General features: G+C 45.3%; 37 protein-coding genes (1 of these 37 running past the window's edge). 7 read left to right on the forward strand and 30 right to left on the reverse strand.

The genetic code is table 11. From position 1 onward, the window contains the following. Positions 1 to 246: 246 nt before the first annotated feature. The 14 genes from FHS57_RS29750 to FHS57_RS29815 all read right to left on the reverse strand — a co-directional run bounded on the left by FHS57_RS29750 (position 247) and on the right by FHS57_RS29815 (position 25,511). The gene (locus FHS57_RS29750) at positions 247 to 2,931 is read right to left on the reverse strand and encodes an ABC transporter permease (RefSeq protein WP_183980136.1); all 2,685 of its coding nucleotides are present in this window, start codon (positions 2,929 to 2,931) and stop codon (positions 247 to 249) included. A 3-nt stretch (positions 2,932 to 2,934) separates the two neighbouring features. Continuing rightward, positions 2,935 to 5,553 (reverse strand): ABC transporter permease, encoded by a 2,619-nt coding sequence (locus FHS57_RS29755; RefSeq protein ID WP_183980139.1) that lies wholly within the window; start codon positions 5,551 to 5,553, stop codon positions 2,935 to 2,937. 13 nt (positions 5,554 to 5,566) lie between these two features. After that, entirely contained in the window at positions 5,567 to 5,902 is a 336-nt protein-coding gene (locus FHS57_RS29760) for a PadR family transcriptional regulator (RefSeq protein WP_183980141.1), read from the reverse strand. A 347-nt stretch (positions 5,903 to 6,249) separates the two neighbouring features. Then, entirely contained in the window at positions 6,250 to 8,649 is a 2,400-nt protein-coding gene (locus FHS57_RS29765) for an ABC transporter permease (protein ID WP_183980143.1), read from the reverse strand. A 152-nt stretch (positions 8,650 to 8,801) separates the two neighbouring features. After that, entirely contained in the window at positions 8,802 to 11,456 is a 2,655-nt protein-coding gene (locus FHS57_RS29770) for an ABC transporter permease (RefSeq protein ID WP_183980145.1), read from the reverse strand. Continuing rightward, positions 11,453 to 11,791: a PadR family transcriptional regulator gene (locus FHS57_RS29775; RefSeq protein ID WP_028523024.1), complete on the reverse strand. Its 339-nt coding sequence runs from the start codon at positions 11,789 to 11,791 to the stop codon at positions 11,453 to 11,455. The genes FHS57_RS29770 and FHS57_RS29775 overlap by 4 nt, the downstream gene beginning before the upstream one ends. 307 nt (positions 11,792 to 12,098) lie before the next feature. Further along, positions 12,099 to 14,477 (reverse strand): ABC transporter permease, encoded by a 2,379-nt coding sequence (locus FHS57_RS29780; protein WP_183980147.1) that lies wholly within the window; start codon positions 14,475 to 14,477, stop codon positions 12,099 to 12,101. A 13-nt stretch (positions 14,478 to 14,490) separates the two neighbouring features. Beyond that, positions 14,491 to 17,127 (reverse strand): ABC transporter permease, encoded by a 2,637-nt coding sequence (locus FHS57_RS29785; RefSeq protein WP_221225769.1) that lies wholly within the window; start codon positions 17,125 to 17,127, stop codon positions 14,491 to 14,493. 66 nt (positions 17,128 to 17,193) lie between these two features. Beyond that, positions 17,194 to 19,860 (reverse strand): ABC transporter permease, encoded by a 2,667-nt coding sequence (locus tag FHS57_RS29790; protein WP_183980149.1) that lies wholly within the window; start codon positions 19,858 to 19,860, stop codon positions 17,194 to 17,196. Between the two features lie 78 nt (positions 19,861 to 19,938). Further along, a complete protein-coding gene (locus FHS57_RS29795) occupies positions 19,939 to 20,283 on the reverse strand; it encodes a PadR family transcriptional regulator (protein WP_183980151.1) in 345 nt (114 codons plus the stop codon). Between the two features lie 118 nt (positions 20,284 to 20,401). Continuing rightward, positions 20,402 to 20,992, reverse strand: a complete 591-nt coding sequence (locus FHS57_RS29800) for a hypothetical protein (protein ID WP_183980153.1) — start codon at positions 20,990 to 20,992, stop codon at positions 20,402 to 20,404. Positions 20,993 to 21,004: 12 nt separating this feature from the next. Beyond that, positions 21,005 to 23,362 carry an ABC transporter permease gene (locus FHS57_RS29805; protein ID WP_183980155.1) on the reverse strand — a complete coding sequence of 786 codons (2,358 nt, stop codon included), beginning with the start codon at positions 23,360 to 23,362 and terminating at the stop codon, positions 21,005 to 21,007. Positions 23,363 to 23,454: 92 nt separating this feature from the next. Next, on the reverse strand, positions 23,455 to 24,132 hold the full coding sequence (locus FHS57_RS29810; RefSeq protein ID WP_028523031.1) for an ABC transporter ATP-binding protein: 678 nt from the start codon (positions 24,130 to 24,132) through the stop codon (positions 23,455 to 23,457). Positions 24,133 to 24,260: 128 nt separating this feature from the next. Continuing rightward, entirely contained in the window at positions 24,261 to 25,511 is a 1,251-nt protein-coding gene (locus FHS57_RS29815; RefSeq protein WP_183980215.1) for an efflux RND transporter periplasmic adaptor subunit, read from the reverse strand. 442 nt (positions 25,512 to 25,953) lie between these two features. On the opposite strand from FHS57_RS29815, the gene FHS57_RS29820 reads away from it, so the two are divergent. Beyond that, entirely contained in the window at positions 25,954 to 27,330 is a 1,377-nt protein-coding gene (locus FHS57_RS29820; protein WP_183980157.1) for a sigma-54-dependent transcriptional regulator, read from the forward strand. Next, positions 27,327 to 28,655 carry a sensor histidine kinase gene (locus FHS57_RS29825; protein WP_183980159.1) on the forward strand — a complete coding sequence of 443 codons (1,329 nt, stop codon included), beginning with the start codon at positions 27,327 to 27,329 and terminating at the stop codon, positions 28,653 to 28,655. Before FHS57_RS29820 ends, FHS57_RS29825 begins: the two co-directional genes overlap by 4 nt. 21 nt (positions 28,656 to 28,676) lie before the next feature. On the opposite strand, the gene FHS57_RS29830 is transcribed toward FHS57_RS29825, so the two are convergent. The 3 genes from FHS57_RS29830 to FHS57_RS29840 all read right to left on the reverse strand — a co-directional run bounded on the left by FHS57_RS29830 (position 28,677) and on the right by FHS57_RS29840 (position 31,580). Continuing rightward, complete coding sequence (locus tag FHS57_RS29830; RefSeq protein ID WP_183980161.1) at positions 28,677 to 28,823, reverse strand: hypothetical protein; 147 nt, start codon at positions 28,821 to 28,823, stop codon at positions 28,677 to 28,679. 81 nt (positions 28,824 to 28,904) lie between these two features. Further along, positions 28,905 to 30,116 (reverse strand): DUF1501 domain-containing protein, encoded by a 1,212-nt coding sequence (locus FHS57_RS29835; protein ID WP_183980163.1) that lies wholly within the window; start codon positions 30,114 to 30,116, stop codon positions 28,905 to 28,907. 27 nt (positions 30,117 to 30,143) lie between these two features. Next, positions 30,144 to 31,580 (reverse strand): DUF1800 domain-containing protein, encoded by a 1,437-nt coding sequence (locus FHS57_RS29840; protein WP_183980165.1) that lies wholly within the window; start codon positions 31,578 to 31,580, stop codon positions 30,144 to 30,146. Positions 31,581 to 31,720: 140 nt separating this feature from the next. On the opposite strand from FHS57_RS29840, the gene FHS57_RS29845 reads away from it, so the two are divergent. Continuing rightward, on the forward strand, positions 31,721 to 32,890 hold the full coding sequence (locus FHS57_RS29845) for an ATP-binding protein (protein ID WP_183980167.1): 1,170 nt from the start codon (positions 31,721 to 31,723) through the stop codon (positions 32,888 to 32,890). 78 nt (positions 32,891 to 32,968) lie between these two features. Here FHS57_RS29845 and FHS57_RS29850 read toward each other — a convergent pair whose 3' ends face one another. Both FHS57_RS29850 and purU read right to left on the reverse strand, forming a co-directional pair. After that, on the reverse strand, positions 32,969 to 34,582 hold the full coding sequence (locus FHS57_RS29850) for a sodium:solute symporter family transporter (RefSeq protein ID WP_183980169.1): 1,614 nt from the start codon (positions 34,580 to 34,582) through the stop codon (positions 32,969 to 32,971). Positions 34,583 to 34,680: 98 nt separating this feature from the next. Then, entirely contained in the window at positions 34,681 to 35,490 is an 810-nt protein-coding gene (purU, locus tag FHS57_RS29855; protein WP_229601499.1) for a formyltetrahydrofolate deformylase, read from the reverse strand. Between the two features lie 195 nt (positions 35,491 to 35,685). On the opposite strand from purU, the gene FHS57_RS29860 reads away from it, so the two are divergent. From FHS57_RS29860 to FHS57_RS29870, 3 genes are all read left to right on the forward strand, one after another. Continuing rightward, the gene (locus FHS57_RS29860; RefSeq protein WP_183980173.1) at positions 35,686 to 38,115 is read left to right on the forward strand and encodes an outer membrane beta-barrel protein; all 2,430 of its coding nucleotides are present in this window, start codon (positions 35,686 to 35,688) and stop codon (positions 38,113 to 38,115) included. Between the two features lie 168 nt (positions 38,116 to 38,283). Beyond that, entirely contained in the window at positions 38,284 to 38,739 is a 456-nt protein-coding gene (locus FHS57_RS29865) for a helix-turn-helix domain-containing protein (protein ID WP_183980175.1), read from the forward strand. A gap of 114 nt (positions 38,740 to 38,853) precedes the next feature. Next, complete coding sequence (locus tag FHS57_RS29870) at positions 38,854 to 41,256, forward strand: 3-hydroxyacyl-CoA dehydrogenase/enoyl-CoA hydratase family protein (protein ID WP_183980177.1); 2,403 nt, start codon at positions 38,854 to 38,856, stop codon at positions 41,254 to 41,256. 89 nt (positions 41,257 to 41,345) lie between these two features. On the opposite strand, the gene lolA1 is transcribed toward FHS57_RS29870, so the two are convergent. The 11 genes from lolA1 to FHS57_RS29925 all read right to left on the reverse strand — a co-directional run bounded on the left by lolA1 (position 41,346) and on the right by FHS57_RS29925 (position 56,963). Then, complete coding sequence (lolA1, locus tag FHS57_RS29875; RefSeq protein ID WP_183980179.1) at positions 41,346 to 41,975, reverse strand: outer membrane lipoprotein periplasmic chaperone LolA1; 630 nt, start codon at positions 41,973 to 41,975, stop codon at positions 41,346 to 41,348. A 168-nt stretch (positions 41,976 to 42,143) separates the two neighbouring features. Further along, entirely contained in the window at positions 42,144 to 44,669 is a 2,526-nt protein-coding gene (locus FHS57_RS29880) for an FtsK/SpoIIIE family DNA translocase (RefSeq protein WP_183980181.1), read from the reverse strand. A 171-nt stretch (positions 44,670 to 44,840) separates the two neighbouring features. Further along, positions 44,841 to 45,902 (reverse strand): quinone-dependent dihydroorotate dehydrogenase, encoded by a 1,062-nt coding sequence (locus FHS57_RS29885; RefSeq protein ID WP_122933012.1) that lies wholly within the window; start codon positions 45,900 to 45,902, stop codon positions 44,841 to 44,843. 46 nt (positions 45,903 to 45,948) lie between these two features. Then, a complete protein-coding gene (locus FHS57_RS29890; protein WP_183980183.1) occupies positions 45,949 to 46,698 on the reverse strand; it encodes a DUF2490 domain-containing protein in 750 nt (249 codons plus the stop codon). A gap of 4 nt (positions 46,699 to 46,702) precedes the next feature. After that, positions 46,703 to 47,860, reverse strand: coding sequence for a chromate transporter (locus tag FHS57_RS29895; RefSeq protein WP_183980185.1), 1,158 nt, complete (start codon positions 47,858 to 47,860; stop codon positions 46,703 to 46,705). 77 nt (positions 47,861 to 47,937) lie between these two features. Continuing rightward, positions 47,938 to 48,765: a chromate resistance protein ChrB domain-containing protein gene (locus FHS57_RS29900; protein ID WP_183980187.1), complete on the reverse strand. Its 828-nt coding sequence runs from the start codon at positions 48,763 to 48,765 to the stop codon at positions 47,938 to 47,940. A gap of 178 nt (positions 48,766 to 48,943) precedes the next feature. Further along, complete coding sequence (locus FHS57_RS29905) at positions 48,944 to 50,374, reverse strand: efflux transporter outer membrane subunit (protein WP_221225770.1); 1,431 nt, start codon at positions 50,372 to 50,374, stop codon at positions 48,944 to 48,946. Then, positions 50,365 to 53,535, reverse strand: a complete 3,171-nt coding sequence (locus FHS57_RS29910; RefSeq protein WP_183980189.1) for an efflux RND transporter permease subunit — start codon at positions 53,533 to 53,535, stop codon at positions 50,365 to 50,367. Before FHS57_RS29910 ends, FHS57_RS29905 begins: the two co-directional genes overlap by 10 nt. Positions 53,536 to 53,559: 24 nt before the next feature. Continuing rightward, positions 53,560 to 54,684, reverse strand: a complete 1,125-nt coding sequence (locus FHS57_RS29915; RefSeq protein ID WP_183980191.1) for an efflux RND transporter periplasmic adaptor subunit — start codon at positions 54,682 to 54,684, stop codon at positions 53,560 to 53,562. A gap of 114 nt (positions 54,685 to 54,798) precedes the next feature. Continuing rightward, complete coding sequence (locus FHS57_RS29920) at positions 54,799 to 55,197, reverse strand: hypothetical protein (protein WP_183980193.1); 399 nt, start codon at positions 55,195 to 55,197, stop codon at positions 54,799 to 54,801. Positions 55,198 to 55,262: 65 nt separating this feature from the next. Next, positions 55,263 to 56,963 (reverse strand): hypothetical protein, encoded by a 1,701-nt coding sequence (locus tag FHS57_RS29925; protein WP_183980194.1) that lies wholly within the window; start codon positions 56,961 to 56,963, stop codon positions 55,263 to 55,265. Between the two features lie 89 nt (positions 56,964 to 57,052). Here FHS57_RS29925 and FHS57_RS29930 point away from each other — a divergent pair, with 89 nt between their 5' ends. Further along, positions 57,053 to 57,671, forward strand: the 5' portion of a protein-coding gene (locus FHS57_RS29930) for an acyltransferase family protein (RefSeq protein ID WP_183980196.1). 527 nt of this gene lie beyond the right edge of the window; 619 of the gene's 1,146 nt are visible here — the first part of the coding sequence; the start codon lies at positions 57,053 to 57,055; the stop codon falls past the right edge of the window.

The following is a 57,671-nucleotide window of genomic DNA, read 5'->3' on the forward strand; positions in this document are numbered from 1 at the left end:
CCATTCCAAATATTTACACAACTATTTTTGAAAATAATTTGCAACCGCCTAAAAACCAAACTATTACACCTACAAAAAAACACCCAACTCCTCACCAAAATATCGCAAAACGTGCTCGCACCACCTACTTTTTTTGATTTCAGGGCTAGAAGCCACTTTTTACCTTCTCCGAAATCTGCAAGTTATTCTTGGATAAGGTTTATAAATGGGGCAGATTAAAATGAAAGTATCTGCCCCATTTTCCTTTTATTCTGTTTTTAAGCTCTTAACTGGGTCTGCTAAGGCTGCTTTTATGGCCTGATAACTGATTGTAAGTAGTGCAATAAACATTGCTGACCCTCCTGCGACCAAGAAAATCCACCATTCTATTGTAATATGGTACGCAAATTCTTGCAACCACAGCCCCGTAGCCCACCACGCCAGAGGAAATGCAATACCGTTGGCAATTAATACCAACTTCAAAAAGTCTTTGGAAAGTAAGGCGGTGAGATTAACGACGCTTGCTCCAAGCACCTTTCGGACCCCAATTTCCTTGATTCGTTGCTCAGCGGTATAAGTAGCCAAACCAAACAACCCTAAGCAAGCAATAAAAATAGTAGCAAGGGCTGCCCAAATCAGCATGGTTTCGCGGCGGTGGTCATCGGCATAGAAGCGCGCCAATTGTTCATCCAAAAAATGGTACTCCAATAAATGCGCAGGATCAATTTTTGTCAAGGCGTCATTAATCTTGGCCAAAGTCGTCGGAATATCATTCCCCGTAACTCTTGACGTGAAGTAATCAATCGAATGCACGGGGTTGTTTTGATAAGCCAAAACCATAGGCGCTATTCTTTCACGCAGCGACTGAAAATGGAAGTCCTTTACTATACCTATTACGCGCGCGCGAAAGGTTTCTCTTGAATTAAGAAGACTGTAGCTTCCTCCCATCGAGCGTTCGGGGATTTCTACCAATTGCCCCACGGCTTCTTTTATGTTCAACATGTTGGCAGCAGTCTCATTTAAAATAATCGAAGTGGAATCGTTTGCGCCCATGAAATTGCGCCCGTTCACGACCTTTACTTCAAACGTAGTGGCAAAATCTTCATCCACTCCCAACAAATACGAAATCTTATGTTCGTCGCTATTCCCTTCTGGACGAATCTTAACGGTTGGGATATTTTTCCATTCCCCTGGCACCCGCGACATCACCGAGGTATTTTTCACCGTTGCAATCTTACTGATTTCATTCTTGATGGTTTGGGCATTTTTTCGGACATCGCCCGAATTTATATCCACCACCAACAGTAATTCTTTGGTAAACCCTAAGTCTTTGTTGCTGACGTATTGAATTTGTCGGAACAAGACAATTGTTCCAATAATCATTACGACCGAAATTGTAAACTGAAAAACCACCAATCCTTTGCGCAGCGACAAATCGCCTTTGTTTTGTAACTTGAGCGATTTCAAAAGTGCAAGCGGGCTGAAACGTGACAGCAAAAACGCTGGATAACTCCCCGAAATCAAACCCGTCAGCACCACCGCGGCAATCGTGTATAGCCAAATACGGTAATCGGAATGGAAGCCGAGCGAAAGCTGTTTTTCGGTAAAAGCATTGAAAGAGGGTAAAAAAAGATTGACAAACCCAATCGACAATGCGAAGGAAAGTAACGTTACGAGCAAGGACTCAAACAAAAACTGGTTAATCAAATGGCTGCGAAAAGCGCCGTTGGCCTTGCGAACACCAATTTCTTTAGAACGGTTGGACGCGCGCGCAGTCGTCAGGTTCATATAATTGATGCAGGCTATCAACAGGACAAATAGCGCTACTACCCCAAAAATCTTGATGTATAAAATACTGCCTTTCCCCGAACCTACACTGGTAGAACCTCTGGCAATATGGTCAGAATGCAGGCGCATATCAGTAAGGGGCTGCAACGAATAATCGGTCGTTGTCCCTACTTCAGGTTTATAATTGGCTGCCACCAAGGCATTCATTTTAGTACCCACGGCTTGCGGATGGGTATTTTCTTTTAGCAAAGCATACACCGTATAATCGTGTGATGACCAGTCAGACGCATTCGATTTCTGAAACTCGGCATCGTCGTTGAACGTACTTTCGGATAATAAAGACTCAAAATCGAAACTTGAATTACTCGGATGATTTTTAATGACGGCCGTGATTTTGAAAGGCTTTTCCGTAAAATCAAATCGAAGGGTTTTGCCAACAACATCGGTGCTATTAAATAGCTTTTTGGCAATTTCCTCCACAATTATGATTGAATTAGGCTCTTTGAGAGCCGTTTGCTTTTCTCCCGAAATTACCTCAAAATCAAATACCTTCATAAAATTCTCATCGGCCAAGTTGATGGTCAAATGAGTCTTATTTTTGGTTTCAGGATTCGACAGGTTATCGCGCCCAAAACTGGTCATGCGCGCTGTTGTTTCGACTTCTGGAATACTTTTCTTTGATTCTTCGGCTAATTTATAACTTACAGCCGCAACCGTAAGGTCATCGGTTTTGGTCTTTTTGTGTTCGAGAACTCGGTAAATACGCGACGCATTGCGGTGCTGTTGGTCAAAAGTTAGCTCATCGAACAAATACAAGCCAATAATCAAAAAACAAGTGATTCCGAATGTCAGGCCAGCCACATTGAGGGCCGTGTACAATTTGTGACGAGTAAGGGTACGAAATGCGATTTTTAGGTAGTTGCGTAACATAGTTGGGCTGTATAAATAGGTTGTTGGATACGGGTTGGGCTTCCGTTTGATGTTTGACCATCGAACGTACGTCAGGGCATCGCGCCAATAGCGTTGACGGGCGTTTGTTTCACCCAAACGTTGGCTACGGCGTTGATACCGTTCATGCAAATCGCCCATCACTTCCTCCCGCAAATGTGGTGCGAGCAGGCGACTAAGCCATTTGTCAATCCAAGCAGGCGGTTGATATTTCATGCTCTATTCCGTCTTCAATGATTTTATTGGATTCATCAGCGCAGCCCTGATGGCTTGGTAACTGACCGTCAGCAAGGCAATTGCGATAGCCCCCAAGCCTGCCGCCGCAAATATCCACCACGATAATTCGGTGCGGTACTCATAATGCTGTAGCCAATCGTTGAGCAAATAGTAGGAAATTGGCGCTGCGATGAAGCACGCAATCAACACCAGTAAGGCAAAATCTTTGGAAAGCATTTGCCAAAGCCCAGCTACACTAGCGCCCAACACTTTTCGGATGCCGATTTCTTTGATACGTTGCTCGGCAATAAACGAGGCTAATCCAAACAACCCTAAACACGAAATCAGTACCGCTAAAAGAGCAAAGAAGGCCGCGAGTTTGCCGATTCGTTCCTCGTCGCTGAACTTCCGACCATAGACTTCATCCACAAAACTATACTCAAACGGCGCTTCGGGATTGTATTTTTTGAATACGGCAGCCACCTTATCCAATGCCTTGCTTGTGCCCAATTGGGGAGAAAGTTTGAAGCTAATCGTGTTGACTGCGTTGTAATTAATGGTATAAAAAGCAGCGTTAACAGGCTCAAAAGGCGATTGTCGAATCATGTTTTTAATGACCCCGATTACTTTATATTCCTTACCACTTCGGACGATTTCGCCGATGGGGTTTTTGAAGCCCATTAGCTTCAATGCCGCTTCGTTGATAATCATAGCCGAAGAATCGGTAGAGAACTTTCTTGAAAAATCACGCCCCTCTATCACTTTCCAACCTACCGTTTTGCCAAAATCGTGGGTAACTTGATTCGCCATGAACAACGGTTGGGTATTCGGCGTTTTTCCTTTCCAAGAAATATTGGTGGTTCCTCCATACTGACCTGTAATAGAACCACCCGACTCCGCAAATTCGACTACTGCGCCCGTATTAAGCAAATCATTCCGCAAAGCGTCATAATGAGCGTAGAGTTCGGGCGTGTTCATGTTGATTTCTACCAAACTACTACACTCATAGCCCGAAGGACGGTCTTTAGCGTGTTGAATCTGCCGAAAAACGGTGATGATGCCAATAATTAACGTAACTGAAACCGTAAACTGAAAAACCACCAACACTTTGCGAGGAACGGAAGCAAATCTCGATGCTTTGAAAGTGCCTTTCAATACCTTAATCGGCTGAAAGGAAGACAGATAGAGTGCTGGATAACTGCCCGCAATCAACCCCGTAAGCAAGCTAAAACCTAACCCAAATAGCCAAAACCAAGGGTTAGCCCATAAAATGGAAACTCGTTTATCTGCGATTTCATTGAAAAAGGGTAGAGCGAGTTGCGCAAAAAGCAACGCCAACACAAATGCTACGAGGGTAATGACAAACGACTCACTCAAAAATTGAAAAATCAATTGGCCACGTACCGAACCAACCGACTTGCGAATGCCGACCTCTTTGGCTCGTTTTTCGGAACGGGCGGTGCTTAGGTTCATAAAATTGATGCAAGCCAATAGCAAAACAAACACCCCAATGGCACCAAAAAGCCAAACAAAGTAAACAATGCCACCCGCGTTTTTCCCATCTTTAAAATCGGTGTACAGATGCCATTGCTCCATCGGATGTAAGAAAAAGGCAGGTTTGTAGCCTGGCGGGTCTTTGCGTTTCATGCGAATATCCTTGATTTTGGCCGAAACTGCCTCCGCACTTGATCCTTCTTTTAATTGCGCAAATACCTGAAAGGAATTCTCATCCCATTCGTCCAACGCTCTTTTGACATACGCATCGTTGGCTACAAACAACTCCCAAGGTGCCAGGAAGAGTACGTCACGAAAGGCGCTGTTATACGGCAAGTCTTCATACACGCCTGTCACTTTCACGTCAGTTTTGTTGCCCATCCTGATAATTTTATTCAGCGGATTTTCGGTACCGAAAAATGCTTTTGCCACCGACTCAGAAAGGAAAATTGTGTGGACGTCTTTCAATCCGTCAGCGCTACCCGCCAACATCTTGAAAGACATCATATCCACAAAGGCTGGTTGTACATAATTGCCACTTTTTGTCAATTTTTTATCACCTGCCGCCAGAATCACGTCACGGGTGTAAGTGGAAAGGCTGGTCGCCTGAAAATCAGGGTACTTGCTGCGCAACTCCTCCGCCATTGGAATGGGGACAGAGTTGTACGAAGAAATCGTCCCGTCAAAATTCACAAACTGCCATACTTGGGCGATTCGATCGTAGTTTTTGTGGCTTTTATTGAACGATAATTCGTCCCAAACCCACAGGCCAATCAGCATCGCCACGGCCATTCCCGTAGCGAGCCCAAAGATGTTGATAAAGGAGTAACCTTTGTTTTTCAACAGGTTACGAAAAGCGATTTTGAAATAATTGCGTAACATAGTAGGGCTGTATGTATAGGTTGTTGGATACGGATTGGGCTTCCGTTTGATGTTTGACCATCGAACGTACGTCAGAGCATCGCGCCAATAGCGTTGACGGGCGTTCATTTCACCCAAACGTTGGCTGCGGCGTTGATACCGTTCGTGCAAATCACCCATGATTTCCTCCCGAAGGTGTGGAGCCACCAAGCGATGCAGAAACTCATCGAGCCTCGGAAAAGGGCTTCTATTTTTTAGTGTTTTCATTGTGGCCAAAGCATTAGCTCCATTTTAAAGTCACTTGAGGCACAATGCGCTCCCAAAGTCGGTTTCGGACTTGGCGTACGTCGTTCAGGACTCTTCCACCCAGAGCAGTTACCGTGAATAAGCGCTTACGCCGCCCGCCGCGTTCGGCAGTAGCTTCGCCCAAAAGCGAAGTCACGTAGCCTTTTTGTTCGAGCCGCTGCAACGCGGCATGAACCGCCCCCGTACTGACGGTTTGTCCCGTTTCTTGTTCCAATTCTTCGGCAACAGACACCGAGTAGGCATGGGGGGCAAGAACGGCTACGGTCAAGAGCACCACCTCTTCAAATTCACCTAAATCACTTCTTCGCATGCGTAATTTTTATTTCATCTATTTCTGTATATAAAATACCTTGCCAAGAAAAAAAGCACCGATTTTGATGTAAAATCGGTGCTTCGTTTAGATTGAATTGTCCAAAAACGGACAGTTTCCAGTACGTCAACGGACAGTCTGTTTACCGTTTGGGGTTTACTGTTTGAGGTTTAGGGTTTAGTTTTTTGGGCTTATACTTTGCTTTTTGCCCTTTGCAAACTTGCCCTTTGGAGTTTTGCCTTTTTCGGTTCATGCTTTGCTTTCTACAAATTTGCCACTTGCAAACTTGCCCACTTTTTCGCCCTTTGCGGTTTAAAATTTTACATTTTTCGGTTCATTCTTTTGCCCTACTCCGTCTTCAACGCCTCAACGGGATCGGCCAAAGCGGCTTTGGCACTACGGAAACTGAGGGTAAGAAACGCAATTAGCACCGTCAAGAGTCCTGCCAAGGTCGGGATAAGCCAGTTCACTTCGATGCGATAGGCAAAATCGGCCAACCACTCATTCATTAAGTACCAAGCCGCAGGCGTAGCCAGTACAATAGCGACCAAAATGGGTTTTAAAAAGTCGATGGAAAGGAGCTGTACAATGCTTGCGACCGAAGCTCCGAGCACCTTCCGAACGCCAATTTCTTTGGTGCGCCGAGCCACGACCAACAAAACGAGGCCGTACAATCCCAAACATCCGATGAGAATGGCAACGACCGAAAAAACACTCGCCAACCGAACCGTCAATTGTTCGGTTTCGTAAAATTTTGCCAATTGTTCATCAAGGTATTCGTAGCTAAACACCTCATTTGGATAGATTTTTTGCCACGTTTGCCGAACGTGATTAAGGGTTTTGGAGGGAGAAGCTGCCGCAACCCGTACGCCTACTTTTCGATAACGGGCAGTTTGGGTGGAAATCACACAAGGTTCAATCTGTTCGCGTAATGAGCGTAAATGAAAATCTTTGACCACTCCCACCACGGGCGCAGCGACGGGCGACAAGTACGTTTCTATTTTATGGCCTAGTATGTCGTTGGGGTCTTTGATGTTTAGTTTTTTGAGCAACGCCTCGTTGACCACATATTCCCGAATGGTATCCGACGGCGCGACGTTCCTTCCTGCTACCAATTGCAGCCCGTAGGTTTTGAGGTAATCGGCATCCCCCAATCGTTCTCGTATCGGAAAAGCTTCCCATTGAGCACGGTTGTCAAATTTGAACGAGCCACCGTTCATGACCGAAGCCGACGGTGGACGATACGCCGCACTTACCGACTGTATTTCGGGGTATTGAAGCAAGGAATTTTTAAACGCCGTGAGGGCTGTTGGGGAAGGGTCAGGTAGGTTGACGACCAATACGTTGTCTTTTTTAAAACCCAAATCCGATTGCTCCACGTACTTCATTTGCCTCGTCACGACCATTGTACCAATAAGTAAAGCTTGACAAATGGCAAATTGCACCACAATCATCGACTGCCGCAGGGACAAACCTCCCTTTTTCGGCAGAACTCCTTTCCCTTTTAACGCCTGCCAGGGGCTAAAGCCCGACATCATAAACGCAGGATACCCACCCGCCAATCCAATGATACCAACCAAAAGTACCGTCAGTAATAGCGTCGCTTGGGCATTGAGGGTAAAAGTCAAATTCAATCCTAACCATTGATTAACAAAAGGTAAAATTAACACGACTAAAAGCCCAGCCCCAATCGCCGCCGTCGTCACAATCAGCGCGGTTTCTAGCAAAAATTGGCGCATTACTTGCCATTTGCTACTTCCCAACGTTTTGCGGATGCCAATTTCTTTGGCCCGACTCAACGACTGCGCCGTGGCTAAGTTGATAAAATTGAGGCAGGCAATTAGAATCAAAAACGCGCCAATCCACCCCAGCGACCACAACAACGAGCGCTGAATCAATGCCCCACCCGTTCGTTTTACATCGAAATGCACCTCCGACAACGGTTGAATGTGAAACTGGAAAACCGAGGCATCTTTGCCATAGTGTTTTTGAGCAAGCGCAGGAAAGGCCGCTGCCACCTGAGCCGCTGAGCTTGGGTTTTTGAGCGTAAGATAAACGCGGTCAGTAGAGTTGAGTGCCCACCAATCGTTCAGGTTTTGGTCGGGAAGTAGATGCGAGAACGTGCCCATCGAAATAAACAACTGCACATCGTTATTGGTCGTACGTGGAGGGTCGGCTAAAACGCCAGTCACTTTTACTTTGGTCAAGTGATTCAAATCCAACACTTTACCGATGGGGTCTTCGTTACCAAAGTATTTTTTTGCCCAAGTTTCGGTAAGTACTACGGTATTGGGTTCTCGAAGAGATGTCTTAGGGTTTCCTTTAAGCCACTGATAATCAAAAACATCAAACCATTCTGATTCAATCAAAGCACCCGTATTTTGTTCTAAAAAACGTTGAGAACTCCCGTTTTTAGAGCTGGGAAAGCTCACAGTCAGCTCACGCAATGTTTTCAGCGAAGTCGCTTGCTCTACTTGCGAAAACTCGTCGCGAAGCACCTTGGCCATGGGGAGAGGAGCCTCGGGGTAGGTTTCTACGGAGCCATCTTCTAAATGCAAATCTACCACAATCCGAAAAATGCGGTCGAATTTTTGATGGTGACGGTCGGTACTGAGGTGATACGAAATGAAAAGAAAAATCAGGATTCCCCCCGCCATTCCGACGGTGAGTCCCAAGACGTTAAGCGTAGTGTACGTCCGATAATGGCGGAGGTTACGCAGAGCGATGGTGAGGTAATTTTTGAGCATAAAATAGCAGTGGCGTTATTTTATCTCGAAATTACTCAGAACCTTCTACAGACGACCGTTAAAAAATGTTAAGTGTTTTTGTAAGTCCTTCCAAGTTTTGAAAACGGGGACGCCCAGTCGGGGACGCCCAGTCTTGGAAGGACTTGTCTCCCCTACTCTGCTTTCAGCGACTTGACAGGATTGCCCAAGGCCGCTTTGATGGATTGAAAACTGACGGTGAAAAAGGCGATTAGAATCGACAATGCCGCCGCAATCACAAACGTCCAAACGCTGATGTCGATGCGGTATGGATAATTTTCGAGCCACTCTTTGATGGCGTAATAGGCCACAGGAAAGGCAAAAACAAACGACAAACTGACCAGTTTTAGAAAATCTGCCGAAAGTAGCGTCGTGATACTTGCTACTGACGCGCCCAATACTTTGCGGATACCGATTTCTTTGGTGCGTCGCTCGGCCGAAAGGGTAGCCAAACCGAAAAGACCAATGCACGAGATAAAAATCGTCAAAATCGCGCCAAAGAGCATGATTTGTTTCCATTTGGCTTCTGATTCGTAGCGTTTTTCGTTTTCTTCATCCATAAATTTGTACTCGTACGGATTCGTTGGGAAGAGTTTTTTGTACGTTTTGGCAAGATGGCTTAGGCTCGCCGTTTCGCTTCCTTCTTTGATTTTGATGAACACTTTTCCGTACTGATTCCCTGGCTTCATCGTAAACAGCTGTGGACTTATTTTGGCGTTAAGTGACTCAAAGTGAAAGTCTTTCACCACACCAACTACTTTGTATTTTTCGCCTTCATTGTACCAAAAATCTACCACTTGCCCCAACGGGTTTGTCCAACCTGCTTTTTTCACAAAAGTCTCATTGACCAATATCGACGAAGTAGAATCTGAATTAAACTCCGCCGAAAAATTACGCCCTTTGATAATCGGGATTTGTAACAACGGAAAGTAGGTGGCATCGACCGTTTCATAGGCAAAATTTATTTCGGTTTGGCCGTTTACTTTGGCAACTGTGTACCAGTTTCCGCCGTTTTTAGGGGCTACGTCTCGTATATTTTGGTTTTTCAGTAATTCATCTTTAAAAACCTTCGCTTCATTCCGACTCAAACCCGACTTGTTCACCATCACAATGCCTTTGTCGTTGTAGCCTAAATCTTTGTTAGTCAAATAGTTGAATTGAGAATAAATAGTAAGCGTTGCAATGATTAAAAACGAAGCCAACGCAAATTGCAACACCACCAAGCCTTTTTGAAGGTAGTTTTTGCCCGAAAGGTTGAATCGGCTGTAAAGCGTTTGAACAGGGTTATAATTGGATAATACCAACGCAGGATAAAAGCCCGCCAAAAGGCCCGTAGCAGCAAACAAAGCGAAATACCCTGCAATCAACTTAGCATCAAACAAATACGAAAATGCCAGTGCTTTATTGGAAAGCTCATTGAAGGTTGGTAACACCATTTGTACCAACAATAGCGCAAATCCAAAGGCCAAAAAGCACAGAATAAACGACTCACCCAAAAACTGCATCATCAACTGCGCACGGCCTCCACCCACAACCTTGCGTACCCCAATTTCTTTAGCCCGTTTGAGCGAGCGCGCCACTGTCAGGTTCACGAAGTTGATGCACGCAATGAGTAAAATAAACAACGCAATGCCCGAAAGGATGTACGAAAACATCGGATTGCTGCCGTCCACCAAGCCGTTTTGGGCAGGCATATCTTTATTAAGGTGCATATCCGTAAAAGGCTGCAACATATATTTCATTTTACTCTGAGGACCAAACCGCTTTACTTCTTCTTCCATCGCTTGTTTGGCATCCTTTTCAAAAATGCGGTTCATGGTGGCCTCTACTTTTTTGAGGTTGGCATTAGGCTCAAGCACGACAAACGTATTTTGGAAAAAATTAAACCAATTACCTTCATTGGCCATGTCTTCTTTGCTTACCACATAGGGAAAAAGAAAATCAAACTTGATTGAAGAATTTTGGGGGCATTTTTTAGCAATTCCCGTCACGGTATAGGGTTCAAACTCTTTTGAATCTCCGTTAGAATTTCGCACCAAGAGGATTTTTCCTAAAGCGTTGGTGGTTCCAAACTGCTTTTCGGCCATTTCTTCTGAAAGCACTACAGATTTGGGTTCTCTTAACGCCGTAGCAGGATTTCCGCTGACAAGCGGGAACGAAAACAACGCGAAGAAACTGCTATCGGCATGAAATGATTCAAAACTTTTGACTTCTGTTCCCACTTTGATATCACTTCGATCGCTTTGGTAACGCACCGACATTTTGATTTCGGGAACACCCGCCGCAAATTTAGGTCCTTGCAAATACCCCGTATGGGTGTTGTACGATTGAAAAGCCCCCGCAGGTGTAAACTGTTTGCTCGTAATGCGGTAGATGTGGGGGTTGTTGGCGTGAAATCGATCAAAACTTACTTCGTCTTTGGTATAAAGCATGATTAACATGGCCGCCGCCAAGCCAATACTTAGCCCAATGACGTTGATGGACGAATACACCTTGTTGTGCGCCAAGGTACGAAAGGCGATGGTAAAGTAATTGCGTAACATAGATGGCTGAATTAAAAAAGGGTTATGGTAAGCTTGTTTTCTTTCACGACGACGGACAAAAGGAGGCAATACCGATGCGACATTGAGCAAATAACGCCACGTAGCTTGGCCTTTGCCTGCACGCTCGTACCAGTAGGCGTATAGTTCCTCCAAATCCCCTTCCACTTCTTCGAGGGTATCTTCGGGATGCAACCACCTCAAGACGCGGTTGGCCCACTGAGGCGGATGAAGTTCGTTGGTTTTCATAGGCTGTTCAATTGCAATTTAGTCGGTGGTAGGAGTTGCCAAAGTTGTTGGCGCAGTTGTTGGATTTCCTGCAACGCACGATTTCCCAGCGCCGTTACGTGAAAAAGGCGCTTGCGCCGCCCACCGCGTTCGTTCGTCGCACCACCGAGTTCGGAACCGACAAAGCCCTTTTCTTCCAGTCGAATGAGCGTATTGTGCACCGTTCCAAAGGTCACCACCCGCCCCGTGTGCTCTTCCAACGCCTGACTGACCGTGACGCCATACGCCTCTCCATCGAGAATGGCTACCATCAGCAAAACGACTTCCTCAAATTCGCCTAAATAGGTTCGACGCATGGGTATTATGATTAGTTTATATTTTATCGTACAAATCCGTGCCAGAAAATAAAAAGGAACTGTTTCAAAAGTCTCATAGTACCAAATTATCTTTTGCACCTATTCAACCTCTCCCCCTAAATCCCCCTCTCCTTTCAGTAGAGGGGGACTTTTTAAGCCCTTCTCCAGAAAGGAGAAGGGTTGGGATGAGGTTAAAAACAAAGGAAATTTGGCAATAAAGGCTTTTGAAACAGCTTCTTTTTTAAAACCTTAGAAATTAAAACGTGTCCGCAAACGGACAACCGTTGTCCTGCGGTGGACAATCAATTTATTCCGATTTCAACGATTTCACAGGATTGGCCAAAGCTGCCCGAATGGCTTGAAAAGCAACTGATACAAGGGCAATGGCCAAGGCAAAAAACGAAGCCAACCCCAAATACCACCACTGTAACTCTACTCGGTAAGCAAAAGATTGAAGTAATTTTTTCCCCAACCAGTACGAGATAGGCAGTGCAATAAAAAGGGAAATAGTGACCAATTTCATAAAATCGGCAGAAAGCAAAGCCGTAATGTTAGCAACACTCGCTCCTAAGGTTTTGCGGATACCGATTTCCTTGGTACGTTGTTTGGCCACCAACGAAATCAACCCAAAAATCCCCGCACAGGCCGTCAAAATGGCAATCAACGTAACAAAACCTGTCATTTGTAAAATGTTGCTAATTGATTCATACACTTTATTTACTTCTTCATCAAGGTAAAAATGGTCTAAACCGCGTCGGGCAGGAATCTTTTTAAAACGCGCTTCAAGTTGGCTCACCAGCTCTTTGCCTTTTGCTTCGTCGGTCAGGCGCACCGTCAGGTAGCTCGAAAGTTGTTGTTTTCCACCGTACCAATGCAACAACGGCTCTACTTCGTCTTTCAGGCTTTGGTAATGAAAATCTTTCGTTACCCCAATCACCGTATAAACCGCATCATTGTTGTTTTGGCGAATGCGTTTTCCCACGGCCGTCTGCCACCCAAACGCTTTCATGGCGGCTTCGTTGATGACCACTGCGTTATTGGCCGAGTCAGCCGAGTTGTCACGAAAACCGCGCCCTTCAATCATCGGGATTTTGAGGGTTTCAAAATACTTTTCGCCCCCACTCACGTGCCGAAGGCCAATTTTCTTGGCGTCGTTTCCTTCGGGATAATAGCTGTTGAAGTTTTGCCAATACCGCATCGGTACCACCTGCGAAGTCGTAAACGAAACTACGTTGGGATTTTGGCGTAATTGATCCAAAATCACGCGTCCTTCTGATACCGCCGTGGTTTCATTTTTATACGACAAATCGGTTTGAAACACCAATACATTTTTTCGGTCAAAACCAAGGTCAGCGTTTTTCATAAAACTCACCTGCTGACGAAGCCCAATCGTTCCGACAATAAGCACCACCGCCAACGCAAACTGAAGTACAATAAGGCTGTTTTGGCGCAAACGACCTTGGCGCGGGTCGGCCGATAGTTTTCCTTTGACAGCATCGGGGGTATTGAGGCTCATCAAATAACGCGCAGGATACGTACCTGCAATGAACGTCACCAACATGGTAATGCCAACAATGGTCAGAACCGTCGGGTAGTCTTGCGTCCAAGAAATGTGTAATTGCATGTTTTGTTTACGCAGCTCATTGAACGACGGAATCAAATAATAGACCGCGAACCCAGTCGCCAACACCAGTGAAAGCAACATCACAAGGCCAGATTCTGTCCAAAACTGCCGCAACACAATTCCCCTACTCGCCCCTACCACTTGTCGCACAGCCACTTCTTTGACCCGAGGCAAGGCCGCCGCCATGTTGAGGTTAATGAGGTTGATACTAATAATGAGCAACAGAAAAACGGCGATGCCCACCGCGCCATAAATCAAGTTTTTAAACGTTGGATTTTGGTCGTGAATGTAGTGGGTAAATGCGCTTAGGTGTAAGGTTTGTTTTTGAGAATCGGGCGAAAAATGGGTTTTGACCAACGTTGGCAACTTGGCTTCTAGGGCCGCTTTATTGGCCCCTTTTTTGAGTATCACAAACACATTGGCAAATGTATTGTACCAATCGGCGCTTTCCTTAAACGAAGGTTGCTGTTCCAAAATCGCTATCGGTAGCAACGCTTCAAATTGCTGCGACGAATTGGCAGGTAGTTCGGCCAATACGCCCGACACTTTCATGGGGAGTGTATCGTCGAGCACGATGGTTTTTCCAACGGGATTGCCCTCGCCAAAAAGATGCAAAGCGTTTTTTTCGCCAATCACTAACGAATTCCTGTCGCGCAAGGCAGTGGCTGCGTTTCCGTATTTGAGTGGAAAACTGAAAACGTCAAAAAAGGTAGAATCAACAAACAGCGAACGAGGTTGTACATCTTTGGTTGCGTGGTGCATCCACGGCCAATACCACGACTGAACATGGGTTCCTGTTTCGATTTCGGGGTAGTCTTTCAGCAATTGCCCCAAAATAGGATAGACGGTGTTGGTGTGCGTTTTACCTCCCGATTCCGTTTGAACATAAAAAAGACGGTCGGATTTTTCGTGAAAAGCATCGAACATGAGGCTTTTTTGGGCAAACAATACCAACACCACTACACAAGCCATCCCGATGGACATCCCGAGTAAGTTAATACCCGTAAAAAGGCGGTTTTTCCAAAGATTCCGCAAGGCGATTTTTAGGTGATTACGTAACATATTGGGGTTGTTTTTATTCCGATTTCAACGATTTTATGGGATTCGCCATCGCAGCCCTAATTGACTGATAACTAACCGTTAACAGGGTGATTGCCAAAGCTCCTAGCGTAGCCATCGCAAAAATCCACCACGAAATTTCGGTATGGTATTTGTAATCCTGCAACCAGTCGTTGAGATAATAATAAGCAATCGGAATGGCAATCAGGCACGAAATAATCACCAATACAACAAAGTCTTTGGAAAGCATTCCCCACAAGTTGAATACGGAAGCACCAAGCACTTTGCGAACGCCAATTTCTTTGGTGCGCTGCTCCGCCACAAACGACGCCAATCCAAACAACCCTAAACACGAGATAAAAACGGCCAACAAAGCAAAAATGGCGGCAAGTTTACCAATGCGCTCTTCCGATTGGAATTTTTTACCAAACTCTTGGTCGGCAAATTTATAATCGAACGGAGCGGCGGGAAGGTGTTTTTTGAACGTCGCTTCAATCATCGCCACCGACTCGGAGGCACTACGCGCGGGATTGAGTTTCATCGTCATCCAATTCACGTTTTCGTAGTTCATAAAATAAATAGTTTGCTTTACGGGTTCGTAAGGCGACTGCATGAGCATGTCTTTAATGACCCCAACAATGGTAAAATGCCCCGCATCTTTTCCTTGTCCCCACTGTACTACCTTGCCCACAGGGTTTTGGATTCCCATAAATTTTATGGCGGCTTCGTTGATGACAATCGCCATTGTATCGGTTGAGAAACTCCGAGAGAAATCGCGGCCTTCTTTAAATTTCCACCCTACTGTTTTACCAAAATCGTGCGTGACCCATATCGTTGCAAATTCAGCTTGCAGACTAGGATCTTTGCCTTTCCACTCAAACCCGCCGTTGTTTGACCAAACTGCCGTCAATGGACTCGACGATTCGGCCATTTCGACAATTGCGCCTTGTTTTTTCAACTCCGTACGAAGCAAATCATATTTCCCATAAAAATCGGGCGACATCATCTGCATCATAATCAGGCCGTTGTTGTCGTACCCCATGGGGCGGTCTTTGGTATGCTGAATCTGACGATAGACAATCAACGTTCCGATAATCAGCGTGATAGATACCGTAAATTGTACGACCACCAACACCTGACGCGGCACCGAAGCAAAGCGCCCCGCCCTAAAAGTACCTTTGAGCACTTTCACGGGCTGAAACGACGACAAATACAGGGCGGGATAACTTCCAGCCAACACCCCCGTGAGGACAATAAAACCTACGCTCACCAGCCAAAATACGGGTTCGGCCCACGGGAAGACCATTTTTTTATCAGTAATTTCGTTGAACAACGGCAAAACAGCCAACGTAAGTAGCACCGCTCCCAGAAAAGCAAAAATTACCACCAAAAACGATTCACTGAAAAATTGATTGATTAGCTGCGCGCGAATCGAGCCTACCGCTTTGCGAATTCCTACCTCTTTGGCCCGTTTTTCGGAACGTGCGGTGCTTAGGTTCATAAAATTGATACAAGCCAACAGCAACACAAACAGCCCCACAATAGCAAACAACCATACGTATTGAATAAAACCACCCGTTTGTACCCCTGCTTCCCAATTAGAGCGCAAATGCCAGTTGCTCATCGGGTGTAGAAAAATCTCCGCCTTAAATTTCTTTTCTTCCGCACTTACTTTGTCCAACTTCGTGTTTTTGATTTTAGCGCTTAGCTTGTCCATATCAGCATGGTCAGCAATTTGGGCAAAAAGCTGAAAGGAATTGTTATCCCACTGCCCTTCGTCGAGCGCGCGTTGTACCCATTTTTGCGAAGAAACGTAGAGTTTCCACGGGGCAATAAACGTGAGGTCACGGAATTGGCTATTGTGCGGCAGGTCTTCATACACTCCCGTAACTTTTACGTCCAACTTATTATCAATCCGCATCAGTTTGCCCATGGGGTCGGATGTACCAAAGAGTGATTTTGCCGTAGAAGCCGACAGAAGCACCGAATTCAATTCTTTCAATCCGTCATGATTTCCTTTGAGCATTTTCAACGAAAGCATTCGAGGCATATCCACATCTATGTAGTTGCCCGGGCGTGTAATCTTGGTTTCGCCATACGTCAAAATACGGTCTCCTTGCCAAGTAGCCATGGCCAAATGCTTAAAATCAGTACCGTATTTTGTGCGCAACTCTGCCTCTAATGGCATTGGAATAGCATTTCCTGTTCCCTTATTGCCATTGAAAGTTTGGTGCTGCATCACCTGCGCAAGGCGGTCGTAGTGTTGGTGATACTTATCGTACGACAATTCGTCGTAAATCCACAAGCCAATCATCATGGCCACAGCCATGCCGACGGCCAACCCACCAATATTGATGGCCGAATACCCCGCGTTTTTGGTGAGGTTTCGAAAAGCGACTTTTAAATAATTACGTAACATAGAAGGGCTGTATAAAAAGGTGAATGGATAGGGATTTGGTTTCCGTTTCAAAGCAAAAGGACGAATAAAACTCAAGACGTTCAGCACGTACTGCTGTCGGGCTATTTTTACGCCAAACAGCGCCACCTGCCGCTCGAATCGCTCATGCAAATCCCCTTGAACCTCTTCCAATAGGTGAGGCGCACAGAAAAATTCGAGCAGGCGTTCGGCCCAACGGGGCGGCTGGTTTTGCATAGAATGATTGTATTGTAAAATGGGATGGAATTGTAGAGACGTTGTATACAACGTCTCTACAGGGGATTATTCCGATTTCAACGTCGTCACAGGATTGACCAAAGCAGCCTTTAGGGTCTGATAGCTGACTGTAAACATAGAAATAGCTACAATCGCGATGCCCGCAACGGCAAAACTCTCCCAACCCACCTCGGTGCGATACACAAAACCTTCGAGCCATTTATTCATCGCATAATACGACAGCGGAGAGGCGATGAGGAGCGCAATCAAAACGGGTTTTAGAAACTCTTTGGAAAGCAACGTCGTGATACTGACCACACTGGCCCCTAGCACTTTCCGAACGCCGATTTCTTTGGTACGCTGCTCGGCGGTAAACATGGCCAGCCCAAACAACCCCAAACAACTGAGAAGAATGGCAATCAGCGTAAACGAATTGATAATTTTACGGAGCGTTTTTTCTTCTGAATACTGCTTTTGAAGGTCTTCGTCCAAAAACGAATATTGCAACGGTACAGTCGGGATGAGTTTTTTCCAGATTTTTTCCACGTTGGCAAACAGGCTTTCATAATTCTCGGCTTGCACGTCGAGAACCATGTACTCAGGTTGCGAACTGTAATGCGTCATCACGGGTGTCATTTCGTCCTTGAGCGAATTGTTGATGTACGTTTTATGTACCCCAATGACGTTGTAGGCTTCGATATTATCTCCCGTCCCCGTGAACACCTGCGTACCCACGGCCGTCTCCACCGTCAAATTCAAGTCTTTTACACTTTTCTCGCTCAAAATCACTTGGTTATTGGTATCAGCTGGCGTGAAGTTTCGGCCTGCAATGAGCTTGATGCCAAGGGTTTTGAAAAAGCCTTCGTCAACGACGTTGTTTTTGATTAAAACGCCTTTGTCCATGGTTCCCCCCGACTTGAAGACTAGCATGTCCTGCAAAAACTGCTGCGAAGGATAATACCGTACTCCTCCAATATTTTTAATCTGATGTTGGGTCAATAATTCGTTTTTCAGCGCCGTGAAGTGCTTTTGAGCATTTTCGTTGGACAACGACACCACGACTTTTTGTTTTTTGTCAAAACCCAAATCTTTGTTTTGCATAAAATCCAATTGCTTCGAAATCACCAACACTCCGATAATGAGCACAATGGCAATCGAGAACTGAAAAACAACCAAGCCTTTGCGAAGAACCACCGAAGCGGGATTGAATTTAAACGTTCCTTTCAACACACTTACGGGTTTGAAACTTGATAAATAAATGGCAGGATAAATGCCCGCCAACAAGCCCGTCGCCAACGCTACCAGCACCGTTATGAATAAAATATCAAGGTTTTGGGTAATAGTAAGCGCTAACGTACTGTCAGTAAGCGAGTTTAGAAATGGCAAAAGGAGCTTAACAATCGGCAAAGCCAAGAAAATAGAGATAAAAGCAATCAGCATCGACTCACCCAAAAACTGCCCAATCAACACCGACCTAAAGGCTCCAACGGCTTTTCTAACGCCCACTTCTTTGGCGCGGCGCACCGAGCGGGCCGTGGTTAGGTTGACAAAATTGATGCAAGCAATCAGTTGAATAAAAGCCGCGATGGTCAATAAAATGTACAAAAACGAAATATCAGACACTTTATCCGTTTGGTTCGTTATGCCTTTTGAATACAGGTGAATATCCGTTACTTTTTGCAGCAAAACCGTTTTTTTCATCCCCAACTCCGCAATTCTTTTTCCACCATAACGCTGCAAAAGCGCAGGCATTTTGGCGTTTACACTTTCGGGATTGACGTTGGGTTTGAGCTTTACGTACGAATAAATAAAGTTATTGCCGCCCCATTCGGTGTTATTTCGGGCAAACTCCCCAAGCCCACCGCTGTTTAGGCTGACCAAAAAGCTGGGTCGAAGGTGCGATTTGCCAAAACTATCGTCATATACCCCCGTCACGGTGAGGGTAGTGGTATTGAGATTGTTCCCAACTTTGATGCGTTTGTTGATGGCTTTTTCTTGGCCAAAAAGCTTTTCAGCAATCGTCTTTGAAAGCACCACGGTATAGGGTGCATCCAACGAGTGTTCTGGCGCCCCTTCTACAAATTGGTAAGTGAAGACGTTGAAAAACGTTGAATCCACCAAAAAGCCTTTGTCGTCAATGAATGTTTCGGTTTTTCCTTCTACCCCCAAAAGGTTATTTTTTGCGGTAAAGAAATTGAGCACCCGCGTATATTCCACCACTTCGGGAAAGTCCTTTTTCATGGTAGGCGCGATGATGGGCGAACTCGTGCCGCTGTTGAACATGGGCTGATCGCCACCGTTGTGTAAAATGTTTGTTTGGAGTCGGTAAATGTTCTCGGCGTCTTTGTGGTAGTTGTCGTAGCCAAATTGGTCTTTGACGTACAACAAAATATACAAACAGCACACCGTCCCGACGGTTAGGCCGAGAATATTGAGCGAGCTGAACATCTTGTGGCGAACAAGATTCCGAAAAGCGATTTTGAGATAATTGATTAACATGGTTGGGCTGTATAAAAAAGTGGTTGAAAACTCGGTTTTTTTACGTTTGAGGGCAAAAGGGCGAATAAAACTCAGGACATTCCATACATACTGACGGCGCGCGATTTTCGCCCCAAACAGGGCTAGTTGTCGCTGATAACGCTCATGTAAGTCACCTTGCACTTCTTCCAAAAGGTCAGGCGCACAAAAGAATTCGAGCAGGCGTTCGGCCCAGCGGGGTGGATTTGTATTCATGGTCAATTTTTTAAAAAGCAAGTAGGCAAGGGGCAAGTTTGCGAGTTTGCCTCTTGCAGATTTGCAAACTTGCCTGCCTCATATCGCCATTCCAAAAGTTGGCAATGATTGAGGTGCAATCGAATCCCACAAACGATTTCGTTGTTCGCGCACTTCCTGTAAGGTTTTACTCCCCAGCACAGTCACACTAAACAGGCGCTTACGGCGCCCGCCACGTTCGGCAGTTGCATCCCCCATTTTCGACGATAGCATTCCTTTTTCTTCAAGCCGATGCAAGGCCGCATGTACCGCGCTAATGCTCACATTTCGTCCCGTTTGTCGGTCTAGCTCGTCGGTGATTGCTATCCCGTAGGCTCCTTCACCGAGAATAGCCACGGTCAAGAGTACCACTTCTTCAAACTCGCCTAAGTACGTTCGTTTCATAGTTGACTATCGTTATTTCAAAAGGAGGTGGCGTATTACTTCAACTTTTGTAGAATTAATACTTCTAAAAAAGGCTCAACCTCAAAACCAAGGTTGAACCTTCTTCAAACACCCGAGGCTATTTTTTTAAGCCCAATTCTTGTTCTATTTTTTCAATGATGTTTTTGCGTTCTTTTTCCGATTTATCAGCGGCATTGATTGTCCGTTCGTAAATCACCTCTTCACCGTCTTTATTAAAACGGTAACGCATAAAAAGCTCGCCCGTTTCCGAGTTATATTTTACCTCTTTTTCAAACCCATCTTTCAACGGTTTGGGCGTAGTGTGACCACTGCGTTCATACCCATCCGAATACGTTACCCCTGGAAACGGTGCAGGCGGCGTTGGGGGAGTAGGAGGTGTTGGCGGAGTAGGAGGCGTAGGAGGAGTAGGAGGAGTAGGCGGTGTGGGGGGCGTTGGCGGTACCGGAGGCGTCGGGGATTGAATTCCCAATGAATCCAGCACATGATTGCGCAATTCTTTTCGTTCGGTTTTGCTCAAATGCGCCACGTCGAAGGTGCGGTCATACTGAATCGCCCGCCCGTCAATCGTTCCTTTGACCCGTATTGACATCGTTTGGCCATTGTCGTCAATACTGCTACTGATAGAGCGGTGTTGAGCTACGGCCATTGAACTCACAAATAATAAACCAACGATTGATAAGGTTTTCATAGCAGGAAAGGGTTAATCGGTTTTCAATGATTTTACAGGATTCATCAACGCGGCACGAATGGCCTGAGAACTCACGGTTAGCAGGGCGATAAAAACCGCCACAATGGCCGCCAACGCAAAATACCACCACTCGATTTCGATGCGATAGGCGTATTTTTCGAGCCAGCCTTTTAAGAAATACCACGCAATAGGAAAGGCAATGAACGTAGCCACCAATACCAATTTGATAAACTCCGCCGACAGCATACCTACCAAGTTGGTCACGCTGGCTCCGAGCACTTTTCGCACGCCAATTTCTTTGGTTCGTTGTTCGGCAGTAAAAGCGGCCAGCCCAAACAACCCTAAACACGAAATAAAAATGGCCAAAAAGGCAAAGAAATTCGACAATTGATTGACCACCTCTTCGCTTTTGTATTGTTTGGCGTATTCTTGGTCGGTAAACGAATATTTGAACGGGAAACTCGGATTAAACTTCTTGAATGTTTTTTCAAGGTTCGCCAATGCCTCCTTGGTTTTGCCAGCATCTGCCCTCACAATCACTACCCCCCAATTTTCGGTTTTGGGTTGTAAGCGTAAAATCAGGGGTTCGATGGTTGAGTGCAACGAGTTGTAGTGAAAATCTTTCATCAGGCCCACGATGGTTCCCTTGCGTCCCCACATAGTCATTTCTTTACCAACGGGGTCTTTATATCCCATTTTTTTGGCACTTGCTTCGTTGATGATGTAGTTGGTCGTATCCATGCCGTATTGCTCACCAAAATCACGCCCGCCCACCAGCTTAATGCCCATGGTTTGGATATAATCGTACGAAATGGCATTTTGGGCAAACAACAATAACTGAGTCGTGTCTTTGCCTGGCCACGTAACGCCTTGGGTAGAAGAGCCGACTTCCAACGGATTGGACTGCGAAAGCGTGACGTGCTTTATGCCCGTCTGCCTTTGAAGTTCTTGTTTGAACGAAGAGAAATTTGTTTGTAAATCCCCTTCCAACGGCATATATACCAAGTTTTCGCGGTCGTATCCCGAATTTTTGGTTTGCAGATAATCCAGTTGTTCGTGCACAATCACCATGCCCACAATGAGCATAATCGACAACGCAAACTGAAATACCACCAAGCCCTTACGGAAATAAGTAGCGCTCGGTTTAAACTTCAACGAACCTTTGAGCACTACTACAGGGTTGAGCGACGACATAAAAAGCGCAGGGTAACTACCCGCTACTAAGCCCGTGAACACCGTCAAACCCAGCAAAGTGGCTAAAATGCGCGGGTCGGTAAAGTTGAGCGTCAGTTCTTTTTCGGTCAGAAGATTAAACGTTGGCAATAACAAAAAGACCAACACAATCGAAATCAGCAACGACAACGACGTAATCAGGATGGCTTCTCCCATAAACTGCCCCACCAAAACACCCTTGACAGCCCCAATTACTTTCCGAACGCCTACTTCTTTGGCCCGTTTGACGGAGCGTGCCGTTGCCAAATTCATAAAATTGATGCAGGCAATGAGCAAAATAACGATGGCTACAATTGAGAAAATACGCACGTATTCGATGCGCCCACCGTCTTGCTTTCCCGAATCCCATTTTGAATATAAGTACGATTCTGGAAAAGACTGCAAGAACAATTCTACGTTGCTGTCTTTGTTTTTGGTTTTGATGTAGCCTTTAATTTTGGCGTTTACTTTCTCCAAAGAAGCGTTTTTGGCCAACAACACATAACAGCGTGGCCCATTGTTCCCCCACTCTTTCGACCACGCGTTGGTTTTTTGCCAACGATCGTAGCTCATCAAAAAATCAAACTGTATCGAGTTATTTTTGGGAAGTTCTTTGAGCACTCCCGTTACCATCACCGCATCTTTGTTGTCCACCTTGATGATTTTGCCGATGGGGTCTTGGTTGGGAAAATACTTTTGGGCTAACTTTTTTGAAATCACCACGCCATCAGGACGTTTGAGGGCTGTTTTGGCGTCGCCTTTTTCCAATGGGAAACTAAACAAACGCAAAAAATCGCCTTGCACATAACGCCCTTTTTCTTTGTCAAAGGTATTTCCTACGGTAAAGAGCGGCTGTTCTTCCCACAAAAACTGGCTTGCCATTTCTATTTCGGGGATGTCTTTGGTGATGTTTTCAGCCAAAATCCCTGGCGTGGACGCGTACGTTTCAATTTTTCCAGAATAGTACTGATTTTCCATCACCCGATAAAGGCGAGCGCCGTTGGCGTGAAAACCATCCATGTTTATTTCGTCTTGCACCCAAAGCATAATCATCAGGCTGCAAGCCATACCAAGGGCCAACCCCATGATATTAATAAACGAATAAACCTTGTTTTTGAGCAGATTGCGGAATGCAATCGTGAAGTAACTTCGTATCATAGCTGTATGGGTAAAAGGCAATAGAAAGGGCAAAGAATTGTAGAAACTCAGTGCCCTTTACGTAAAAAATAGAATGGGATAGGAATACGTGATTAAACGCGCATTTTCTCGGTAACTACCTTACCATCAAACAAATTAACGATACGGTGTGCAAATCCAGCATCGTACGGAGAGTGCGTTACCATGACGATACTCGTTCCTTCGTCGTTGAGTTGGATGAGGAGTTTCATTACCTCTTCGCCGTTAGCAGAGTCGAGGTTACCCGTAGGCTCATCGGCCAAAATTAGTTTGGGTTTGGCAACGACCGCCCGCGCAATCGCCGTACGCTGTTGTTGCCCCCCCGATAGTTGTTGAGGGAAGTGATTGCGACGGTGCATGATGTTCATGCGGGTCAATACGGTTTCGACCATCTCTTTGCGTTCGTTGGCAGGTACTTTTAAGTAAAGCAACGGAAGCTCAACGTTTTCATACACCGTAAGTTCGTCGATAAGGTTAAAGCTTTGGAACACAAATCCGATGTTTCCTTTGCGTAGTTGTGCCCGTTGGCGCTCCGACAACGTAGCTACTTCGGTTCCGTGGAAGTCATAGCTCCCTCCCGAAGGATTGTCGAGCAAGCCCACTATATTTAGTAATGTAGATTTTCCACAGCCTGATGGCCCCATGATGGCCACAAACTCGCCATCTTTTACTTCCAAGTCTATTCCGTTCAGGGCTGTAGTTTCAACTTCTTCAGTTGAGAAGATTTTTTGAAGGTTGGTTATTTTGATCATGTCAAGCCCCCTAACCCCCAATGGGGGAACGCCAGGGTCAGCGGTTTTGTGTGTTTATGTTTTTTTTGAAATAATTGGCTGCTTAAGCCCCCATCGGACGGTACGCCAGCGAGGTTTGGGGCTTGTTATTACTTCATTTCTAATACTTCCTTATCACCAAAGTTAGCATACGAGCTGGTGATTACTTTCTCGCCTGGCTGTAAACCTTCGAGTACTTCGTAGAACTCTGGGTTTTTGCGACCAAGGGTGATGTTGCGTTTGCTTGCACGCTTGCCGCTGTTGTCTAAAACATACACCCAGTTTCCACCTGTATCGGAGAAGAACCCACCGACTGGTAACAACATCGCTTTTTCGGCCTTACCCAAGTCCAAACGAATCGGGGTCGATTGCCCACGTTTGATGCCTTCTGGTGCTCCTTTTGGGAAACTCATATCTACTTCAAAACGGCCATTGCGTACTTCTGGATAAATGCGCGTGATTTGGAGGTTATGCTCTTTACCGTTGAAATCAAAATGTCCCATTAACCCCACAAAAATCCGTGAAATATAGTGTTCGTCAATCGCTACGCGCATTTTAAAACCGTCCAAGTCATCAATTTGGCCAATGTTTTGTCCTTGGCTAATGTTGGATCCTACTTCCACATCAATCGACGACAACATCCCGCTTACGGGCGCTTTTACCACCAAGTTGTCGAGGGTCTGACGCCACAGCTCTACGTTTTTCTGCGTGCGCACTAAGGTTCCCTCCAACTGCGTAATCTGCATTTTGGCGTTTTCTTCTTGGTAGTTTTGCGACTCCGTTTCAATGTCACGTTGCTTTACCAACAATTCATAATCGCGTTTCGACTTCAAAAAGTCAGATTCGGGAATGACCTTGTCTTTGAACAACTTTTGGTTACGGTCATAAATATCTTTGGCTTGGTCAATTTTGAAATCGAGTTCATTGAGCGTACGACGCATGTTGAATCGGTTGACGCGCAACTGTTGACGCGTATTCTGAAGGTCGTTGACCAATCGGCTCGCTTCGGTTTCCGATTGCAAGAAGTTCAACTTCAAGTTTTGGTTTTCAAGGCGCAAAAGCACTTGGCCTTGGCTTACCATACTACCACCTTCTACTATTTTTTCTTTCACGTATCCGCCCACAATCGCGTCAAGGCGAATCGTTTTGAGCGGCTGAATTACCCCCGTCACCACAATAAACTCATCGAACGAACCCGTTGAAACGCTTGATACCGTCAGTTTATCGGCTTCTACGTTGAGTTTTGAACGTTTATCTGAAAAGAATACTTGGTATCCGATGAAGGCGATGATGGCGCCGCCGCCTACCACCAAAATGATACGCTGTGTATTCCAAAATTTCTTTTTCCGAACGCGATCCATTGATCCTTGTGTACTGTTGTTTGAAGTTTGGTTGCTAAGTGGATGTTTGACTTCCATGGGTGCATTTGTTAATTCTGATGAATTTAAAAATTTTTAAAACAATGATGGCTGTTAAAAACAACGCCTTGTCTGGCTCACGGTTCTCTAACCTAAACTAAAATCCTTCAATTGTATGTGTTCTTATGGCTGTATGAGTACTGTACCTCTCTTTATCCAATACCCGTGCCAGAACCATAAGTAGTTGAATTTTAGACAATTATTCAAAAATACCATTTCTAATTTTGTCCGTTTTCGGACAAGCATTGTACGGCGGTGGACAGGATTAAAAAGTACGTATTTTCTTACTGATTGATTATGAGGGATTTTGTAACTTGGCACTCTTATTGGGTAAACTCCGTTAGAGTTTAAAATCCTCTGTAAACAACAATCGTATAAATAGCCCATGCTTTCAGCCAAAATCCTCATTGTTGACGACGACGTAGATGTGCTTAGTGCTGCTAAACTGATGCTCAAACGCCATTTTAGCCAAATTGATATTGAAAAAAATCCGCAACGAATTCCTTTTTTGGTCACCAACGGCGACTATGACGCGATTTTGCTGGACATGAACTTCACCCGCGACGTTATCAGTGGTAAAGAAGGATTTGATTGGCTCGACCGTATTTTAGACATTGACCCGCTGGCCGTAGTAGTTCTTTTTACGGCTTTCGGAAACGTAGAAATGGCCGTTCGTGCGATGAAATCGGGGGCGATGGATTTTGTTTTAAAGCCTTGGGAAAACGACAAATTGCTCGCTACCCTGCAAGCGGCGGTCCAAAAACGGGCAGAAAATAAAGCACATGCCAATGTGCAACCTACCTCCGCCACGCCTACCGCTCCGCCCAAAACCGTCAACAAACCAACACAGTCCACTTTCTTGGCGACCAGCCCAATCATGCAGCAGCTGTATGCTACCGTTGAGCGCGTCGCTTCTACCGATGCAACTGTATTGATTTTGGGAGAAAATGGAACGGGAAAAAGTGATTTGGCCCAGCTTCTTCACCAAAAATCAAACCGTACCGAAAAGCCATTCGTCACCGTCGATTTGGGAGCTATTCCCGAAAGCTTATTTGAAAGTGAGCTATTTGGAAGTGTCAAAGGGGCGTTTACGGACGCCAAAGAAGACCGCGCAGGGCGATTTGAAGAAGCCCACGGCGGAACGTTGTTTTTGGACGAAATCGGAAATTTATCGCTTCCCATGCAAGCCAAATTGCTTTCGGTCTTGCAAAGCCGCCTCGTGACGCGCGTCGGGTCTAACAAGCCCAAGCAAATCGACGTCCGCGTGATTTGTGCCACCAATCAGCCGCTTGCCCAAATGGTAGCCGAGCGCACTTTCCGTCAAGATTTACTGTACCGTATCAATACCATCGAGCTTCGCCTTCCTCCGCTTCGCGAGCGCCCCGAAGACATTGTTCCGTTGGCCGAATTGTTCTTAAAACAATACCGTCATCAGTACAAACGAGTGGTGACCACGTTCAGTGCGGCACTCGTCAAACAGCTCCAACGCTACAATTGGCCTGGAAATGTGCGCGAATTGCGAAGTGCAGTAGAGCGGGCCATTATTTTGACCCAAAACTCTACCCTCCAGCCCGAAGATTTCTTCCAAAATGCCTTTACCGAAGCGTCGCAGTTCAATGAAACGTTTCAGTTGGAAGAAATGGAAAAACAACTGATTGTGAAGGCCATGAAGAAATACAACGGCAATATCACAGAAGTAGCGCGCGAATTGGGTCTTTCACGGCAAGCGTTGTATCGGCGCATGGAAAAATACGGACTATGAGACATTTCTCAATTGGTATTCTTTGGCGCATCGTCCTACTGGTATTTTTTGTAGGATTGGCCGTGTATTTTGGCAACAAAGAACAGTGGACAGCCGTATCGCTGCTCGGGATATTGGGCGCTGCCGCCATGTTTAACTTGTACCATTATGTCACAAACATCAACCGAAAACTTTCCCGCTTTTTTGAATCGGTTCGTTACTCTGATTTTGCGGTTAAGTTTCGTTCAGACGACAAAATGGGGGATAGTTTTCGCGAAATTAATCAACAGTTCAACGAAGTACTGGAAGCCTTCCGCATCGCTCGGGCCGAAAAAGAAGCCAATTTGCAGTACCTCAACACCATCGTTCAGCAAATCAATACGGGTTTGATAAGTTTTGGCAGCGACGGCCGCGTCGAACTGGTCAACAGCGCTGCGTTAAAAATGCTAAGTATTTATCGTCTTCGCCAGCTTGAAGATTTACAAGAACCTCATCCTCAACTTTTTTCGCTTATAGCAAACATCAAAACGGGGGTAAAACAACTTTACGAAACCCCCGACGACGAGTCGCTTTCGGTACAAGCAACGCAAATTCAGCTACGGGGCAAAGTCCTTAGGATTGTGGTTCTTCAAAACATTCAGTCCGAACTCCAACAGAAAGAAGTGGAGGCTTGGCAAAACCTGACGCGCGTGCTTCGACACGAAATTATGAATTCGTTGGCGCCGATTTTGTCGTTGGTTGGCACCATGAAAGAGATTGTCCAGCTAGACATACAACCAGAAATCCCTGACAACGAAGGACTTCAAGATTTGACCGAAGCCCTTCAAACCATTGAAAAGCGCAGTACTGGGATTATTCAGTTTGTGAATGCGTACCGCGACTTTACGGCGCTGCCCAAGCCTACTTTTGCCGAAATTTCGGTCAAAGAGCTTCTTCAGCGGGTGGTTCAGTTGTTCCAAAAAAGTTTGCAGGAATCGTCGGTGCAATTAAACGTGAGCGTCGTTCCCGACACCCTTCTTCTCAATGCCGATGCTGATCAGATTGAGCAAGTGATCATCAACCTCATTAAAAACGCCATCGAGGCTTTGCAGGGAAACCCTGAGCCCCTGATTACCGTCAAAGCCCATTCGGACATCAACCAACGAACCTATATCGAAGTTGCTGATAACGGTTCGGGTATCGAGCCTGAGGCATTGGAGCGTATTTTCATTCCGTTTTATACCACAAAAAAAACAGGCTCAGGGATTGGTCTGAGCCTATCAAGGCAAATTTTACAGCAACATGGCGGCTCACTTACGGCTACCTCAGAAGTTGGTGAAGGCACCACGTTCGTCATGGCGCTGTAAGAGGCTTTTACCAGGCAATCATTATTTTTTTACTTTTAGATTCTCAACAAAAGCTTCTGAAACACCCACAATTTGGGCAATTTTAGAGCTACTAAAATCAGTATTTCTCAAGAGGTTTCTCACAACCTCTTGTTGAGCTACTTCTTCTCCTTTTTTGATTCCTCTCATATAAAGAGGGTCTTTTTCTTCTTTGAAAAACTCTGATACAGTTAGCATAATAAGTTTACTGATTCATTGTTGTAATTAGGGCTATCCAAACAACCGTACAGGCTCAAACGCTTGGCCGAGCACCAAACGAGAATCCGCTTTGAGCCAGTCGTCGAGCAGGGTTGAATATATTTGACGAAAGTCTATTTTGTATTTTAAATCTCCGTTGTCCAAATCTGTCAAATCAGGCGCTTCCGACAGTACAGGCTTCGTGCGGTGTGGCCCGCCAATGACAAATACGTTGTTGGCCGTACCGTGGTCGGTACCGTTGGAAGCATTTTGTTTGACGCGACGCCCAAACTCACTGAACGTCATAATCATCACATCGTCGAGGCGGTTAGTTGACTTTAGGTCTTCCACAAATACACCCACCGCTTCGGCGTACTGACGCAACAGGCGGTCTTGTTGGTCGTTTTGACGAATGTGCGTATCAAAACCCGACAGCGATACGTAATACACTCGCGTGCTTACGCCCGAGGTAATCAGTTCCGCAATGGTTTTGAGGCTTTTTCCCAACTCCGTTGTTGGATACAGCTTATTCGATTTATGGATTTGGGCTTTGTTGTACACATACTCGGCCGACGACACGGTTTCTGCCAAGGTTTTGTACAAATACGCCACATTTTCGTGGTCGTCGGCAGGGGTTAGTTTTGAATTAGCTTTTACAAAACCGTTTTGGGTTTGGGAAAATAGCTTTTCAGGATTTTGAAGTGCTAATCCATTCAAATTTTTTCCTTTCAACGCCAAACTCAACGTATCGTCGATTTCGAGGGCTTGGTGCGGAGCGGTTTTGGCACTTTGACCCGCACATTGTGCATCTAAATAACGCCCAATCCAGCCCGTTGACAAATACTCGCTGGCGCTGCTTCCCGTTTGCCAAATATCCATCGAGCGAAAATGCGAGCGGTCAGGGTTGGGGTAGCCTACATTGTTGATAATCGATACCAACCCGTTGTCGTACAATTCTTTGATTTTTTCAAGGGCGGGATTCAGGCCAATGTCATCGTTTAGGCGCAGTACATTCGTTGATTTTATGGCGATAGACGGCCGTTCACGGTAATAAATATCATTCCTAAACGGCACCACTGTATTGAGTCCATCATTTCCTCCTGACAATTGGATAATGACAACCACTTTTTCGTTGAGCGTAGAAGGTGCGGAATACTGCGTTTCGTAGGCTTTCAAAAACTGAGGAACTAATAACGAGCCTGCGGTCGTAAAAGTCGTATTTCTTAAAAATTCACGGCGTTTCATGGTGCTAGTGGTAGTTAGATAGTGTGTTTAACATACTTGATACTCAGGAATTGACATCAACGCCACCGTCAATTGTTTGACACGCTCAACTCGGCTTGGGGCGCTCCCTTGTTTATCAATTTGTTTTAATAAAGAGCTGTTAATAGGTACTTGTATCAAATGTGATGCCAGCGCTTCGGTAAGTTCTTGTTCAGAAAAAGAATCAAAAAAGGAGGAAAACTTTTCCCAATTCATCGTTACCTCAAATTTACTTTTCCGCTTCACCGTTTCTTCGTTCGCATCCCCGCTTTCTTTTACGCTTGCCGCCAGCATTTCGTTGCGAAAGAGTACTTTCGGCAGTTGCATTCGTGTCAACAAACTTGAGCTATCAATCCAGGCCGTTCCCGATGGCCAACCCGCCACATTGGGGGGATTGAACAACGTTTGTCCCAAGAGTTTTTGAGCATACAAAACGGGCGTTTTATCCACAAAATCCATCTGAAGCGTCCGCTGCATTCCCGCTAGTAATTCTACGGGCGACTTGATTTGCGCCCCAATATTGGCAGGGTCGTAAAACCAGTCCTGTGTAAATACATACTCCATGACCTCCAAAATGTCACCATCCGTGCGTAAAAAGCGATTTGTCAATGCCTCAACGTGTTCGGGATTCACTTTTTGATTCACAAAATAGCGGTACAGTTTCGTAGAAATAAACTGAGCCGTTTTGGGGTTGGACAGTAGCATATACACTACGTCTTCTCCCGTGAAGTTGCCCGTTTTACCCAATATCGTTTTGGAACCTTCATCGTGAAATAGTGGTCGAAATACAAACTCGCCTGAGCCATTGAATCCCCAACCCGTAAACGCCCTTGCGGCTTCTTTTACGTCGGTTTCGGTATAATTTCCACGCCCAAGCGTAAACAATTCCATCACTTCACGGGCAAAATTTTCGTTGGGGCTTTTTTTACGATTTTGTTGGTTATTCAAAAATTGGAGCATAGCCGCATCTTTGGAAATAGCCATCAGCAAATCGCCAAATTTGCCAAGGGCATGGCGGCGCAACGTATTGTTTTGCTGCTGAACAAACAATGCCATTCTGCTACGGCAAGCGAAGTGGTTGTGCCAAAAGAAGGTCATTTTTTCCCGAAAAGCCCCCGTTCCTTGCCCCATCCGAGCCACCCACGCATCGTTTAAATTTCCAATGCTTTCTCGACGCTCTTCGGCTACAGCCTTCAACTTGTCTTTGATTCCGTCAAGTTCTTGGGTCGGACTGGCTTTCATGTCCCGTTTTTCATTCCGCAACGAAAAATAGGGCATTGGCTCAACGACATTGAAATCGTGAACCTCTTTGCTATCTCGAATAAAATCCTTGATTACCCGATGTTTCGGTGCCGAGAGCGCTACTTTTACCTCATCAGGAGAAGCCCCAAATCCTGCCCTCCAAAAAAAATGCTGAAGCTGACGCTGGTGTGAATTTGCTTCCATAGTGTTTCCTTGAACTGTTTTTTTCTTAGAATCACTCGGAGGGAATAGGTTTAATGAACTAGCGTTATTTTAAAAACATAACCTTGTAAATTGTAATATTAAATATTACAATTTACAAGGTTAAATCATATATTTGCTTTATGATAGAAAGACATATTCAAATTCGATTGCTAGAAGATTTTAGCTTTTATCCTGCTTTAGCCATTGTAGGTCCAAGGCAAGTAGGAAAGACAACCCTCGCACGTCACTTACAGACATTATTAGGACGTCCTACCATATTTTTAGATTTGCAGGAGCCTCAAACTCAAAAGATTTTTGAAGAAGATGACATCACCTTTTTAAAAGCACACAGCGATAAAACAATTATTATCGATGAAGTTCAATTGCGGCCCCAACTTTTTTCAATATTACGCCCATTAATTGATCAAGACAGGCGGCCAGGCAGATTTATTCTTCTTGGTTCATCTTCTCCCACTTTGATGCGCCACTCAGTGGAGTCTTTAGCTGGGCGTATTCATTATACAGAACTTACACCATTCTCCTTACTTGAAGCGCAATCAATTGCGACCCAACTTGAGCATTGGGTATTTGGAGGGTTTCCAGAAGCATTAAAAGCAAAAGGGACACGTTTCGCACAGCAGTGGCTGGGAAATTATATTCGCGATTTTGTTTATCGTGATTTGAGAGCACTAGGGTACGATTTAAGTGTAGAGGGAATTAGTCGCTTACTATTGATGCTCTCAAGCATTCAAAGTCAGCTACTTAATATTAGCGACTTATCAAGGTCTCTTAACATAGCCCGCCCTACTTTAATGCGTCACATTGAAATTTTAGAAGAAGCTTTTTTAGTTATTCGTTTACAACCTTACAGTGTCAACATTTCCAAAAGGTTAGTGAAATCACCTAAAATTTATATACGAGATACGGGTATATTACATACGCTACTCGAAATAAAAAGTTACAATCATTTACTTACTCACATTAGCTTAGGTGCTTCTTGGGAAGGGTATGTAATCGAGCAAATTAAACGTTCTGCCGTCCCGGAATGGAAATTTTTCTTCTACCGTACCCAATCTGGAGCAGAAGCTGACTTATTTGCCATTTCTCCTACTGGTGCAAAAATTTGCATTGAAATTAAACATGCACTCGCTCCTTCTATCAGCAGAGGGTTTCACGAAAGTATTAAGGACTTGTTACCAGATAATGCCTATGTGATAATTCCAGAAGGGCGCCAATACACGAACAAAGACGGTATAACTGTCCTGCCATTGCTTAATTTCCTGAATGATATTTTGCCTACATTTCAATAATTCAATTCTTCCAGTAAAATAAAAAATCCCCTGCTAGACTTGCTAACAGGGGATTTTTAGAAAAAACGAACTATTGACTTACCAGAACACTGTGTAGAGAATAGCTACTACTACGACGACAATCGCTGCTCCAACGGCAAATGTGCCTTTTACACGGAACATCGACGCATCAATTTCAAGTCCTTTATCACTTGGTTTCCAAAGTCCGAGGGCAATCATCACGGCCACACAGATAAGGAACACGATTCCCATACGGTCGAGGAACGGAACGGTTGACCAATCAGCGCCTGGGAGCCAATTGTTGTGCATTGAAAACGCCAACAAGAAACCACCCACAATCGCAAACATAGCGCCCGCCGAATTGGTCTTTTTCCAGAAAAACCCTAACAAGAAGGCCGCAAATACCCCTGGAGAAACCAATCCCGTCATTTCTTGAATAAACTGGAATCCACCTTTTTTATCAATACCCATATAAGGAGAAATGACAATCGCCAAAATCATCGCAACGACAATCGTCACTCGTCCCATCCAAACCAATTTTTTCTCATCGGCTTCTGGCGCAATGTATTTTTTGTAAATATCCAACGTAAAAATAGTCGAGATACTGTTTGCTTTTCCAGCCAATGACGCCACAATCGCGGCCGTTAGTGCTGCAAACGAAAGCCCTTTCAAACCTACTGGCAACAAGTTAAGCAATACTGGATACGCACGGTCTTGGTTTAGCTCTCCACCTTCAATCATTTCGGTTTGGAACAAACCGTGTTGGTACAATGTATAAGCAGCAATCCCTGGCAAAACCACGATGATTGGCATCAAAAGCTTCAAAAATGCCGCAAATAAAATCCCTTCACGAGCCGTCTTGAGGTCGGCACCAAGGGCACGTTGCGTAATGTATTGATTACATCCCCAATAGTTAAGATTCACAATCCACATCCCACCAATCAATACGGTAAGCCCTGGAAGTGCCATGTATTGCGGGTGTCCTTCTTTAAATATCATGTGGAAGTGGTCTTCCGAATGTTCCATCATGGTTTTAAATGCACCTGCCAAACCTGGCGCATTAAACTCTTGTGACACCAAATCCATGGCAAGATACGTCGTAGCCAAGCCTCCTAAAATCAAGAAAAATACCTGAATTACGTCGGTATAACCAATTACTTTCATCCCTCCTACCGTAATTAAAACGGCAAAAATGGCCAAGCACCACATACAAACTGTAAAGTCAATTCCAGAGATGGTCGATACGGCCAAAGCTCCTAAAAACAGGATTGAGGTTAGGTTTACCAATACGTACAAAAACAGCCAGAAAATCGCCATAATCAAGCTAACGGTGGTATTGTAGCGTTGATTCAAAAACTGAGGCATGGTAAAAATCCTGTTTTTGAGGTAGATAGGCATAAAAAATATCCCCACCACTAGCAGCGTTGCAGCCGCCATCCACTCGTAAGTAGAAATGGCAAGTCCCATCAAAAATCCGTTTCCTGACATTCCGATAAACTGCTCGGCCGAGATGTTGGAGGCAATGAGAGAAGCGCCAATCGCCCACCAAGTCAGTGAACCTTCGGCGAGGAAGAAGTCGGTTGTACTTGCTTCAGCTGATTTTTTTCGTTGGTAAATCCAGTAACCGTAGCCTGCGACTACGACAAAATACACTAGAAAGACTAAGTAGTCTAGGGTTTGGAGTTTTTGCATTTTAATTGCTGGGAGGTTAGTTGTTATTAGGGTCAAATACGTCGCAAGATACGGAAACGTCCATAAAAAAGTAGAAAAAATACCGTTTTAATACTATTTTACAAAATAATCGTTCGGTTGCCGTGAATAAACACACGGTCGTTGAAAACCAGCTTCAATGCCTTCGACAACACCGATTTTTCGGTGTCTTTACCAAGAGTGGCCATGTCAAAAGCCGTCAAGCGGTGATCTACTTCTTTTACATCTTGGGCGATGATGGGGCCTTCGTCCAAATTATCGTTGACAAAGTGTGCCGTGGCTCCAATGATTTTTACACCTCTATCGTATGCTTGTCGGTACGGATTAGCGCCAATAAACGCAGGTAAAAACGAATGGTGAATATTGACAATTCGATTGGGGTAATGTTTCACAAAATCCGAAGTAAGCACGCGCATGTATTTGGCTAACACCAGATACTCAGGCTGATAGATTTCGAGCGTTCGTAAAATCGCCTCTTCGTGCTCTTCGCGCGTTTTGTGTTCATGAGAAATAAAATGGAACGGAATTCCAAACTTACTGACCAGCGGCTGGAGGACGTTGTAGTTGCTAATCACCGCCTGAATCGTTGCGTCAAGTTCATCAAAAGCGTATCGTATCAACAACTCGCCAAGGCAATGATGTTCTTTGGTCACAAACAACACCACGTCTTTCTTTTTCTTTGGGTTCAACCGTAGGTTAAGTCCCGCAGGAAGCGTCGCTGTTAAATCATCCAATATACTTTTCGGATTCCCCTCTCCCTCAAATTCAGTACGCATAAAAAACTGACCCGACGGGCTCACGTATTCGTCTTGACTAATAATATTTTGGTTGTGATTATACAGCACATGCGTGACTTGGTAGATAAGCCCTTTGTGGTCTGGCCCATCCATGAGGAGAATCTGCTTCATTCGAAGGTCAAAGTTGAATTGGTATTTTTTGTTCAAATGTACGAATTACGGTCATTTTACCCGCTTTTTGACCAAATATCCTTCCTTATTCACCGCCGTTGGTGTAAATCCCATACTTTGGGTGAACGCCCACACATAGCCTAAGTGGTAGTTTTGGTCTATCAAACTCATACAGCTATGTTTCGTTTTACGCTACTTTTATTGCTTTGTGGGGCTACACCTGCCCTTTTTGCCCAAACTGTCTCTGGACGTGTCACGGATGATGTCGGAAAAGGGGTTGAATTTGCCACCGTTACTCTTTTACGGGCCAATGATTCTACCCTTGTCAAAGGCGAAATTGCGGATGCGCAAGGGGATTTTTCGTTCGATAAAGTCGCTTTTGGGCGTTTTTTTGTTCGAGTCAGTCAATTAGGCTATGCGCCGTTTAGCAGCCCCGTTTTCGTGCTTAATTCCGAAACGCCGACCCTTCATTTACGCACGTTACCCCTAGTCCAAGCCACGCAAAACCTCAACGAAGTCACAGTGCGTAGCACCAAACCCTTTATCGAACGGCAACTTGATAAAACGATTGTCAATGTCGAAAACAGCATTGTCAGTGCGGGAAGCAATGCGCTCGAAGTACTTGAACGCTCACCTGGCGTAGTTATTGACCAAAATGACAACCTCAGCCTCAAAGGCAAGCAGGGTGTTGTGGTGATGATAAATGGTAAACCATCCGTTATTTCTAACCAAGACCTTGCCAATTACCTAAGAGGCTTACCAGCCAATACCCTCGAAAAAATTGAAATCATCACCAACCCGTCGGCCAAATACGACGCCGCAGGAAACGCGGGAATTTTGAATTTAGTCCTCAAAAAAGACCAAAATCTCGGCACCAACGGCACGCTAAGTTTGTCGTACGGGCAAGGTGTATATGCAAAAACGACCGAAGGTGTTACATTCAACCACCGCAACAAAAAACTCAACCTCTACGGAAATTATAATTACTCCTACCGAAAAGGCTTTAGCCACCTCCGCCTCGACCGCCAATTTTATAATAGCTCGGCTTTAGAAGGCGTTTTTGACCAAGATAATTTTATTCGTTTTCCCTTCAAGACCCATACCGCTCGCCTTGGTCTTGATTATACTATTTCGTCGAAAACGATTATCGGAGCGCTCGTTACCGGCTTGGACAATCGCTTTAATCCCGTCGGGAATACCACGACACGTGTCTTAGATGGTCAACGAAATTTTCTCCGAAATGACTTGAATACCAATGATTCTAAAGACAAATTGCAAAACTACGCGGCCAACCTCAACCTCAAGCACAGTTTCGATACCAAAGGTCACGAGTTAAGCATAGACGCCGATTATGTGCATTACCAAAACACTTCTGACCAACGCTTTGATACCGATTTTTTGGATGGCTTTGGGCAAAAGGTGCTGCCAACCGCTATTTTAACGGGCGACATCGCGGGTTCTTTAGACATCAAATCGCTCAAATTTGATTACACTCGCCCACTCAAACAAAAAGCAAAATTAGAATTGGGAGCAAAAAGCAGCTTTGTTCGTGCTGACAATGACCTCAAATACTACAACCTCAGCGACGGGAAACCTGTGTTTGACTCTCGACAAAGCAATCATTTTATTTACAACGAAAACATCAACGCTGGCTACCTCAACTTTGCCAAAGAGCTGAATAAAATCAACTTTCAATTGGGCTTACGCGTCGAACAAACCCGCCTCAACGGCAACCAACTTGCAACTCAAGCACAGTTTGACACGTCTTATACGCGGCTCTTTCCCAGTGCTTTTATCAACTACAAACACTCCAAAACCCATCATTGGGGACTTTCGCTAAGCCGCCGCATCGACCGCCCAAGCTATAAACAACTCAATCCGTTTAAGTTTTTTATCAACAACAGCACCTACAGCGAAGGGAACCCCTACTTACAACCGCAGTTTACGTATTCTCTCGAACTATCGCACACCTACAAAGACCAAATCACGACGACTCTTTCGTACAGCAAGACGTTCAATAACATCACTGAGGTTATCGTCCCTGCCGATGGACAAGAAAAAATCACCATTCAAACCAACCGAAATTTGACTGAGTTTGAGTTTTGGGGAATCAACGTTTCGGCGCCTATCCAAGTAGCCAAATGGTGGAATAGTGTCAACAACATCAATACTTATTACGGAAAATACACGGGTTTTACGGCCAATACGCCACTGCAAAATGGGAATTTCAACATAAACATCAACAGTAATAACAGCTTTACACTTGGTAAAAAAGGCTACGTAGCTGAGCTTACCGTCGTGTATCGTGCCCGCGAGATTTATGGATACATGGACGTATTACCAACGGGACAACTGTCGGTTGGAATTCAAAAAACCTTCTGGCAACGCAAAGGGACTTTGAAACTCAACGCCACCGACTTGCTTTATACCCAAATTGGGCGTGCTACCGTGACCTTCAATGATTACGTAGAAATATTTAGGGTAAACCGTGATACGCGCGTAGCGACATTGTCTTTTTCGTACCGTTTTGGGAACAACAAAGTGACTCAGTCGCGCCGTAGAAATTCAGGCGTAGAGGACGAAAAACGCCGAGTAGGAGCTAGTTAACCCCCATTTAACATACTTTAACGAAGCGGGTAAGCGCTCATTGATTTAAAATTCTGATGTTTGCACAAGGTTTCCAAACACCTATTAGCAGCCTTGTTTTATCAAGATTTTTAAATGAAACGCCCCTTCCATGCAACGTTCCCCTGACATTTTGCATCTTATTACAAAATGAGCAGCATTATGACGGGGGAGCGATTTCATTTTGGGCATTTGTTCAGGCGCGTGTCACTGGGTTTTCTCAGTCGGCGCCCGCAAGAACGTCCCAGTCAGCTCGTTCATCGACTCTTTTTTTTATTGAGCCAAGAAAAACTCTACCTCTCTCCGCATTTTTCGCTCGACTCGCTCGCCCTTCGCCTCAACGTTGCGCCATCGCTGTTATCCAAAGCGCTCCGCGAAACCATCGAACAAGATTTTTTAGAGCTTATCAATTATTACCGCGTTCAGGAAGCCAAGAAAATTCTTGCCAACCCCAATAACATCGAGGTTTGTCTTGAAAATATTTCGTCCCACTTGGGGTATCTTTCGCACAGCAGCTTCCTTAAAACCTTTTATCAACATACCCTTCTTACACCCGACGAATACCGCCAACAAATGAACTTGGTGTGCGGGCCGTTGGATTCTTAGCTACTTGAAGTGGTTGTCAGAGATATTTTTTAAAAATATTATGCTTGCATACTATTTTTTTCTACTTTTGGTTCACCAAAAATATCTCATTCAACACATACTGATTTAGATACAATGAACCGTAGCATTAAGAAAGTAGCCGTGTTAGGCTCAGGCATCATGGGGTCGCGTATTGCGTGCCACTTTGCCAACATCGGCGTAGAAGTATTGTTGTTAGACATTGTTCCCAAAGAACTCAACGCGGCCGAGCAAGCCAAAGGTTTGACGCTCGAACACCCTGCGGTTCGTAACCGTATTGTGAACGACGCGTTCCAAAATACCCTCAAAGCCAGCCCTGCAGCCTTGTACAGTGCCAAATTTGCGAGTCGGGTCAAACTTGGTAATTTTGACGATAACCTCGCCGAAATCAAAAACTACGACTGGGTGTTGGAAGCGATTGTGGAGCGTTTGGACATAAAACGGTCGTTGTTTGAAAAAGTAGATGCGCTTCGCAAGCCTGGAACGCTCATTACGTCAAATACGTCGGGGATTCCGATTCATTTGATGTCGGAAGGCCGCAGTGATGATTTTCAGAAGCATTTTTGCGGAACGCACTTTTTTAACCCTCCTCGTTACCTCAAATTATTCGAGGTAATTCCAGGTCCCCAAACCGACAAGTCTATCCTCGATTTCTTGATGCACTACGGAGACTTGTATTTGGGTAAAACTACCGTACTGTGTAAAGATACCCCTGGCTTTATTGCAAACCGTCTCGGGATTCATGCCCTTGTAGAAACAATCCGCGTGGCAGCCGAAATGGGTCTTACGGTCGAAGAAGTTGATAAATTGACAGGCCCTGTGGTAGGTCGCCCCAAGTCAGGGACGTTCCGTTTGTCGGACGTGGTAGGTTTGGATACGACCGTCAACGTTTGTAACAACCTCGTGCAGATGCAGCACGACGAGTCGAGAGCGGCCTTTGAGCTTCCGCCAATTATGGCCAAATTAATGGAAAACAAGTGGTTGGGTGACAAAACTGGCCAAGGTTTCTATAAAAAATCCAAAGACGAAAAAGGGAAAACGCTCATTTTGGCCCTCGACCTCCAAACATTGGAATACAAGCCGTCGGTGAAAGTGAAGTTTGAAACCCTTGAAAAAACCAAAGCGATTGATGACCTCAAAAAGCGTTTTGGCATTTTATTAAAAGGAACCGACAAAGCGGGCGAGTTTTATCGCCGTACGTTTGCAAGCGGTTTCCGTTATGCTTCTAACCGTATCCCCGAAATTTCGGACGAACTTTACCGCATCGACCAAGCCATCTGTGCGGGTTTTGGTTGGGAAATGGGGCTCTTTACTACTTGGGACGCCATCGGAGTGAAAAACATGGTCGGCATCATGGAGTCGCTTCAGCTCAATCCTGCCACGTGGGTATATGAAATGCTGGAAGCAGGGAATGAATCATTCTACAAAGTACAAGACGGGAAAAAACTGTACTACGATATTCCATCTAAATCGTACAAAGCCATTCCAGGCCAAGAGTCGTTTATCATTCTTGAAAATAAATCACAAAATATCATCTGGAAAAACGCTGGAGCGTCGATTTATGACCTTGGCGACGGTATTGCAGGCGTAGAATTCCATTCAAAAATGAACACCTTCGGTGCCGAAGTCGTGGAAGGACTCAACCGCGCCTATGCCATTGCTGAAAAAGATTTCCGTGGGTTGGTCGTTGGAAATGACTCCAATGAAGCTTTCTCAGCAGGAGCTAACTTGGCCATGTTGTTTATGTTTGCGATTGAGCAAGAATACGACGAAATCAACCTCATGATTGCGCAGTTCCAACAAACGATGATGCGCGCGCGCTACTCGTCGATTCCTGTCGTAACGGCGGCTCACTCGTTGGCGCTCGGAGGTGGTTGCGAATTAAACTTACATTCCGACAAAGTTGTGGCCCACGCCGAAACGTATATGGGCTTGGTAGAACTCGGAGTAGGATTGATTCCAGCGGGAGGTGGTACCAAAGAAATGGCCCTTCGCTGCTCGGATTTGTACCAAACAGGCGACCCTGAGTTAAACATTTTACAAACGGCCTTTATGAACATCGCGCAAGCGAAGGTTTCGACCTCGGCGCAAGAGGCCGTGGAAATGAATTACATCAAAGCCGACCGCGATCAAATTGTGCTCAACCGCAGTCGCTTGATTGCCGAAGCCAAACAAGCAGCGGTGGATTTGGCCGAAAACGGTTACACGCAACCGAAACACCGCACCGACATCAAAGTACAGGGAAAAACAGGCTTGGCTTTGTTTAAAGCGGGAATCGGAAGTATGCGCATGGCAAATTACATCTCTGACCACGACGCCAAAATTGCCGACAAATTGGCCTACGTCATTTGTGGGGGTGACTTGAGTTATCCTCAAAACGTGACCGAGCAATACCTCCTCGACCTAGAGCGTGAAGCTTTCTTGTCGTTGACGGGTGAGAAGAAAACGCTAGAACGTATTCAAGGACTACTTACGGGTGGAAAGCCTCCTCGGAACTAATCGTTAATGCCCCTAAAAGCTTTTGCTAACAAAAAGACCCTCCAAGTTTTTGAAACTTGGAGGGTCTAAAAGCAGAATCTTATTCTTGCTTATCGCAAGTCAATCACCTCTACTCCTTTGTATTTTGAAGCGTCAAAGGCAAACGACTTATCATCTACCTTTACGTTTGGCACAAAACTATCTACCTTAAAACCAAGACGTTGCCCGCTGCGTTGAAAGATTTTCCAGCTTTTCACTGACTTGTCTTTTTTATCAACTTTGATTTGGAGTTTGGCCACTTTCGAGTCTTTTTTCTCGGGTGTAAGCTCCACTACTTCGTAGGCTTTTCCAGCTTCAGTTACTTCTTCCAAGAAGGTGTATTTGTACCCTTTTTTGTAAATCGTATATACCTTCGTTGGGTCAATATCTCCCGCTTCTTTCGGGTCGTAGTTATTAACAGTCGCTTCGTTGCTTTCTTTGATGTAGGTAGTCATGATTTTTCCATCATTGAAAATTTCTTGACCCGCCATCTTCAAACGAAACTTCGTTCCCTTCACGGTGGCATCCCCTTTTAGGGTTTCTTTCGTTCCTTCATTGATGTATGTAAACGCAACCTTGAACGACGTCATCGTCTTGTACTTATTGCTCATTGCATCCAAAATGGTCGCAGCGCGTTTGTCATTTTGAGCATTTGCGAAAAGGCTCCCCAAAAGAGCCATTGCAACTAGGGCTTTTCTCATTTAATATCTGTTTTTGTTAAAGATGCTATATAGACGGCTTTCCAACGAAAACGTTTAAAACAGCACGCCTATATAACCAAACTTGATTGAGCAAAGTTACAACAAGTACCGAAGTGTTCAATATTTGTTGGTCGATAGAAGCCTAGCATCCGTCGAGACAAAAAGGCACTACCCCATGTTTTTGAGCATTTGCTCCAACGTGGCTATGTCGTTTATCAACACCTCACGGGCTTTGCTGCCTTCAAATGGCCCGACGATTCCTGCGGCTTCGAGTTGATCCATGATACGACCTGCGCGGTTGTATCCCAATTTTAGTTTCCGCTGAATCAGCGACGTACTTCCTTGTTGACTCACTACAATCACACGCGCAGCATCATCGAACATCGGGTCGCGGTCGGCCAAATCAATCGTTTCTTTGCCCCCTTCATCGTCATCTCCGCTAAATTCAGGCAAATGATAGGCCGAAGGATACCCACGTTGACTACCTATAAATTCACATACCTCATCAATCTCGTCGGTATCGGCAAAGGCACACTGAAGACGAATCATGTCTGAGCCCGTCGAAAGCAGCATATCCCCCATCCCGACGAGTTGTTCGGCACCGCCCGTATCCAAAATCGTTCGTGAGTCAATTTTTGACGTTACCCTAAACGAAAGACGGGCAGGGAAGTTGGCCTTAATCAAACCCGTAATGACGTTGACCGAAGGCCGCTGAGTAGCTACTACCAAGTGAATCCCAATCGCCCGCGCCAGCTGCGCCAAACGAGCAATCGGCTGCTCCACTTCTTTTCCCGCAGTCATCATCAAATCGGCTAACTCATCAATTACCAAGACGATATAAGGCAAAAAACGGTGCCCCCGCTCGGGGCTCAACTGTCGCTGGATAAACTTAGCATTGTATTCTTTGATGTTTCTCACACCCCCTTCTTTCAGCAAATTGTAACGGGTATCCATTTCAATACAAAGCGAGTTGAGCGTGTAAACCACTTTTTTGGTATCCGTAATAATCGCCTCTTCGCTATTGGGGAGTTTGGCTAAAAAGTGGCGTTCGATTTTGTTGAACAGCGTCAATTCTACCTTTTTAGGATCCACTAGCACAAACTTGAGCAAAGCAGGATGTTTTTTGTAAATCAAGGAAGCCAAAAGCACGTTTAGCCCCACCGATTTCCCTTGCCCCGTGGCCCCTGCCATCAGCAAGTGAGGCATTTTGGCCAAATCGGTGATAAAAAACTCATTGGAGATTGTTTTCCCCAAAGCTACTGGCAAATCAAACGTACTTTCTTGGAATTTTTTACTGGCCAATACCGACCGAATAGATACCATTTCACGGTTTTTATTGGGTACTTCAATCCCAATCGTTCCTTTGCCTGGCATAGGTGCAATGATACGAATCCCCAACGCCGCCAAACTCAGCGCAATATCGTCTTCGAGGCTTTTGATTTTAGAAATACGCACCCCCGCTTCTGGAATGATTTCGTACAATGTTACCGTCGGCCCGATGGTTGCTTTAATGCTCGCGATGCTGATGCCATAATTAGCCAACGTTTCGACGATGCGGTCTTTGTTGGCTTCCAATTCCTCTGCCGTTACTTTCGACTGTCCTTCACCACGGTTATGGAGCAAATCAAGCGTAGGATATTTATAATTGGCCAAGTCGAGGGTAGGGTCATACGGCCCGTGTAACTCCACCAATTCATCCGCTGCTTTGTCAGCATCGGAAAAAGGCACGACTGGAATCTTGGTCGTCGTCCCCGAAATAGGCATATCGTCTGTTTTATCTTCTTTGGCTGCCACCACTTCATCGGCATTTTCCACGATAAGCGTCAAGTTAGGAGCTGCTTTTGGCGTTTTAGGGGCTGAACTATTTGCCGTAAAATCAACCGTTTGTGCTTTTTCTTCAGGCTCATCTGCTGGTTTTGTTTCCACTTTCGGCGGATTTGCTGGGGCAGGGCGTTCGTTGGGCACAGCGGCTTCCTCTTTTTCCTCCAACACTACCTCAATATCCACGGGTTGAACACGCTTTTTGATGGGGGTTTCAACCATTTCGGCAAACTCATCAAAAGAAGAAATACCGTGAAAATAAACCATGATAATCCCTAATAAGCCCAAAACAACAAACAAACCACCAAAACCAATGTATTTGTTGAGCAAGGCGTTGATTTCGTAGCCTATGCCACCACATAAAAAACTAAGCGAGCCAGCCGTATCGGTCTGAAACACGAAGAAGCCAAAAAACAACCCAAGCCACATCAGGTAAATCAATACCAGCTGGGTAGTGCGCTGCAAGGGCAATAATTCACGTCCAAACGCGATTTTGACCCCGATTAAAAACAGTAGAAACGGTAATCCCAAAGCGGCGATTCCAAACCAGCGGAAAATAAAGAAGTGTGAAAGCAAGAGCCCAAAAAAGCCCATGATGTTTTCGGTTTCTTTGACTGATACCCGCATTTTGGTGGTAAAAGCCGAATCGACCACACTCTGGTCGGCCGCGCCTGTGAATAGGTACCAAACAAAAGCACCAAAAATATAAAGCGATAAAAATAGCAATACCCAACCCCAAACTTTACGGCTGCGCGGGCTTGGATTAAACGGAATTTTCATTTGCCTGCCTCCTCCGCTGGGTGGGGTAGGCGGGGGTGGTGTCGTCCTGCGATCTTGCTTCGACGAATTGGGAGGAATAACGTTTTTGGCCATTAGATACTCGTTGTAGGGTTTCGTTACTAATTCTTTTCGAGTTACTACTTTATCAAAAAATGCTAACGAAGAATAGACACAGTTATTGAGACCGTAGCACAAAAGCGTTCTACCGTACACAACTCACTCAGTATGAAGGTGTGCTGACGCACAAATGGGGTATGTGAAGCACTAAACGAGGGATTGACAGATGCGCTTTGCCAAAGCGGGGCCTTCGTAAATGAAGCCCGTATAAATTTGGACAAGGCTCGCTCCTGCCTCCAATTTTGCTTTGGCGTCTTCGGGAGAAGCAATCCCTCCTACTCCGATGACGGGAAAAGCCCGATTGGATTTTTCACAAAGATAACGAATTACCTCAGTAGAACGATGCGTTAGGGGAGCACCACTTAGCCCTCCAGCTCCAATTTTTTTTACAAACTCATCATCTGTTTTCAAATCGGCGCGGCTAATGGTCGTGTTAGTAGCAATGACACCCGCGATTTGGGTCGTGGTGACTATCTCAATAATATCATCCAACTGGCTATCGGTCAAATCGGGGGCGATTTTCAACAGAATGGGCTTAGCAGTGAGTGATGAGCGATGAGTGGTGAGCGATGAGTGGCCTGCGAGTTCGTTTGCTCTTTGCTTGAGCGCCGCCAAGATTTTCATCAATGGCTCTTTTTCTTGCAGGTCACGCAAGCCTGGGGTATTGGGCGAGCTCACGTTGACGACGAAGTAATCAACGGTATCGTAGAGAGCATCAAAGCTCTTCAAATAATCGTCGAGGGCGTCTTCGTTGGGAGTGAGTTTATTTTTACCAATATTTCCTCCAATCAAAATCGTTGTTTTGCGCTTTCTCAGGCGTTGGGCGGCGGCGGCAGCTCCGTGGTTGTTGAAACCCATGCGATTGATGATAGCGCGGTCGGGTTTGAGGCGAAACAAACGCGGTTTATCGTTGCCATCTTGCGGTTTGGGCGTTACCGTCCCGATTTCCACAAAGCCAAAGCCTAAGCAGGCCAATTCATCCACCAATTCTGCATTTTTATCAAAACCCGCCGCCAATCCCACAGGATTTTTAAACTTCAACCCAAACACTTCTCGCTCTAGCGAAGGATGTTCAAAATTGAATAATTGCTTTGAAATAAAAGGAACGCCAGGAATTTGAAAGAAAAACTTGAGGGTTCCACAGATAAAATGATGCACTTTTTCGGCATCAAAACGGAAGAGAATCGGAAGGATGAGCCACTTATACATGGCTACAAAGGTAAGGAAAATCAATAGGTATTTGTCGCCAATTAACTCAATGTTTTACGCCCTGTTTTCTAAAATCAAGGTTTTGAAAGAAAAATAAACGTATCGCGTTGATGTTTTTAAACCTGTTCCCAGCTGCCAACTGCTGATAGACGTTCATGTACCCTACCTGTAGATTAGTATGAGAATTAAAGTTGTAAGCCAGCCCGAGGAAAAGTCGATTTTGGTCAAAAACGTTGTAAACATTGTTTTTGGAAAGATTAATCATCGCTTCATTGTTAAGTTGTGCTGATAACGTTTTAGCGACGATTCCTTTTTTACTCAAAGGAATTGTGAGCATAAAATTGTATCGGATTCGTTCATCAAAACGGTATCCTTCGGCCAATTCGTTGTCATTTTTGATTTTTCGACGGAAACGCTCTTCCAAACGAACCCACTGCATCGTACGAATTTTTCCGTAGCGGGTATGCCATTGTAATTGATGCCAGATTCGATGTTCGGGCTGAGAGACGTGGGCGTGGCCTTCTTCGGGAAAGTGATTGATAAAGGCGTAGCCATTGGTAAATTTTAAATCATCGTTAAAATAATACATCAAACCCAAGCGAATGATGCCTTTGGAGGGTTCTTTGACAAAATGTTCCGTCGTTCTAAAGTGGAAATCGCCCCAAACGCCCCATTTGTTAGAAAAACGTGTTTGGTTGAAGAAACCCATCCATACCTGGCTTTCGTCCGTGGCTTGACGGGCATTCTGAGCAAATAATGACGTGCTAATCAAGCACATGAGTAGAAGTTGTTTCATCGGATTAGAAGTAAATTTTAACCACAAAGCCGATGGCAGCGGCCACAAGAATGATGTGCGGTTCCTGAATTTTTTTGCTGTAAATAAGGGTCAATGCGGCCACAAGTGCTAACAATGCTGTTGGAATATCCACAATACTACGGAGCCCAATCACCCCCACAGCCCCTACTAATGCCCCCACTACCGCCGCGGTGATACCATCCACAAAAGCTTTAATAGACGCGTTTTTGGCAATCTTTTGAAAATAAGGAGCAGGTAATACTGTGAATAAATAACACGGTAAGAAAGTAGCCAATGCGGCGACTGTTGCTCCCCAAAAGCCACTGACCAAATAACCAATGAAACCGACCGTAATGACGACAGGCCCAGGGGTAATCATCGCTACCGCTACTGCATCAACAAACTGCTGCTCTGTAAGCCAACCGTACTGTTGGACTACTCCCGCATGTAGAAAAGGGACAATTGCTAACCCACTGCCAAATACAAATGCCCCAGCTTCCCCAAAAAAAAGCGCAATTTTCCACAACAAAGCAGCATCATACTCCCAAAAACCCATTTGCAGCAGTAATAGGCTATTGGAGGTTTTGAAAAAAGACTTAGGAGGTGCCTTGACCAACATATACACCAAGCCAGCCACTACAAACAATCCTGCGTTTTCCTTTTTAGTAATAACCGTAATAATACAAGCCACAACAAAAAACAACCAGAGCAACCAATTGTTTTTCAATGACGTAAGCGAAAACTTTCCGATGGATTTTTGAGTAAGTTTATACGAACTGACCGCAATAATGCCGATAACTGCGGCCCCTACCCCATAGAAAACCGCTTGCATCCAAGGCAGTCCACCAAATTGTTGATAGGCCATTCCGAGCAAGACGACCATTAAAAACGAAGGTAAAATAAACGCGCCACCTACCAAGGTAGCTCCCAGTACGCCATAGTGGACAAACCCCAAATAAATGCCCAATTGCGCCGCCAACGGCCCAGGCGCAAGTTGAGCTAATGCCAACCCATTCTTGTATTCTTCTTCCGAAATCCACTGGCGTTTTTCTACCAAATCTTTGTGCATATAGCCCACTAACGCCACTGGCCCCCCAAACCCCGAATAGCCCAATTTCAGAAAATAAAGGGTGAGCTCTTTTAACGAATATTGATTAGCCATTGTCCATTGATTTTTCGGACAAAGTTTCTACCATTTGGGGCTGGAAAATAGAACAGAACTAACCTTTTGTATATTTTTTACTTTTTTGTTTTTCGATACAAAGAAGGATTGACGCCAATTATTTTTTTGAAAATACGGGTAAAATGGCTTTGGTCAGAAAACCCCGTTAAGTACGCAATCTCCGTCAGGGTATGGTCAGAGTTTTCTAACAAATCAAGGGCTTTTTCGATACGAAGCTTTCGGATATAATCGCCGTAGCTAACATTTTCAAAGTACTTCGAAAACTCCCTAGACAGGTACGCAGGGTTAATATCTAATTCTTTGGAAATATCTTTTAGTGACAACTGGGTATCAATCTGGTCCTGAATCATCTCTTTCAGAGCAATCGCCCACGCTGGTTTTCGTCTCGTAGGATTTCTCTCCAGTGCTTTTTGCATCGCACTTACCAATAAATCTTCAAACGGCGTTTGTAAATGCTTACTTCTATACAGGTGAGTCGCCCAACTATACAGTGCGTCATAGATAACCATTCCTTGTTCTAGTAAAGCGTGGTCATCTTTTATGTTATAGGCAAGTCCAGCCGAAATTGCCCACAACCCTGCTGCTTCGGGCGCAAAATCATGTCGGTCGGTATCAGCACCTCTGACAATGCCCGCCATGATTTGCAGCGCATCGTCTTCAATGCCGTATTTTTCGAGGAGTGCATCAAACGTACACTTATCACCGTAATGCGTTAGTTCTACATTCGGAACATCAAAAGGGGTAGCATTTAATAGTTCGGCTTCTAAAAGCACTTGATCAAACGGCACAAAAATGAACTCTGCCTCAGGGTCAATACATTTTCGTATAAGCCACGGACAGGCAATACGGTCAATTTTGGGGCGTTCACGGGTTATCCATTTCATTTGTTTACTATTGAAGGAAATCAACGATGTAAAATCTCTGGCACAAAAATACCTTCAAACAACTACTAATGGTCTTCTTTTTTTATCCCCACAGAATTTCTAAATTTCTGCCCAAACACCTCCCTAACGAAGGTAAACCTGTCGGTCAGATTGAATCATAACCGACAGGTAATGAACGCTATTTCCAGCCCCCACCCAAAGCACGATACAGGTTAACCGTCGTTTGTTGCTGCTGTTTTTGGGTATTGATCAGCACCAACTTCGCCTGCAACGCATTTTGTTGGGCAAAAAGCACTTCTAAATAAGACGCCCTCCCCGTTCGATACAGTTTGTTAGACGTTTCTATTGAACGAGTTAGCAACATCGCTTCCCGATTTTTGAGGTCAAACATCTGAGCCAAATTGCGTAGGTTGGCCAGTTGGTTGTTGACTTCGATGTACCCATCCAAAATTGTCTTTTGGTAGTTATACAACGCTTCAATTTGCACGGCTTGCGCTCCATTGAACTGCGCGACAATGGCCGAACGATTGATAATCGGGCCTGCCAAATTTCCAACTACGGAATAAGCCAACGACTGAGGCGTACTCACCAAAAATTTCGGATTAAATGCCTGCAATCCCACCATTCCTGTTAAGCTAAACGACGGAAAGAAGGCCGACCTTGCTGCCACCAAGTCGGCTTTGGTTGCGATAAGTTCCAACTCAGCCGCTCGAATGTCGGGACGGTTTTTGAGTAAGTCTGACGGCATTCCCGTTTGAATCTGCGCGGCAATCGCTCGCGAGAGTTGGTTTTTATCCCGAACAATTGGCTGCGGAAAGCGCCCAAGAAGCCCATGAATGGCATTTTCGGTCTCAGTAATTGCTTGTACAATAGCTACTTCCGTGTGTTGACTATTCAGAAGTTGGGCTTCAAACTGTTCTACGGCCAGTTCGTTGGCTGCTCCTGCTTGTTTTTGTACTTTTACAATTTTGAGAGCTTCTTTCTGTAAACCAATGGTTTGCCGAACGATTTCTCGCTCGTTGTCAAGTGCCAACAAATCATAATAAGCATTGGCAACGCCCGCCACCAAATTGGTCGTAATCCAATTTTTTGCTTCGACACTAGCCAAATAACGCGCTAAAGCAGCTTCTCGTTGCGTACGAAGTTTTTTCCAAATATCCACTTCCCACGAAGCCGTCAAGCCTACAAAAAAATCAGGGAGGTGGGTCGGAACGACTTTCCCCTCCACAATGTCGGTCGTGGCATTTCCTGCTCCGTCCATGGTATAAAGGCCAAATCGACGCAGAGCGGTTGATCCTCCTCCCCAAACCGTTGGTTTTAGCAGTCCTTCCGTGGCTCTCACGTTGGAACGCGCCATCTCAATCCGTTGAATGGCCGTCAGGGCATCAAAGTTATTGACCAACGCTGTTTCAATCAACGCGGTCAAGGTACTGTCTTGAAAATAGTCTCGCCATTGAATCTGGGCGCTGTTTGCGGTATCTGTTCTACTTTCAAACGTCGCAGGAAGCGGTTCAAATTCGCGTTGGGTAGCAATGGGCGGCACTTTACATCCCGCCATAACTCCACCCAACAGCAGGATGACTAGCAGATTTCTTGGTATTATATCCATTTTTTTAGGCGCTCTTCGGTGAGTGGTTTTTCTTCTTTTTTGGTAGTTTTTTTCAATTTTTCGGCCAATGTTCCAAAAATGACGTACAGACCTGGAATGACAATCACGCCAAAAACAGTCCCAAACAGCATTCCTCCTGCGGCTGCCGTACCGATGGTGCGGTTGCCAATGGCTCCTGCTCCCGTCGCAAACATCAGCGGTAATAATCCCGCAATAAACGCAAAGGATGTCATCAAAATGGGTCGAAGACGTACTTTTGCACTCTCAATCGCGGCCTCAACCACGGTTGCGCCTTCGCGGTGACGAAGCGTTGCAAATTCCACAATCAGAATGGCATTTTTTCCCAACAACCCAATGAGCATTACCATCGCGATTTGGGCATAAATGTTGTTCTCTAACCCCAAAAAGTGGAGAAATAAGAACGTTCCAAAAATCCCCGTTGGGAGCGAAAACACGACGGGTAGCGGCAATAAGAAGCTTTCGTACTGAGCCGCCAACAACAAATACACGAACAGCAAACAAATGGCGAAGATGTAAACGGCTTGGTTGCCCGTTTCCACTTCGTCGCGGCTAATCCCCGCCCAGTCAATGTCATAACCCGTTGGGAGTTTTTCGCGTGCCGTTGCCTGCACGGCTTCAATGGCGCTGCCACTACTGTAGCCCTCGGCAGGTTCGCCGTTTAGCTCTGCCGAAGGGTACATGTTGTAACGGGTTACCTGATCAACCCCATAGACCCGTTCGATGCGCACAAAGGCCGACAAAGGCACCATTTCTCCTTTGTTATTCTTCACGTACAGGTTGAGGATGTCTTCGGGCTTGGCTCGGTACTGCGGCAATGCCTGTACCATTACTTTGTACATTTGGCCGTACTTGATAAAGTTGGTGGCATACTCACTTCCCAGTAGGGTCTGCAGTGCGCCCATCGCTTTGTTGATGGTCACTTCTTTTTGCGCGGCTTTGTCTTCGTCAATGTGCAACAGGTATTGGGGAAAACTCGCGTCAAAAATGGTAAATGCCGAAGCGATTTCGGGGCGAGCTTTGAGGTCTTTGATAAACTGCGTGACGACGGCTTCCATCGCTTTGAAGTCGCCACTCCCCGTTTTGTCTAACAAACGCAATTCAAACCCACTCGCATTGCCATAACCAGGAACGGCAGGCGGCGGAAAATACTCAAGGCGGGCATCTTTGATGTGTTGGGTGCGCTCGGTGACTTGCTCGATTACTTCGTCCACCGTTTCTTTGCGATTTTCCCAGTCTTTGAGGTTAATTAAGCACGTACCGTAGGTAGCTCCTGTCCCGTCCGAAAGGATATTGGTACCTGCCAACGTAGAAATCGACTCGACCGATTCGAGGCTTTGACACGCTCGCTGCACTTCATCGACTACGGCCTTGGTACGTTCGAGGGTGGAACCCGACGGCGTGGTAATACTCACGTAAAAAGTACCTTGGTCTTCGTTGGGAATAAAACCTGACGGAATTAATTTCCCCAAAATACCCGTCCCAGCGCAAAATGCCAGCAGCATTCCCAACGTAACCACTCGGCGGTTGACGATGACCGAAAGCAAGCGTTGGTATTGACTCGACAGCCCTTCGTACCAACGGTTGAACCCCGCAAAAAAGCGAGCTAAGAACCCCTGACTACGATGTTCAGCGTGGGTATGTTTCAAAAACAAGCCACACAACGCAGGTGTCAGCGTCAAGGCACTTACTCCTGAGAGCACAATCGCGATGGCCATCGTTAGAGAAAATTGTTTGTAGAAAATTCCCACGGGACCCGTCATAAACGAAGTAGGTACAAACACCGCCGACATAACCAACGTAATGGCAATAATAGCCCCACTGATTTCTTTCATGGCTTTTTCGGTGGCTTTTCGGGGAGAATAGTTCCCCGTTTCTAGCTTTGCATGAACCGCCTCAACGACCACGATGGCATCGTCAATCACAATTCCGATGGCCAACACCAGCGCAAACAACGTGATGAGGTTGAGCGAAAACCCAAACAGCTGCATGAAGAAAAACGTCCCTACCAACGACACAGGCACCGTGACGGTAGGAATGAGCGTAGAGCGAACGTCTTGCAAAAACAAAAATACCACCAAAGCCACCAAAATAAAGGCTTCAATCAGGGTTTTGACCACTTCGTGAACGGACGCATCCAAAAATCGAGACACGTCGTAGCTAAGTTCGTACTCCATTCCTTTCAAGAAAACCCGCTCTTTGATGGTCGCCATTCGTTCTTTTACTTGGGCAATCACCTCACTGGCATTCGAGCCTGGGAGTTGTTTGAGCATAATGGCCGCCGTGGGACGACCGTTGATTTTGGCTTCTACGTCAAAATACGTCGTTCCAAACTCCACATCGGCGACGTCTTTGATGCGCAAAATCTGCCCATCGGCATTAGACTTGATGGGAATGTTCTCGTACTTTTCGGGTGTATTGTACTTTCCACCGTATTTGATGACATACTGCAACGCCTGCGGGGTTTTGTCATTGCTCTCCCCTACTTTTCCTGGAGCAGCTTCCACGTTTTGTTCTTCCAATGCCTCTAGTACGTCTTCCGTAGAAATGGCATAATTGAGCATTTTGTCGGGTTTGAGCCAAATCCGCATGGCGTACTCGCGCGCGCCCAAAATATCGGCGTACCCTACGCCCTTTACCCGCTTGAGTTCGGCCAAGACGTTGATGTCCGCAAAATTGTAGAGGAATTTTTCCTCCATGGTGCTATCTCGGCTGTAGATGTTGAGGTACATCAACATGGCATTTTCCTCTTTGGCTATTTTCACCCCGTTCCGAATCACCTCTGCGGGAAGTTCTCCCATGACGGCGGCTACGCGGTTTTGGACGTTGACTGCCGCCACGTCGGGATCGGTGCCTACTTCAAAAATAACTTGTACTACGCCTACCCCATCATTGCCCGCATCCGACGACATGTATTTCATTCCTGGTACGCCATTGATAGCCCGTTCAATCGGGACAAGGGCGGCTTTTGTGACGGTTTCGGCATTGGCACCCGTGTATTCGACGGTTACGTTTACTTCGGGCGGGGCAATGCTCGGGAACTGCGTCATGGGCAATCGGGTGAGCATCAATAAACCCAACAGTGTGATAATCATGGCGATGACTACCGACAGTACGGGTCGATGTATGAATTGATTAAACATGGATTTTTTGGTTTGAATTGTGCGCTATTTCTGTCCCATACCTGCCATTACCTGACGCATCGGCATCAACTTCGGCGAGACAGAATCGCCATCGACCACTCGCTGAATGCCCTCGTACAAAATCGTATCGGACGTACCCAGCCCCGAAGCTATCACATAAAGTTGCGGCAATCGCTGTAGGATTTGTACGTTGCGGATACTGACTTTGTTTCCTGCCTCTAGCACATAGACACAGTTTCTATCTTGCACTTCAAACACCGATTTTTGGGGCACAATCAGCGCATTTTTAAGTGTGCTGGTAAGTTGTACTTTTCCACTCGCTCCGTTTTTTAGCACCTGTTTAGGGTTCGGAAATTTGGCACGAAAGGCTATCGTTCCCGTGCTTTTATCAAACTGGCTATCAACGGTTTCGATGACGCCTGTTTGGGAATAGGGCTGACCGTTGGCCAACAATAGCTTGACTGGCCGACGGTGGCCTACCTCGTTTTGCTCCGTAAAATCCAAGTATTCTTTTTCGGTGACGTTGAAATAGGCAAATACATCTTGGTTATTAGACAGGGTAGTTAGCAGCGTACCTTCGTCCACCAAACTCCCCGTTTTGTTAGGAATACGCCCAATGACGCCGCTAAAGGGAGCTTTGATTTCGGTAAGCGAGAGTTGGAGCTGGGCGTTGGCCACATCCGATTCCGTTTCTTCGATTTTGGCTTTGAGGGTTTCGAGCTTCGACTCCACAATGTCCAATTCGGATTTCGATACCACATTTTGTTCTACGAGGAGGCGAGTGTTTTTGATTTCGAGTGCCCGCGTTTTTGCCTCCGCTTGAGAGCTTCGGAGAATAGCTTGCGCTTTGTTAAGTTCTTGGCGGTAGGCTTGGCTTCCTAGTCGAAATAGCGTTTGACCCGCCCGTACAGGTTTACCTTCGTCCACCAATACAGCTTCGATGTAACCGCCGATTTTGCTTCTTACTTCCACATTTTGGAGCGAAGCAATGGAGGCTACGTATTCTTGGGTGTATGTCGTGTCAATGAGAATGGGTTGAGTAACAGGCAATATTTCTTGGGTAGCTTGTGCGGTTTTTGTCTCTTTGGTGCACGACCAAAGCATTATTAGGCAGGTAGAAATACCCGCCAACACTACGAATGGTTTCATAATAGTTGGATAAAAAGCACAACCGAGCGTAGCTTTTGGAGCTATGCTTTTGTGTTGTTAAAAATTAAGAAAATGGCGTAACTCAGTCGAGTGACTGGTTAGTTGGTAAGGGACTTACCCAAGCCTGTTTTTGGGTGGGGGTGGAACAATTTCGGGGTGAAATTGCGAAGCATAGGTATCTCGGTAGTGGATTGGACGCTCCGCCGAAGGCAGCACATCTTCGGTCGTGGTCAGCGAGAAGACACTGAACGGCTGGCAGTAAAAAAGAATTTTGGCGATGGAGATACTCCCGCCGTCTTCGGTATCGTGTTCGTCTTGTTCGGGAATGACGTTGTCAAATCCCATGATTTGTTCAATCACCAACTCCGCCACACTTTCGATGTCGTTGTAGCTGAGGTTTTCGGGAATGTAATCGGGTTGAGCGTCAGGGGAGTCAATACTACAGTTGAGGATGTGCAATGCCATAAACACCCAAACGATTCGAGAAAGAATATGTTTACGGAGAACAGACATCAGTTGTTTTTGGTAGCAGACAGTTAAAGCAAGCGTGTTTTTACAAAAAAAGTTCGTTTTCTAGCCTAAAACACCTGCTGACGGTAAGGAAGATTAAACCGAAAACCGACGGTGGCTAAGTTGGTTTTGAGGTTTACCGAAGCTGCTGGACTTACTTGGTTACGAAACATGAGTCTTCCATCAATAAAAAAATTATGTTTGAGCATGTACGATGCCCGTATGTCCGAAAAAGTAAGATCAACGGGAGTACCTTGGCCTATATAAGTACCTGTTTCACGAGGAGCATCCTTTAAATAATCACGATAAATATTTCCTCCCCAATTGCGTTCATCGATATCTATTCCTTTGTTAGATCTTGAAAAAGTTCCGTAAAAAGTGAGTCGGCGAGTCGGTTGATAACGAGCAATACCAAGTACTTCCCAAAAATTTGCCCCCAGTGGGTGTGCTAATGACAAATCGTTGTGAACATAATTGGTATAACCCGTAAAATGTGAATATGTATAAGGGCGTGCTAGGTTCAGTTCAACTTGTAAATCTAAATTGGGTATTCCTAGAAAATCAACGTGCTTTACACCTGCCTGAAAAGCATATTTTTTATTCATAGAGCCTTTTTTGCCAAAGTAATCGGAGGTTTTAAACTCATCCAACATAAATTGACTATAAAAACTAAAACGCTTTAAGAAATTCCATTTTATGTCAAGCCCTAACAAGGCGTTGTCAGCGCTTCCAAGATAGTTTTCTAGGTAGCGGTAAAAAATAATTGGATTCAGATAATGAGGGTCAAAAACTTTGTTATCGCGTCCAAACATTTCTGCTTCAAAAATCCCGATGTTAAAGTTTCGGCCAAGATTAATGCTCAGATGATGAATCGCCGCATATTTTTTATTGATGGGGACCTCTTTTCCTCGGTTATCGGTGTAGTAAAGCATACCGCACCATAGGTTGGTGTATTGAAATTTCCCCAACTGAGTTGTCATTCTCAAAAATAAGTAAGGTGAGCTCCAATCTGAGAGAATCATCGAACGATACCCATTCCCGATAAAGTTTCTATCATGCCCAAATTGTATATTAATCTGCTTAATTGGATTAAATGTGATGTACCCACGCGCAGATATAAAATCCATTCCCCTGGTACTGAAACTCTTTACATTTCCTTCGCCAGGTAAAAGATACACAGGATAACCCACATAAATTTCTCGTGCACTTAGTGTAAAATTGCGAACATACTGCGGGAACATCGCTTGCGTATCGCTCACGTAGGTATAAAAGCCCAGCTTTTTGCCAATGTTTCCCCGCAATTCAACCCCGCGAGCCGTTAGCCATAAATAATCTTTGGAATTATTTTCTCCCCCCAAAATTAGCTGCGTGACGGGGCTGAGGTGTAGGTCGAAGTTTTTGTTCTGAACGTAGTAAAAATCAGAAGGCTTTCGATAAAACCGCTTCCACAACGTTTTTTTGCTCATGGGTGTTTGGTCCGACGACCACTCCCAGCTGTCTTGGCGTAAATAATCTAAGTTAAAAAAATCGGTATCGTTGAGTGGCATAGTGCGGTCGGCCTTGATGCTGTCCAAGAAGCTTGTCACCGCCGAACGTTGAAAAGGTTTTACCCCAATGTGAAAATCCTCATTTAGTCGTCCACGGCGAATTTCGTACCGATCTATCAGATGGTAGTAATCGTCATTGAGCGGGATGTATTGTGATTGGGCTACCGCATTTTGCAGGAAAAAACACCAACAAACAATCAACGTATAAATTCTAAATTGCATAGCGTTAGTTATCACTTGGGCAAATTAAGCTAATTTTGCCGCTCTGAGAGCGGTATGGTGACTCTCAAAAACCAAAAAAGATTATCCTCTTGAGCAAAGTTTCTACTTCAGTCTATTTTCCTAACCTCAACGGGGTTCGTTTTATTGCCGCCTTTTCGGTTTTGATTCATCACATTGAACAAGTCAAAGAGGTTTTCAAAGTTCCGAATTTTTACGACAATCACCTCATCAAGAGCATGGGGAAATTAGGTGTCGATTTATTTTTCGTACTTAGTGGCTTTCTTATCACCTATTTGTTGCTGCACGAAAAAGGCCGATTTGGGTTTATTAACACCCGTAACTTCTACATAAGACGGATTTTACGGATTTGGCCACTTTATTTTCTGATTGTGCTGCTTTCGTTTTTTGTTTTTCCTCAGATTTCGTTTTTTGTAGCTCCCAACAACGAGGTGTCGTTCATGGCGCATAACGTTTTTCGGCGATTGTCGCTTTTCTTGCTCGTTTTGCCCAACATCGGTTTTATTCTTTACAACGCGCCCTACCTAGCGGCCCAAACCTGGTCCATCGGCGTCGAGGAGCAATTTTACTACCTCTGGCCTTGGATTGTCAAAGACTTTAGCTGGAAACGCCTCATCATCACTGTCTTTATCTTCTGTTTCGGCACCTTTGCCGTTTTTTATATTTATTACAACTGGGTTGGTCATACGC

Origin of the sequence: Runella defluvii (assembly GCF_014195535.1) — a bacterium.
GTDB classification, from domain to species: domain Bacteria; phylum Bacteroidota; class Bacteroidia; order Cytophagales; family Spirosomataceae; genus Runella; species Runella defluvii.

Bases quoted from the DNA above. Each gene is read 5' to 3' on its own strand.
- FHS57_RS29900 (WP_183980187.1), bottom strand. From the start codon at position 48,765: ATGAAATGGATAACCCGTGAACGCCCCAAAATTGACCGTATTGCCTGT.
- FHS57_RS29780 (WP_183980147.1), bottom strand. From the start codon at position 14,477: ATGTTACGTAATCACCTAAAAATCGCCTTGCGGAATCTTTGGAAAAAC.
- FHS57_RS29910 (WP_183980189.1), bottom strand. From the start codon at position 53,535: ATGTTTAATCAATTCATACATCGACCCGTACTGTCGGTAGTCATCGCC.
- FHS57_RS29825 (WP_183980159.1), top strand. From the start codon at position 27,327: ATGAGACATTTCTCAATTGGTATTCTTTGGCGCATCGTCCTACTGGTA.
- FHS57_RS29895 (WP_183980185.1), bottom strand. From the start codon at position 47,860: ATGGCTAATCAATATTCGTTAAAAGAGCTCACCCTTTATTTTCTGAAA.
- FHS57_RS29860 (WP_183980173.1), top strand. From the start codon at position 35,686: ATGTTTCGTTTTACGCTACTTTTATTGCTTTGTGGGGCTACACCTGCC.
- lolA1 (WP_183980179.1), bottom strand. From the start codon at position 41,975: ATGAGAAAAGCCCTAGTTGCAATGGCTCTTTTGGGGAGCCTTTTCGCA.
- FHS57_RS29920 (WP_183980193.1), bottom strand. From the start codon at position 55,197: ATGTCTGTTCTCCGTAAACATATTCTTTCTCGAATCGTTTGGGTGTTT.
- FHS57_RS29840 (WP_183980165.1), bottom strand. From the start codon at position 31,580: ATGGAAGCAAATTCACACCAGCGTCAGCTTCAGCATTTTTTTTGGAGG.
- FHS57_RS29905 (WP_221225770.1), bottom strand. From the start codon at position 50,374: ATGGATATAATACCAAGAAATCTGCTAGTCATCCTGCTGTTGGGTGGA.
- FHS57_RS29835 (WP_183980163.1), bottom strand. From the start codon at position 30,116: ATGAAACGCCGTGAATTTTTAAGAAATACGACTTTTACGACCGCAGGC.
- FHS57_RS29785 (WP_221225769.1), bottom strand. From the start codon at position 17,127: ATGCAAAACCAGCCGCCCCGTTGGGCCGAACGCCTGCTCGAATTTTTC.
- FHS57_RS29925 (WP_183980194.1), bottom strand. From the start codon at position 56,963: ATGCAATTTAGAATTTATACGTTGATTGTTTGTTGGTGTTTTTTCCTG.
- FHS57_RS29770 (WP_183980145.1), bottom strand. From the start codon at position 11,456: ATGAAAACCAACGAACTTCATCCGCCTCAGTGGGCCAACCGCGTCTTG.
- FHS57_RS29815 (WP_183980215.1), bottom strand. From the start codon at position 25,511: ATGGATCGCGTTCGGAAAAAGAAATTTTGGAATACACAGCGTATCATT.
- FHS57_RS29890 (WP_183980183.1), bottom strand. From the start codon at position 46,698: ATGAAACAACTTCTACTCATGTGCTTGATTAGCACGTCATTATTTGCT.
- FHS57_RS29805 (WP_183980155.1), bottom strand. From the start codon at position 23,362: ATGATACGAAGTTACTTCACGATTGCATTCCGCAATCTGCTCAAAAAC.
- FHS57_RS29870 (WP_183980177.1), top strand. From the start codon at position 38,854: ATGAACCGTAGCATTAAGAAAGTAGCCGTGTTAGGCTCAGGCATCATG.
- FHS57_RS29830 (WP_183980161.1), bottom strand. From the start codon at position 28,823: ATGAGAGGAATCAAAAAAGGAGAAGAAGTAGCTCAACAAGAGGTTGTG.
- FHS57_RS29865 (WP_183980175.1), top strand. From the start codon at position 38,284: ATGAGCAGCATTATGACGGGGGAGCGATTTCATTTTGGGCATTTGTTC.
- FHS57_RS29755 (WP_183980139.1), bottom strand. From the start codon at position 5,553: ATGAAAACACTAAAAAATAGAAGCCCTTTTCCGAGGCTCGATGAGTTT.
- FHS57_RS29810 (WP_028523031.1), bottom strand. From the start codon at position 24,132: ATGATCAAAATAACCAACCTTCAAAAAATCTTCTCAACTGAAGAAGTT.
- FHS57_RS29795 (WP_183980151.1), bottom strand. From the start codon at position 20,283: ATGAAACGAACGTACTTAGGCGAGTTTGAAGAAGTGGTACTCTTGACC.
- FHS57_RS29760 (WP_183980141.1), bottom strand. From the start codon at position 5,902: ATGCGAAGAAGTGATTTAGGTGAATTTGAAGAGGTGGTGCTCTTGACC.
- purU (WP_229601499.1), bottom strand. From the start codon at position 35,490: ATGGATGGGCCAGACCACAAAGGGCTTATCTACCAAGTCACGCATGTG.
- FHS57_RS29790 (WP_183980149.1), bottom strand. From the start codon at position 19,860: ATGAATACAAATCCACCCCGCTGGGCCGAACGCCTGCTCGAATTCTTT.
- FHS57_RS29880 (WP_183980181.1), bottom strand. From the start codon at position 44,669: ATGGCCAAAAACGTTATTCCTCCCAATTCGTCGAAGCAAGATCGCAGG.
- FHS57_RS29750 (WP_183980136.1), bottom strand. From the start codon at position 2,931: ATGAAATATCAACCGCCTGCTTGGATTGACAAATGGCTTAGTCGCCTG.
- FHS57_RS29765 (WP_183980143.1), bottom strand. From the start codon at position 8,649: ATGCTCAAAAATTACCTCACCATCGCTCTGCGTAACCTCCGCCATTAT.
- FHS57_RS29820 (WP_183980157.1), top strand. From the start codon at position 25,954: ATGCTTTCAGCCAAAATCCTCATTGTTGACGACGACGTAGATGTGCTT.
- FHS57_RS29885 (WP_122933012.1), bottom strand. From the start codon at position 45,902: ATGTATAAGTGGCTCATCCTTCCGATTCTCTTCCGTTTTGATGCCGAA.
- FHS57_RS29800 (WP_183980153.1), bottom strand. From the start codon at position 20,992: ATGAAAACCTTATCAATCGTTGGTTTATTATTTGTGAGTTCAATGGCC.
- FHS57_RS29775 (WP_028523024.1), bottom strand. From the start codon at position 11,791: ATGCGTCGAACCTATTTAGGCGAATTTGAGGAAGTCGTTTTGCTGATG.
- FHS57_RS29915 (WP_183980191.1), bottom strand. From the start codon at position 54,684: ATGAAACCATTCGTAGTGTTGGCGGGTATTTCTACCTGCCTAATAATG.
- FHS57_RS29845 (WP_183980167.1), top strand. From the start codon at position 31,721: ATGATAGAAAGACATATTCAAATTCGATTGCTAGAAGATTTTAGCTTT.
- FHS57_RS29850 (WP_183980169.1), bottom strand. From the start codon at position 34,582: ATGCAAAAACTCCAAACCCTAGACTACTTAGTCTTTCTAGTGTATTTT.